Below are 57,671 nucleotides of genomic sequence, written 5' to 3' on the forward strand. Positions count from 1 at the left end.
TTTTCTAGTCCAATCAGGGTGTTAGGTGTTGCAATATCCTTACTGATTTGGTGGTTCACATCAGCGATAAACCGTCTCTCTCTCCCAGATAAAGCGATTAATCTTCGCTTCGCTGAACGAGTGTCTTTACGCTGAAGAGTCATCCGTGCTTTATGGTAGCGGTTAGCTTTATGTCTAACATCTGAACCTGAGTAGAATTTAGACTTATTTTGCAAGTCTGTTTCCACCGCTAAGTAGCGCATACCCACGTCAACACCAGAGACTCTAGTTATTTTCAGTGGGTCAATTTTAGGCGTTTCTACTTCGATGCTGACCATTAAGTAGTAGACCTTAGAAGAACGCTGATAGACAATTTTAGCCGCTCCAATATGAGCATCATTGGCAATTAAGTCTAAATGCTTGTTGTAGCAATCATAGGAGACAACTATTCGACCTTGCAGCGTGATAATACTCACTTGCTGCTCGGTCTTAAAAGAGTAGTCCTGTTGATAGTTTAGGGTACAAGTTCGAGATATATATTTGGGGGCTTTGTCTAACCCTTTATACCGTCTCTTAGTGTAGCATGAAGCAATAGCATCGTTAGATTGTTTTACCTTAGTCCACAAAGTTTTGTAAGTTCCAGAAACTTGTCTGGGTACGTTGCAAGCCATTTGGGCTCCCAGTCCAAAGTTCACCCGCAGTTCGTTGTAGACCGCTTTTTGTAGCTTAGCACCATTGCTGGTTTTACCTGCGTCAAAAGCGACTTGTGAAGTGTAATTCAAGGCATCTCGGTAGGCTAAAGTAGTCTGAGACACCAAAGCTTTTTGCTCGGCTGTCAGGTTTAGTTTTAGCTTGGCTGCGATCGCTTGGGACATTACATTCACAAACTCTGGTGTTATCGTATTTGGTGAAAACTAATATTGCAATAGCGGAAATCAAAGATTTGCTCGGCAGTCAGGCCTGGCGCGCATTCCTCCCGTCACTCAACGGAGTACAGTTAGAGTGCGGGACTCCTCCTGTCTAGTTGAACTTCAACATCCCAATTTTCGATTACCAATTTCCCAATGACTCGCTTAGCCACAACAATAGAAGCCATACTTTACCTTAAAGGTCAGCCGGTCTCAATAGCAGAAATTGCCGAGATTGCTAAGTGCGATCGACCTGCCGCCGAAGATGCCATTATTGAACTCATGTCTGACTCTTCCCGCCGCGACAGCGCCCTAGAAGTCGTCGAAACTCCCACGGGATACAGCCTACAACTGAGAGACGAGTTTGCCAATTTGATGCAAACTTTGATACCTCCAGAATTAGGTGTGGGAGCTTTGCGGACGCTGGCGGCGATCGCCCTCAAAGGCGGCATCGCGCAGCCGGATTTAGTCAATTTGCGGGGTTCTGGAGCTTACCAACAAGTGCAGGAACTGGTAGAAATGGGCTTTGTTCGCAAGCGGAAGCCTACCGACGGGCGATCGTATTGGTTACAAGTTACCGAGAAATTTCATAGGTACTTTCAAGTAGACCAACTCCCCAAACAACTGCAAATTGACTTTCAGGCAAATTTGCACCGAAGCAATGACGAGTAGTTTGAAGTAGAATGTAGCCAGCCAGAAATTAAGAATCGCCAAATGGTTTTTCACCCTGACTTTGACCCAGACAATGCCCAACAAACCGCAGTCAACCCACTTCTGAAGTACCTCCAACACCAATCTCCCGAGGTTCTAGCCCGCATCGCCAAGTCCGCCAGCCCTGAAATCAAAGAAATTATCTCTCATAACGTCCAAGGACTTGTCGGGGTATTGCCTTCAGACAATTTTAATGTCCAAATCACCACCGACCGCGAAAATTTAGCAGGTTTGCTAGCTTCCGCGATGATGACAGGCTATTTTCTCAGGCAAATGGAGCAGAGGATGCACCTAGAAGAAAATTTAGCCAGCACGAGTTCGATTAAACCAAACTCTCCTAAAGAAAAGTAAACAGATCAACGGTTTGCCGAAGCCATAAAGATGAATGTTGTTCCAAAAATAAACAATCCTGGACGGACAGGGAATTAAGAAACCGGGTTTTTAATCCTATGTACCTCGCGACAGACGGAGGATTTTAGTAAAAAACCCGGTTTTTGTGTCGGGAACGATCGAGCATCAGATTCATTCTCCCTCGCCATCTCCTCGCGCGATCGATCGTCCTTCTGTAAACTCTCAACCTGTATGCTGCATCCTGTCAACTGTTGAAATTATCCACCGGCGGGGCTAGCGGATACGGGAAAAGCACCCGGACGTACTTTAATTTTCTGAACTTGACCCAAACGGTTAATTTCCACTTCTAGTTCTTTGCCGACAGCAGCGTTTTCCACCCGTTCTTGCACGTCTCCGGGAGTGTTGACCGCAATTCCGTCAATTTTTTGAATCACATCTCCGGCGCGCAGGTTGGCTTTTTGAGCGGGGGAATTTTCCACCACTCGCATTACGGCTACACCTCGATCGAGGGTGATTTTATTATCTAGTTGTTTGTTGACTTCTGCTTTGGTGGCGGGAGTCAAGCCGATCATTTGAATGCCGAGATAGGGATGTTCGGCTTTTCCTTTGGCGAATAACTGATCGGAAACTCGTTTGGCCGTTTCGATCGGAATTGCAAATCCCAAGCCCTGAGCGTCGGCGCGAATGGCGGTATTGATGCCAATTACTTCGCCTTGGTCGTTGAGCAGGGGGCCGCCTGAATTACCGGGGTTGATGGCTGCGTCGGTTTGGATGAATCGGACTCGTTTGTCGGGGATGCCGACTTGGGAACTGGTTCTACCCGTGGCGCTAATAATGCCGACAGTCACGGTATTGTCGAGACCTAAAGGATTGCCGATCGCGATCGCCCACTGTCCGGGTACAATATTGTCCGATCGACCCAAAACAACCTGCGGCAGTTCCTTAGCATTAATCTTAACCACAGCCACATCCGTCAGCGGATCGACACCCTGCACCTTACCCTCAAACTCGCGGCCGTCTTTGAGCGTCACCTTCACAGTATCCGTACCGGAGACAACGTGAGCATTCGTCACGATGCGGCCGTCAGCAGTCAGAATAAACCCCGAACCGGTGCCGCGTTTGATTCGTTCTTCCGGCTGCGGCAAATTGTCCCCAAAAAACCGGCGAAACAAAGGATTTTTGAAAGCTTCCGGTACTTGATTCGTCACCTTGCTCGATGCGTCAATCCGCACGACTGCCGGGCCGACTTTTTCGGCTGCTTCAGCAATAAAATTAGGATTGGTGCGATCGACTGCGCGATTTTCTAGAACCGGAGGAGAAGCATAGGGCGGGATTTGCTGCCGCACCACGGGCAAAACCGATCCAGTTTCCAGATAATTTGGGGCTTGCAGGTAGCGATTCCCCAACCATCCGACGCCTCCGCCGATCGACAGCAAAGTCACATAAAGGGTCATTTGCTTAAAAGATAAACTCATATTTAACAACTCCCGCTGAATACCTCATCCCCGCAGAAACCTTTGGCATCGAGCATTTTTGTCTTGGCCGCAGGTTAAGGAAGCGGGGCGAGGCTTACCGCTTCCTCAAGAACATAGCTGTTAACAGACAAGTGCTGATGTGCCCAACAAGCAAAAATTGCTTGATTTTCAAACAGCCAAGAAAACCAATAATTCTTATCGTAACTTGGCTCGGCCTGGGATTTGCGGTATCGGGTGCGACTAGAGCTTTCAAATAGGCACTTTCACTAGGCGAAAAAATTGTCAATTCTCCCAAATGAATATTTTTTTCCGTGCATATTGACTTTTAAACGCTGATTTTTGGTCATTTGTGCGATCCTAAAGGTCGATCGCCCCTGTTAGGCGATCTTGCCGCCAATCCCGGGCCCGCCCCTGAAAATGTCGTGATTTTTTACCCCCACCGAGTCAAAAATCACAGTCCCGGACGATCGCGCCGGGCCAGGAATCGCTCGTTACCACGAAGAGCCTGGTAATGCAGGTGCGGAGGCTCTGCCTCTGTTTACCTCGCGGCTTCTGGATAGAGAAAAACGTGACCGATGTTTAAATTCTTAAATTTTCGTTCCTCAGAATTGTATTTTAACCCTCAACTATTGTCCTATAAATTTTACTAATAATCTAGTTTATTTGACTCATAAAATGCGGGTAAATTTTCCATCCATCTAGCACATAAAAGCTGTTGGGAATGTTAACGATCGCCGTATTGCCTTGTACTCTAGTAGTAGTTTGTAATTGTTGCCCTCCGGTTTCTAAAATGATTTCCAAACCGTTTGGTGTTTGATTGATTCGCAAACCTGTTACTTCTACAATTGACTGAGATATTTGGACAACAGGGGCCCTGGAACTTGAATTGATTCTGACGTTTTCCCTGGCATACAGTGCCTCAGCGCTGATAATTGGCAGTTCTATTTCGTTCAGTTTGGGAATATCTGCTGTTGCAATAGATGTTGCTTTGGTTTCGGCGGCTGGTTGCATCGCCCGATCGCCAGACGGCAATTTATCGAGGGTGCCGTCAGAATTAAGATGAAAATTAACCTCAGAATTCACCGGAAAATTAAATTGTTCGTACTCCACAGATCGCGCTACAGATAAGTCAGAAGTTTCTACTTCCGATTTGTGCGCGATCGGCTGTGGGGATTCCCTCGCACTATCCCTCTTGGAGTTTAGACTAAGCACAAATTGACTCAGCATGAACTGAGTCGAAGCGCGACAAGTATTGTGGGCGGCATAAGTTCACGGTACTCCATAGAACTTTTTGTCCCCGATGAGGTAAAATAAAATGCCCGATATTGTTGATATTATTGAAAGACGAGATCAGTGGAAAATCAGCGCCCGCCGTCAATCAAAGATTGAGTGAGACTGCTAAAGGACGCAGCCATAATGATTGGAAAGATAAGCCCGTGGCGAGATTTGAACTCGCGACTTCCTCCTTACCAAGGAGGTACTCTACCCCTGAGTTACACGGGCATAAAAGATTAAAAATTTTAATTTAACATTTTTAATTTTTAACTTTTATGTAAATTGTGGTGGGCCGGGCTGGATTTGAACCAGCGTAGGCGTAGCCAGCGGATTTACAGTCCGCCCCCATTAACCGCTCGGGCACCGACCCATTTGTACCCACAGCTATACACCTTAGCAGCTTCATCTTGATTTTGCAACATTACATTTACAATTCTAATCATTCGGCTCGGAACCGATAAGTCAGTTAGCGGTAAACTGGAAAATCGAACAGGATATTAAAAGTTAGGCATAAAACAAGACTTAACGCTTTTTTGTGATTGCGAACGTCCGCGTGTTAGCGAAGCGATCCGTTCGCCGAAGGCGTTCGCGAAGGGTAGGAAAGCGATCGCAGTATATATTTTGCACCTGGTTTTACAGACTGAACAGTCTTAAGTGAACCGTATTGAGCTATAAAACAATGAATTCACAACTTTCGACGTTTTGGAACTTGCCTGCCGATCGGGTGCTGACTCAGGTGAAGTCTACGCCCGCAGGTTTAAGCAGTCAGGATGCTCAACAACACCTGAGCGAATACGGCGCGAACAGTCTGAAACAAAAACAGCAATCGAACTCACTGACGCTGTTGCTCAACCAGTTTAAGAGTCCGATTATCTTGATTCTGATTTTTGCTGCTGTGCTGTCGATCTTTCTGAAAGATGCGGCAGATGCGATCATCATTTTGGCGATCGTCCTAATTAGCGGATTCTTAGGATTTTGGCAAGAACGGGGAGCGAGAAATGCTGTTGAGAAGCTCCTGGCTTTGGTGCAAGTAAAAGCCACGGTGTTGCGGGATGGTAAATCTCAAGAAATTCCCAATGAACAGGTGGTTCCGGGTGACATTGTGTTGCTTAATGCTGGCGATAGCATTCCCGGTGACTGTCTGATTCTGGAGTCGAAAGATTTGTCGGTGAATGAAGCGGCGCTGACTGGGGAAACCTATCCGGCTGACAAACTCAGCGGTGTTCTGCCCGCAGAAACCGATCTGGGTAAGCGCACTAACATCCTTTATATGGGTACCAATGTCATCAGCGGTACTGGCAAAGCAGTGGTGGTGCATACCGGAAAGGAGACTGAGTTTGGTAAGGTATCGGAACGATTGAAACTTAGGCCGCCGGAAACCGAATTTGAAGCGGGACTCACCAAATTTGGCTACTTTCTGATGGAGGTGACGCTGATTCTGGTTGTCCTGATTTTTGCGGCAAATGTTTACCTGAAACGCCCGGTTTTGGAATCATTTCTATTTTCCCTAGCGCTGGCGGTTGGCCTGACTCCTCAACTTCTACCTGCCATTGTCAGCCTCAATTTGTCTCGCGGCGCTAAGCAAATGGCGAAAAAGCAGGTGATTGTGAAGCGGTTGGCTGCGATCGAGAATTTTGGCAGTATGAACGTGTTTTGTACGGACAAGACGGGTACGCTGACGGAAGGGGAGGTGAAAATTCACTCGGCGGTTGATGTGGATGGCAAGGAGAGCGATCGGGTTTTGCTCTACGCTTATTTGAATGCTGCATCTGAATCTGGCTATGTAAATCCGATCGACCAAGCGATTCGTCAACACAAGACATTTGACATCTCTGCCTATCAAAAGCTCGATGAAGTGCCCTACGATTTCAACCGCAAACGCTTAAGCATCCTGTTTAAACAAGAGAATACGCATCTAATTGTCACCAAAGGAGCACTCAAAAATATTCTGGATGTCTGCTCAACGGTAGAGACGGTTGAGGGGAAAACGATCGACATTGCGCCGCAGCAGGACAATATTCAACAACGCGCTGAGGAATTGGGCAGCAAAGGATTTCGAGTATTGGGAGTTGCTTACCGCAATTGCGATCGCGATTCCTTCAGCAAAGACGATGAAACGAACATGACATTTATGGGCTATCTTGCCCTGTTCGATCCACCAAAAGCAGGTATTGCTGACACCCTCCAAGAATTGATAGCCCTGGGAATCACCCCGAAGATGATTACGGGGGATAGTCGGGCTGTGGCGATCAGTATCATTCAACAGATAGGACTACCCAAACCAAAGGTTTTGACTGGTGCCGAGCTCCAAAAACTCAGTGATGAAGCGCTACTTCATCGTGTTGGAGAAACCAATGTCTTTGCTGAAGTTGAGCCGAATCAAAAAGAGCGGATCATCATCGCGCTCAAAAAAGCGGGGAATGTGGTTGGCTATCTCGGAGACGGTATTAACGATGCCTCGGCGCTTCATGCTGCGGATGTGGGCATTTCCGTTGAGAGTGCGGTTGATGTGGCGAAGGAAGCAGCCGACATTGTGCTGATGGAAAAAGACCTAAATGTTTTGGTTGAGGGTGTGAAGGAAGGACGGGTGACGTTTGCTAATACGCTTAAATACGTGTTTATGGCAACGAGCGCTAATTTCGGCAATATGTTCAGCATGGCAGGCATTTCTCTGTTTTTACCCTTTTTGCCGCTACTGCCCAGTCAGATTTTGCTCACAAACCTGTTGACTGATTTTCCTGAAATGACGATCGCCACGGATCGCGTAGACAAGGAATTGGTAAACAAACCCCGCCGCATGGATATCAAGTTCATCCGCAAATTTATGTTGGTGTTTGGTTTACTCAGTTCAGTCTTTGATTATCTGACGTTTGGAGCATTAATATTTCTGCTGCACGCCAACGAGGCGCAATTCCGAACTGGTTGGTTTATGGAATCGGTGATTTCTGCATCCATGATTGTGCTGGTAATTCGGACGCGGCAGTCGATTCTCGCGAGCAAGCCGGGAAAGTATTTGTTGATGGCCACGATCGCGATCGTCCTGATAACACTCTTCCTTCCCTATACTCCGGTTGCAAGTTTACTGGGATTTCAATCTTTGCCGCTCGAATTCCTGTTGGTACTGGCAGCAATTGTCGGACTTTACATCCTCTGTGCAGAAACTGTTAAACGAGTTTTCTATCAACACATCCACTCTTGACCATTCACAATTAACCGCATCAATCCCTTGTAAGCTAAGAATAAAAACATGATTACTGTCCACCATTTGAACAACTCTCGCTCCCAGCGAGTGCTCTGGCTGCTAGAGGAACTCGACCTAGAGTATCAAGTCAAGCGCTACGAGCGCGATCCGAAAACAATGCTCGCTCCCGCGTCGCTGCGTGCAGTACATCCACTCGGCAAGTCTCCCGTGATTACCGATGGTGCGCTGACTCTGGCTGAATCCGGTGCGATCGTCGAATACTTAGTTGACCGTTACGGTGGCGGACGACTCGCTCCAGAGCTTGGCACGCCGGAACGGTTGCGATACATCTACTGGCTGCATTATGCTGAAGGCTCTGCGATGCCCCCGCTACTGTTGAAGCTAGTCTTTGACCAAATCGAAACAAGTCCGATGCCGTTTTTCGCTCGACCCATCGCGCGGGCAATTGTGGCTCGCGTCAATAAATCGTTCATTGAGCCTCAAATCGCACTGCATCTGGGTTATCTAGAAGCAGAACTTGAGAAAAGCTTATGGTTTGTTGGTAGTGAGTTCACCGCAGCCGATATTCAGATGAGCTTTCCATTGGAGGCGGCCGCTGTACGGGCAGGGTTGGACAGCAGCCGACCGAAACTGATGGGCTTTCTCGATCGCATTCACGCGCGTCCCGCATACCGCCGTGCATTAGAACGTGGCGGGGCCTACGATCTGCTGAATTAAACGGTTTATACCCTTTCAAGCGAAAGATGAGGTACTGTCGGCCAAACCGGCCAAACCGGCCAAACCGGCCAAACCGGCCAAACCGGCCAAACCGGGCATACCTCACTTTTTTGAGAAAGGCTATATCGCTGATGTAAACCACCAAGTCAGTAAGGAGATTGCAAAACCTAACACCCTGATTGGACGATAAAACCTAACCGAAATACGGGACAGGACTAGGACTAAATCGGGTAAGAAGGCAAGCAAGAAGAGGCTTAGAGTCAATCGAAATAAACCTAAATAGTCTTAGGCCGAATTGCATGGGTATATTGACTACAAAACCCATCTAAATGGTTCGTTAGTAACGAAAGTTCCGGCTCATTACACATCGAAAAGTTGTCCTAAATGTGGACATACTTCGGATACTAATAGGTCGAATAAAAGGCAAACAGGGCATTGGGCGGAGCGAAGCGGAGGGATTGGGCGAGCGCGAAGCGGAGGGATTGGGAATTGGGAATTGGGCGAGCGCGAAGCGGAGGGATTGGGCGAGCGCGAAGCGGAGGGATTGGGCAAACAGGGCATCTTGCCCGAAGAGCGAAGTCGAAGGCTGGGCTATGGGCATACCTCACCACGCTTGAGAACCGCTATAAATGCACTTGGTAGATGAAACGCCTGCTTACTTGGTACACCGAAGTGCACCAAGTAAGCAGGCTAAGCCCAAATCCCTAATTCAATAATTCGCCGGTTTCTTGCAGGGAGTGCAGGCGGCGGTAAATGCCTTGTTGCTTCAAGAGTTCGTCGTGGCTACCAATTTCAACGATTTTACCGCCGTCTAATACAACGATCGCATCGGCTTCGCGAATTGTACTCAGTCGGTGGGCGATAATTATGGTGGTGCGCGTACCCAAAATATTTTGCATGGCTAGTTGGATCGATCGCTCCGATTCATAATCCAAACTAGAAGTAGCTTCGTCAAAGATTAACACGTCCGGCTCCACCAACAAAGCCCTAGCAATTCCCAACCGCTGCCGCTGACCGCCGGACAAACGCATTCCCCGCTCCCCGACAACGGTATAGTAACCTTGGGGCAACAAGCCGACAAACTCGTCTACTCTGGCGATGCGACAAGCTTCCTTAACTTGCTCAAAAGTTGCTTTCCGGTTGCCGTAAATCAAATTTTCCAAGAGAGTACCGTTAAATACGTCTACTTCTTGATGCACGATGGCTAAACGCTTGCGGTAGCGAGTCACGTCTAAGCTACAAATGTCCTCGCCGTCGATCAGAATGCGCCCGGAATTAAGCTCGAAATACCGAAACAGCAGTTTAACTAATGTTGATTTCCCCGAACCCGATCGCCCGACTAATGCTACAGTCTGGCGGGGATGAATTAATAAATTTACATCCTGCAAAACCGGCTTTTGGCGATCGTACCCGAATGTCAGCCCGCAAAATTCGATTTTGCCAGTAAATTTATAGGGCGATGCCGATACAGCATTTTCCGTTGCTAAATTGCCTGCATCTACACCGTCTGGCAATTGCATAAACTCGTGAAACCGGATCATTGAAGAATAGCGGCGGGCCAATAATTCGGCGATAATGCTAATCGGACGCAGTTGGGAATAGGCCATGCTTGCTAAGGTGTAAACCGTAACAAAATATCCCAGAGATATCTGGCCGGCGACTGTTGCTGCCAAACTAAAACCGAGAACTGAAAACAGGCAAAACTGGACGATGGTCTGCTGGTATGTCCCCAGGATGACGTATCCTTTGTGAATGCGGTTAACTACTACTTTCAATTCGCGATCGAGTCTGGTTGTTTGTCTTTTTAGTTCGTCTGTTTCCGTCGCAAATGCTTTGACTGTTTTGATGTTGGTAATAATTTCTGAGTTGCGGCTTTCGGTATTTTCGATGTATTCATCCAAAATTGCTTCGCGCTGAGTGACTTGTCGGAGGCTTTGGAGGGTGAAACTGAGGATAAAGAGGAAGGAAACCAAAATTAATAAGCCGATGCGCCATTCAATTAACCAGATAACTGCAAAGATGCCGATTAAGCGCACGACTTCGGGGATGAATTCACCGGCAATTTCTGGGTAAGTCCAAGTGTGGTTGGCGATGCCTTTGGCGATGCGGCTGGCAATCCGTCCGGCGTTGTTTTCGTCGTAGAATTCTAGGGGTAAGGTGAGGATTTTGCCGATCGCTCCTTTCATTCGATCGCGCCGCGCTGTTAATGGTAGCGCCCAGTGGAACCAATTTCCCACCCAAGGCTGTATGGGTGCTTTGGCGACTGTTACGATAAAAATCAAGCCCAGCAAGACGGATAAGGATAATATTTTGCTTGGTGACTGCTGGGTAAGTGAGGCGATCGCTGCGATCGATTTTTGCGTTATTGTATCTGTAGGTCGATCGGACAATACGTTTAAGATTTGCCCGATCGCGTAGGGTACGGCTAAATCTGCGATCGCAAACAGGCTGGATGCACCGATGCTCAGAACCGAGGTTTTCCAGTAATTGTTGTAGTATTTGATGATGTCCTGAAAGCTTGCCATAAATTTCTTGTGAGATACAACCCCTTCCAAACACTTGAGTTTGATAATTGCGCGCGATGGCGACAGAACTACAATTATACTACAAAAGTAGTCGGCGGGGGAAATCTATGGGATAACAGCAGATAGGCTCAGCTAACTCAGGAGTGCGATCGCTGATTTGGCATAAATATGATGGGGAAGGGCGATCGATCTGCTGCACTCGATAGATCGCCCGCGATGATATTTCAAGCGTTGATGCAGCAACAGGAAACCACAGATTAACGTTCCTTGACGCAGATAGTTTCCCCAAGAGCGATCGAATTAATGCAATGCCGAACTCAGTTGTGGTGTCGCAGAAGTCCTTGTACTTGTAGTTTTGGGCAACAATTGATTTAGCGCATCGCACAAGTATTTTTTCACGGTGTCCCTGCTTGCACCCACGCCACTGGGAATGGTAAAAATCATCTCGACAGTTAACAGATTGCCATCCTCTGAGGCAAATACATCGATCGGCAAAGCGCGCTGAAAAGCTGTTGCGGGATTTTCTGCTTTCATCACACCCATGCTGACATCAGTGCTGACAGTCTTGATCCCCTCGCGGGCTAAAATGGGTCGCAATTGCGAAAATGCTTTTTCTACTGATAATCCCTCAACCTGAACCCGCGCCGAAAAGGCAGCACCACTGAGAAAGTCGCCTTTTTTTTGAAAGCTTTCCTCGCAGGTTGCGGCCACAGCGGGGCTAGCTAAACACATGAGAGCAAACGTCAAGAAAATCGATCGCATAATATTAAGTTACAAGTATAAAAGCCTCATCAAGCTCAGGATAAGCACCACATAAGAGTTTGGCAAGTGCTGTCTGAGGGCAAAAAAATATAGAAGACAGAATTTGCTGAAAATTCTGCCTTCTGAGCAATGCTTTCTAATTCTTAGGTTCTCAGTGCTGGAGGCGCGCGAACTCAAAAACCCGGTTCCTGCCTCAAGTATCTCCCGAATCTATCGACGATTTTTCTGAGAAACCGGGTTTTTGCATAAGTCCTAGTTCTATGCGCCTGTTAGCTGAAGGCGTAGGCTGATTGCATCGCCCACCAGATCAGGAAGCCGATGCCGCTGCCAATGACGATCGCCGAAAGCCCGATCGCGATCGGGCTGTCAGCTCCTTTGAACTTCATGATTCCGCGATTTAAGTCTGACATGAGCAGTGTTCTCCCACGATTGCAGCTTGATTGTAGCCTTGCCTTGGGCGGATGACGGTTAAAAGCACTGCAATTACTGATTTTTTTAACAATCAAGCTGCTGCAAATTCAGGCGGGGCGCGGCCCGGCGCGCTGTCTGAAGTGTCTGAAAAAAAAACTTACAAAAAAGACTTGACAAATTCGGAGAATTGAGACATTATAGTTAAGACCGCAGGAAATGCGGGTGTGGCTCAGTGGTAGAGCGTCACCTTGCCAAGGTGAATGTCGCGCGTTCGAATCGCGTCACCCGCTTTAGAAGATGGAAAAAATCAACAAAATGCAAAAGTATCAAAAGAAACTATTTGGTATACTCCCAGAAATGGTTGAAAATACCTAAGTTAGTGGTACAATTGAGTCCAGAACTTGCAAGTCAAAATTGCTGGTCTAGCTTCGGCTAGAAACAAGCAGTTGAAAGCCTCTGGCAGAATTGACAAGCTTGATAAAGTGGATATGTTAACGATTATTTTTGCAAAAACGCTTTTTTTATCCGATCGCTCGTGCCATCCCAAAAAGCTCAAAAAATTGACTTAAACGATGAGTACCCGTGCCCTTGCCGGCGCAAGGGTCGTCTCGTACCCATAACGCTGACAGAAGCCTTTGGCTGCAACCGCTGTCAGCAAATATTTGTATTGGACGAAAGCGGACAGGTGATCGAACAACTATCAACAAACTATCCTTACAAGCAGGCTTGGCGCTGGACGGGGAAGCAATGGAACAGAGCGAATCCGGGTTTGAAAACCCACTACTTGCCACTGGCGCTAGGGATGATTTTGGTCCCGCTAGTGATTTGGTTGCCCCTGGCGCTGAACTCGCCCGGGCCGAATGTGATTCTGTGGGCAATGGTCGCCGTGCTGCTAGCAATGCTGCCGGCACTGATGGTATGGCTGGCTTACAGGCGTTAGTTAAATGATAATAGAAGAATTTAGTCATTCATCAGATGGGGCAAATGTTGCCCGTCGCGCTTATCAAGCTTCTTTGGACTTGGCGGCGACAAAAAGCACCGATCGCGCTGCTGGTTTGCAGGCGATGGCGAGATCGCTAAAAGACAGACAAAATGACATTTTAGAAGCAAATACTCTGGATCTAGAAGCGAGTCGCGATATGGCGATTCCCGACTTGATTGTGGAGTGGCTGAAGCTGACACCGGAACGGATCAAGACAACTGTCCAAATTCTGGAACGGTTGGGGGAAATGCCAGATCCAATCGGCAGAGTGATCAATGCTTCCTATCAGGTCGATCGCTGTCAAGTATACTGTCAATCGCTGCCGCTGGGGGCGATCGCCCTAATTTACGAGGCGTTTCCCGAGTTGGGGGCGATCGCGGCGGGTTTGTGTCTCAAAACCGCTAACAGTTTGATTCTCAAAGGTGGTAGCGAAAGCTGGCAAACTAATAGTGTAATTGGAGAAGCTTTGATCTCGGCGATCGATGAGGTAGGTTTGCCGTCAGGATGTTTGCAGGTATTGCCGCCGGATCGGGGCGCTGCAATCCGCGATTTGGTGACTCAAGACCAATATCTCAATTTAATTATTCCCTACGGCAGACCGAGTTTGGTGCAGCAGGTGGTAAGGCTGTGCACTGCACCGGTGTTGCGATCGGCAATGGGCAATTGCTACCTCTATTGGTCGCCGACTGGTAGTTTGGAAATGGCAAGGTGGATGATTTTGGACAGCCATCAAAGTGTGCCAGATCCGGTAAATGCGATCGAGAAAGTGCTGATCGATCGCAACCAAAAGCCTTCTTCCTTAGTCAGGCTGTGGAACAGTTTAAAAGAAAAAGGCTTTCAAATTAGCGGAGACGCAGATCTCGTCGCAGATTTCCCAGAGTTGAAGCTGGCTGAACCCTACGAGTGGACTCAACCTTACTTAAACAAAACCATAGCGTTTAAAGTTGTCGATAGTTTAGAAATTGCGATCGGCTGGATCAACCGCTACAGCAGCGGCCACGCTGACTCCATCGCCACTGAATCTTACTTAGAAAGCCGCCAATTTGCTCTAGATGTCAACAGCGCCTCAACTTTTATTAATGCCTCCCCTCGGTTTTGGCGCTATCAAAATCGGGGAGATGCGATATTTTTGGGAATGTCCAACCAAAAAGGTTATCGCCGGGGATTAATCGGGCTAGATACGCTGACGACAATTAAAGAAATTGTTCAAGGTAACGGACAATTTTAAGGTAAGTTGCTTCTTGTGAGCTATATCAATTCTCAGAAAGATGAGGTGCTGTCGGGCATAGGGCATAGGCCAAACCGGGCATAGGGCGAGCGCGAAGCGGAGGGATTGGGCATACCTCACTTTATTGAGCACAAATCATATCAATTTCGGTTGCACTCAAACATGATTGTTGACAGTTAACTCGATTTTATTATTCTGATGCAACCGGAAACGATATTATTGGTTATTGGTTCACAATCCGATAACTTATATATACCCTTATTTTCAATAAGCTGTTTGGAAACGGAATCTCCGGCTTATTTCACAAGAACATTAAATTTTTGCAGAACAGGCAAACCTGTTGCTAACAATCCTGCAATATCTCAGATACAATTAACTGTAGAAAGTTATTGAGTGACATCGAAATACTCTTATCCAAAACATGAAATCAGAAAAAAAACTCAATACTCTAGACAAGACTGAAACACCGACCTTAAGCGAAGAAACGCTAATTCACCACTCGGTATATGTTAAAAAATTGCGCCCGCTGCTGCCATCAGATGCCTTTGAACCGAATTCAAGCAAGTTAGGGATACTGCTGATAAATATCGCGATTTTATTGTTGGGATGGGGAATTGCTGCTAATCTCGATCGCTGGCCAGTCTATTTTTTATGGCTTTACTTACCCTTAGCCGTCATCATGGGCAATAGTATCACAGTTTTGCTGTTTAGCTCCCACGACTTGATGCACGGTAGCGTTCAGAAAAAGTCGCGCCTGACTTATCCGATCGCCTTTTTTGGCCTAAGTATGCTGTTCATGCCGCCTACTCAGTGGAAAAATCTGCACAACCTCGTACACCACAACAACACCAATTCTGCTGCAGATCCCGATCGCAATTACCTGTACCAGCAGCCCGACACCTGGGGAAAATGGATTCAAAATCTGTTTGTACCGTCGGTGGAAGTCAATCCGCTGTGGTTAATTGTCGGGATGGCAGGTTCCTGGTTTGTACACAATTTCCGCAATCTCACCTCGATACTGTTATTCAACGATAAATCTGTCGATTACGTACCGGCTGCCTTTACAGTTAGTCCGAAAGATAGAAGAACGATCGCCTTTGAATGTCTGGGAATTGTCGGAATTCACCTGAGTATCTTGTTCTATCTAGAGTTTAACCCGATTAAAGTAGCTCTTGCCTACATTTTGCCGATCGCGATCGGTCATGGGGCCGCCATGTTCTACATCTTCACCAATCACATGGGCTGTCGGATGACCGAGATTAACGACCCGCTGATAAATAGTGCTTCGCTGCGGGTTCCTAAAATATTTGATGTCCTGCACTTAAATTTTTCTTACCACACAGAACATCACATTTTTCCCAGCATCAACTCAAACTATTACCCGATGGTGCAAGAGTTGTTGCAAATTCACTATCCCGGCCGCATGAATTTAATCGATGCTGGAGAAGCTTGGCGCTTGTTGATGCAAACCCCCAGACATTACAAAGATGAAGTCACCTTCACCGATTCCTCTGGAACAATGGCCGTGAATTGCAGTATTCTGGAAGAATACAAAGGCTGATATAGTCATATTTTAATAAGTAAGGTGCGCGAGCGCACCTTACTGCTGGTCAACAGTAAAGAGCGAAAACTTAATAACTTAAGCACCTCCTACAGCTTTCTCTCCTGTAAGTTTCGAGATAAAAGTCGGCTATTCCTCGCCTATCTACGTTATCAAGAAGATCCTGGTAACAAGCAATATCATTTCCGTTTGATGCAGAATTAGAGCATTTTAAGTTTTGTCGGTACGGGTGCGGTTAAATATTTGATAAAGATCGAAAAATTATATAAACCCGCCCCGCCCCTACTACAATTCCGATGTTACCGGATTTGATATAATTAGCCGGACATGAGATCAAAGCCTGTCCGGGAATGCTAGCGATTAGGCGCGAACCATTAAATATTGACCGTTACCGTTATATTCGCCGTCGCAACTCGCGAAATTAGACACAAACCAAATCAAGTAAAACCGCCAGATGCGACGAAATTTGGCATAGTCGATGCCGTAGTCTAAATCTTTGACTGTTGCCTGAGAATCGTCAAAGTTTTTCAGCCAGTTAGCAAAGGTTTTGGAGTAATTGTATCCGTTGATATACCATCTTTTAATGGTTTTGAGGTCTTTGTTGTGGCTGGGCACGGCATCGTATTTCCAGTAACGGCCGTGGGGGAAAATGTATTTGTGGGTGAAAACGCTGGATATATTGTTGGGAGTGCGAACTGTGATGATGTGAATGAAAACTTTGCCGTTATCCTTCAGGAAAGATTCCAGCTTTTGGAAAGCTTTCCTTAAATTGCCTATATGCTCAAAAACTCCGATGGAGAGAATTGTGTCAAATTTGGTCTCGAAGTTGGCGTCGTTCAAATCGCCTTCATATAGGGTAAATCGACCGGAACTAAGGTAGCTTTCGGGGTCTTGCATCTTGTGCCGCATATACTCGCATTGGTGGTGGCTCAAGTTAATGCCGGTAAACTGGACATTGGGGAATTTGGAAAGAATGTAATTGGGAACGCAGCCCCAACCGCAGCCAAAGTCTAAAATATTGTCGCCATCTTGTATCTGTAGCTTTTCAATGACATCATCAATCATCTGCATTTGTGCTTGTTCGAGATTGGCGGCTCCTTTTTCCCACAATCCCATGCTGTATTTAGGATAAATGAGTTTGCTGTCGCCTAACATCGGATTCAGCATGGCTTGAGGTAAGTCGTACTGAATCTTCATTAAATCCCGCGGCCCTTCGGCGGTATGGTCTGTTTCTGTTAGTACCCATTCGTAGGGTGCGAGGAGGGAGGGAAAATACTTAAAAAAGACTGGCATACAGGTATCAAAAAGCGATCGCAATACAGAATCCGGTACTTCTAAACCGTTGATATAAGACTCTGCTACTGCCATTTGCACCGCGTTAACTGCACTGACTACGAAGCGAGTTGCTCCGTAGGCGATCGGGCTTTTGGTGTGTACATCTCCCACGATAGGGATGTGTTTTTCGATGCTTTGTAGAACTGTTGATGAACTCATGTTTATACTGTTTTTAAAGATGCTGCTATTCTATCTCACAAAAATTTGCTGGCCGTTATAGGGTCAAAAATCTGAAACTATTACTAATTAAGGTTTTAAGAACTAAAGCCTGCTAAAATATAAAAATATGTGACTGAAAGGTCGGATTAGGCAACGAATTTATCAGGCTTTCAGCCCGTATTAAACTATTAAGAATAATTTAATTTTGTCAATAAAAGTAACGCTAGAAAACAGAACTCCCAACTCTGGAACATCTTGAAGAAGTTGGGGATATAATGGCGATCGAGTGAGGCGATCGTTTTCTGAATGTCGCGTATCGGGCCTCAGCTTGGCGGTTGAGTTCGGAAAATAAGAGAAAATCCTGATACAGTTAAGAAATCAGGGCATATAGAAAAGAGTTTTAAAAATTGGGTTGGCATCGCACCGGTTGATGGCGATCGCAGATTTGAGCGAGATTTCTCGCGCTATTCAGGTTGGAGATGCCACAGATGCCGCACATTCACTATCTGCCGGACGATCGCACGATCGAGATAGACGACGACGATATAATTCTCGAAGCTTCCCTCAGTGCCGGCATTCCCCACACCCACATCTGCGGCGGTAGCGCCCGGTGTTCGACTTGCCGCGTCTTGATTGTCGAAGGTTTGGAATTTTGCTCTCCGCGCACCTCGTCGGAAGAGGAACTTGCAAAAAAATTACGCTTAGAGCCCGAAATTAGGCTGGCTTGTCAGACACAGGTGGCGGGCGGGAAGGTGATTTTGCGCCGATTGGCGATCGATTCTGAAGACTTGGAAGCATTTAACGACGAAATGGTCGGAAAGTTGATTTCTGCTCCTGTGGGACACGAGAAAAAAATTGCAATTTTGTTTGCTGATATTCGAGGGTTTACTGCGTTTGCAGAATCGCTGCTCCCCTACGACGTAATTTATATTTTAAATCGCTATTTCCAAAAAATGGGTTATGTTATTAACCGCAACGGCGGGATGATTAATAATTATATGGGAGATGGTTTCATGGCGCTATTTGGGTTAGAAAATCCCGAAAAGGCGGCGGAACAAGCAGTGAGGGCGGGAGTGGAAATGCTGGAGGAACTAGAGAAACTCAATCCCTATTTTGAGACTTTATACCGTCACCGATTGCGGATTGGGATTGGGATTCACTGCGGTTTGGCGGTTGTGGGGAATTTGGGGGCATCGAAGAGTCAGAGAGTTACGGCGATCGGAGATGCAGTAAATTTGGCCAGCCGGATCGAAGCTGCTAACAAGCAAGTAGGAACGAGTTTATTGATTTCCGAGGAGACTTATCAGGAAGTCAAGGAATTGGCGATCGTCAATCAATGCGTATTAGTTGAAATTCCGGGAAAAAGCGGCGAATATCCGCTCTATGAAGTAGTCGGAATGCCGCCGCTGCCCGTGGAAATAGAAGATTTATTTGAGGTAAGAAAAGTTTCAATTTGGCAAATTTTTGTAAATAAGTTACGGGCTTTGTCTGCGGCGGTGTACAATTGGATTAGGAAAATATTTTGAGTTAAATTATAAAACTATAGCCTTTCAAGCGAAAGATGAGGTACGATCCGGCCTAGGGCCTAGGGCCTAGGGCTATCCTCACTTTTGTGAGAACCGCTATATAAAGCAAGTTTCTTTTTTTTATAAACTCGATAATTATGAATATTCCCAAGTCAATAGTTCGCATTTTTATAATGCTCCCGAACGGTCAGATTGGAGTACAACTGCGAGATAATATTCCAGGTATTGCCAGTCAAGGAATGGTTTCTACTTTTGGTGGTGGCGTGGACATTGGAGAAAGTCCACAGCAGGCAGCAGTGCGAGAAATGGAGGAAGAAACTTGCCTCGCAATACCTGATTACACAATGGAATTTATCGCAACTTTTACTCACAAAAAGTCCCAAAACGATATAAAAATTTTACAAAACAACCATCTTTTTTTGGTGAGAGTTAGCGATTGCGATCAAATAGAAATCAAAGAAGGTGTCGGTTTGGTAGTTTTGAGAAAAGATATAGATTTTGAAAAAGTCAACGCAGGGGAGGGTACTCAAATGGCTTGGAAATTGTTACAGGAATATTTAAAATTGCAAACCACACACGACCTTTTAGCCACCAGGAAAATGAAACTTTAATAGAGAATTTCTGTACTATGTTGTCGCGCATTTGGATTGCATATTCATGGCGGGCAGGATGCCCAACCCCTACTCCCCACAAGAGTTTTATTTTTTTTAACATACAGTTAAAATGGAGAACAGCTTATGTTGTCTAATAGGAATTCAGACTACGAATTATTACTGCAACGAGCGATCGCGATCGCAGCCAAAGCACATGAGGAGCAGGTTGATAAGGCAGGTAATCCCTATCTCGATCATCCGCTATTTGTGATGGAAAATGTAACTTCTCTAGAGCAGAAAATCGTAGCGGTTCTCCACGATGCAGTCGAAGATTCTGAACTTACACTTGAGCAACTTAGAAGCGAAGATTTTCCTGAAGTTATCGTCTCGGCGATCGCGGCGATTACCAAAATAGAAGGAGAAGCTTATGCAGCTTATTTAGAACGTGTGATTGCCAACCCGATCGCACTGCGAGTCAAAATCGCTGATGTTACTCATAACCTCGATATTCGTCGCATCGCCAATCCGACAGAGGCAGATTTTCAACGCATGGCAAAATACAAAAAAGTCCTCAGTCAGTTGCGTGCCGCCTTAAAGTAATTATTAACCGCAGATATCCGCTTTCATCCGCGTGCATCTGCGGTTAAAAAAAAACCAAATCTAAGCCATCACCATTCCCCCATCCACATTAAAAACCTGCCCCGTAATATAAGCCGCCGCCGCATCCGCCGCCAAAAACTTCACCATCCCCGCAACTTCCTCAACTTCCCCATATCTCCCCAGGGGAATGTACTTCAAAATCTCATCAGACTTGACATCTTTTGTCATATCTGTAGTGATAAAACCCGGTGCAACAGCATTCACAGTAATCCCGCGACTCGCCAACTCCTTAGCCACAGTTTTAGTAAAACCAATTACCCCAGCCTTCGCCGCACTGTAATTAGCTTGTCCGGGATTGCCCATTTGTCCGGCCACCGAAGCAATATTAATAATTCGACCGCTGCGCTGTTTCAGCATGATTTTACTCGCAGCTTTCGCGCACAAAAACACGCCGGTTAAATTCAAATCAATCACAGCTTGCCAATCTTCCAGCTTCATCCGCAACAGCAAAGTATCGCGGGTGATGCCTGCATTGTTCACCAAAATGTCAATCCGTCCCCATTTTTCCATGACATTACTGATGAGTGCATCCACTCGGTCAGTTTTCGAGACATCTCCTGAAAGTGCGACAGCTTCTCCGCCAGCAGCGATAATTTCTGCTACCACCTCATCAGCAGCAGCGCTGGAACTGGCATAGTTGACGGCGACTTTAGCGCCTTCTGCGGCTAGGGCTAAAGCAACGGCGCGGCCGATTCCCCGCGATGCACCGGTGACGACAGCAACTTGACCCCGCAATCTCTGATATGTCTCTGGTAATAATTCCATAATTGTATCCTCGCAATCTACCAGAGAATTTTGCACTAAAATCGAGCCAGAACCAAAAAAATTATTTTGTCCTATGGCAGTTCAAAAACAGTTCAGCAGTTTTGAGGAGTTACTATCGGGCTCCGATTTGCCCGTGTTGGTAGATTTTTACGCTACTTGGTGCGGGCCTTGTCAGATGATGGTACCGATTTTGGAGCAAGTCAGCGGTCAGACGAAAGAGAAGCTGATGGTGGTCAAAATCGATACGGATAAGTACGAACAGTTGGCGTCGCAGCATCACATTTATGCTTTGCCGACTTTGGTACTGTTCAAAAATGGTGCTGAGGTCGATCGCATTGAGGGAGTGATGCAAGCGGCGCAGTTGCTCGATCGACTGCAACCTCACTTGTAACATCAGCCAATTATCTCACACCTAGGGTGCGTCAACTAATATCTGATTAATTATAAATAAGATAATCCTAGTTGACGCACCTTACTCATGAAAACTCCCAGCCACGCAATTATCAATCTCGCCATTCTCGGTAGAGCCCAGCATTCTGAGTTGAATTTACTCATCGTTACGGGCGGAATTTTACCCGACATCCCGATATTTTTATTTTACTTTTGGGCGAAATACATTGCTCGTTTGCCGGAAGCTACAATTTGGTCAACAGCCTATTACGAGCCTTTTGTCCAGAATATTGTGGCGCTGTTTCATTCAATTCCCCTCGCGGTTATTGGTTGGGTAATTGCTGATTACTTCGGCTGGCAAAGCGTGCAAATTCTGTTTCTCAGCATGATACTGCACTCTCTGGGAGATTTGCCAGTCCACAATGACGACGCTCACCGACACTTTTTTCCGTTCAGCAATTACCGTTTTATCAGTCCGATTTCCTATTGGGATAGAAAGCATTACGGGTCAATTGTTTCTGTGGTGGAAATGTTGTTAGTGCTGCTGTCTACTTTCCGCGTTTTTGGTTTTGTTCACTCTTATATTGGTAAAGGATTGTTGATTTTGGTGAATGGTTTTTATTTAATTGGAGCGGTGTCTTTTTACCTTCGTTCTTTAGTTTCTAGTTCTTAATTATGCTGCAATTGCTTACTTAGATCGAATCCGGTAGCATCGTCCTGTATTCATCTCTCTATTCTCTCTCTGTGCCCTCTGCGCCAAGAGCGGTTAAATCATTCCGATTTAATTGGAAACGATATTACGGGACGATCGAGATTGTATTTGCCTAATTAATGGCGATCGTACCAGGCATCTCTAACACTATGTAAATTTGTATAACAATAATTAACATTTCTGCCTCAACAGCTTGACATAAACAATTTTATTATGGTGAGATACTAAGAATCACAAGTTACTGTATCGCTTGTTCGCATCGGGAGCATCTCATATTTGTAAAAAGACTTCTTTTGACTCCTTCTTTCTTCCTCTTTCCTCCTGTCTCCTGTCTCCTGCCTCCTACCTCCAATTTCTAGCTTGGCTGCAAAAGTGAGATGCTCCCGTTCGCATCTTATGAAATTTTCCAATAAATCTCCCTTCAACAGTCAAGAGCCATTCCCTATCGGTGAAACGACCTTAATACCTGAATTTGACATAAACACCGACAACTCACTCAATCCTCAAGCCCTTAGCAGCCCTATCCCAGAACCAGCACTCCCCGAACTTACAGACAGTTCTAACAATAACCCCGAAGACACCGCAATCTCCTCCAAATCCATCAATTTTAGCCCCAAATTAAAGAATTTCAGTTTTACCCCCCCCCGTAAAAAAATCGCCTGAGTTCGACACTCTCACTGGCGAACCTGCAAACGAAAGACAAATCGACTACTTCGGTAAAGAGCCTATTTTTGCGGAAAGACGCGCATCTCAACTCGCTCCAACTGCCGCCAATCCCAAAAATCCTCCACTGATTGAAAGTGCCGAAGTCAAATTCAAAGACGCAAACAATCAACCTTTTGAGAATAATCTACCAGTTTTGTTTCTGACGGGGAGCAACGTTTTAGCAGACAACTTTGGCGACCCAAAAGGTAGCCAATTCAGCGATTTAGTGGTAAAATTTTATGTTGGCAGCCAAGCTTATGAAGGCACAATATTAACTAACCTCAGTAGCGAATTAGCAGACAATCAATTTGAAGTAGCCGTCAGAGTTCCCGACACCGTACCCTTGGGCGATTCCCGGATCGTCCTGGGCCGCAAACAGAACGAAAAAGTCAGCCCAAATCCGGCAGAACCAGCAACAGAAGTTCTCTACAACAGCAATTCCTACCGGCTGGAAAACACTACAGAATACGTGTTTGCAGCGCAGTGGACGGCAGATAAAATTGCCCTCCTCAACGCTTCTAATCCAGAATCTGTTGTGGCGACAACTAGCAGCAGCGACTTGCTAATTGGTAACATTGCTGTAGGTACGGACGATCGGCTAGATAGAGCCAGAGATTTGACTGTAACTAGCGACGGTTCTCGCGTGTACGTGCCTCTGGAAGCTTCCGGTAGAGTCGCTTTAGTCGATCCGATAACCCGACAGCAGGTAGATACTAAAGCGGATGTAGCTGGCTTAAACCCGATCGATTTACCTAGCGGTGCATCGCCTCGTTCTATTGTACTTGATTCCCGCGACCAATACGCTTACATTGCTGACGGGAAAACTGGTGGCAATTCCATCTACGTTCTCGATATCAACCCTTTCTCCTCCAAGTACCACCAAGTTACCCAAACTATCACAGTTGGTGCAGCACCTAGCGGTTTGCGACAGATGGCAATTAGCAGCGACGGAAAGAAGCTATTTGTTACCGCACCCAATGGGGTAAACAGCCGCATTTACGTTGTGAATATTGACCCCAAAGACCGCCCCAACGACCCAAGTCAGAACCCTCAAAAGTGGAATCAATTAATCGGATCTGTAACAGCCGATGAAGGCGTAGAAGGCGTAGCTTCTACCGTCGATCCGCTGAAGATGACGTTCACAAACAGCGGGAAAGATAGCAAAGGATTTGGGGTACTAGATATTACTAATAATGACCCGGTAAGTTTTGCTGCTACTACTCGCTATGCAAGTTTAGGGTTGGGTTCCGACTTTGATTATTTCGATGTGAATGAAGGAGTTTCGGTAACAGTTTTACCGGATGCTAGTTATGCGTTTGTTGTGGGTCGCAATAACGATCCGAAATTTTTCGGTCAGGAAATACCCAGCGTAGATGGAGACCCGCGGGCCGGGAGCAATATCGGCATTATCAAAGACCCGCTGACTAATCCGCAATTAGTAGCAGCAACTCGACCAATTCCCGACGGATTGACTACTGATTTAGTGCTTTCTAGTGACAGCAAGTACCTCTATGCTTCCTATCCCAATTTGAGCGGTGCGAATGGCAAGGTGTATGTTTTTGACACTGAAGAATTCGTCAAAACAGTGACAAACCCCGCTCAATTTCAAATTGATGCTAAAGGTCGGGGTGTCGGGCTGCCTTTGTTCGACAGCACTACAGCACGAAATGCTACGGTTGCTGACCTTTCCACAGTGCCAATTGATAATATTAACCCAGCGGTTAGTGTTGCTGCTGACTTCCAGATTCTGATTGATGCAAACAACCAGTATACTTACGGCGTGCCACCTGGTAGCAAGCGAGCTCCCGTTGCTGCGACTAACTCTCGCGGTTTGGCGGCGACACCGCTGGATTGGTTGGATTTAACTGGGCCAGGGGATAGTTCAAATGACTTGACTCCTACTTTAGAATGGGAATTTGACGAATTGCCGAGTGAAAATGTAGAAGAAGTTAACCTCTTCCTCAGCGTATTCGATGAAGGTGAAGGACTGCTGCCGTGGGATGAAGTTGTCGATTTACCAGACCCGAATGGCAACGAATTTCTGTTCAATCAAGGATTGAGCAAACCAGAACAGTTGGACTTATTGACAAAACCTTGGAATACTTCTTTTTACCGCAGCCAAGAGAACGACTTCAACCCCAACCGAATTCTAACTGCAACTTGGCAAAGAGATGATGACGGCATTGGCAAGTGGACTTTGGATGGCGGTCAAACATTTATTGAAGGTACAAATACCAGCTTCACGCTACCTGACAACCTCACTTTGACAGCGGGTCAGGAGTACAACTGGGCCGTTGAAGCTTGGAATAAAAATGGCAGCCGGAACATAGAGTTTGGCGATTTTTGGACGCCAATATTGACCGAGCCCGATGATGGTAATGATGTCTTCCCCAGCGTAACTGTGCTGACTCATGGCTTCAAGCCTCCCTTTAGTGCTCCCTTTTTTGATAACCCTGGAATTCCTTCAGAGTTTTACCAACTGGGCAATAGTATTGCCAATGCAGGTGCTGAGGACAACGGTTTGATGATGAGGTACGACCTCGCTACTGGTTATTGGGTTCCTGTCAACAAATATGGAGCGGTTGCGCCAGATTTCCCAGCAGGTGAGAATCCAGAAGACGACGCCGACTATCTCACCAAGTTGGAGAGTTACATAGCTCCGTACCTTGACAACAATCAACCGTTAGTGCTGCTGAATGACTGGTCGAACAATAATGAATCGGCAGCTCCTGATTCAGGTTTTAGCGAAGCAGTGGCAGATACTTTCTTTGCTTCCCTCGTGCAGTTAGACCAACTGTTCATTGATGAAAATAGCACGGCAAAACAAGGAGCAATTTTCAACTCACCGCTGCATTTTGTTGGTTTCAGTCGGGGAACAGTTGTTAACAGCGAAATTATTCAGCGTTTGGGGACTCATTTTCCTGAAGCTGGTGGCAAAGAAAACTCTGATATTCGCGACCTTCAGATGACAACTTTAGACCCTCACGATTTCGACCAACCGGGGCTAAATGTGGTGACAGATAATTTCGGCGATTTCCGCGAACCGAAGGTTCAGGTGTGGAAAAATGTCACTTTTGCGGATAATTACTATCAGACAGTACCGGATTTATCAGGAGGTACGGTTTCGCCTGCGGGTCGGGATATTCCGAATCTTCCGTCTACTGAGGATGGAAAAACAGCTCCCGGACTTCAGTTTCCGCGAGAAGGTTGGAGGTCAGAAAATCCCGATCCAGATGCTCCGCTGTTAGGAGAACCGGATTTGTCGGTTTTCCTGGGAACCAATAGCAATAACCCAGATTATAATGACAGCCGTGCTGGGTTTACCAAGGAAACAGATCCTACTGTTGGTATTGCCGGCAGGGGAGCCGTACACGGACGTGTTTTGAGTTGGTATGGAGGAACATCTGACTTGTTTCCAACTAACTTCCCCTTCGATGAAGACTTAGATGTTAATCCTATTTTCCGCCGGCGCGGTGATGGGTATCGCGAACCTTTGTTCGATAAGGACTTTTCATTTGGCGGTACTGTTTTGACAGGCCCGGCTCGCGTTAGCCCTTGGTATACGCCGGAACACAGTTTTGAACATGGTGTTGATGCTGCTCCTTGGGAGGGAATTGGTACGGGGTGGTTTTATTCGGTTTTGGGCGGCGGTTCGGAGTTGCGTCCCCAAACGAATGTAGAGCGCATCCCGGTAGATTTTGACAATACTTATGATGCCAGGATGCGGGGAGATGGTGCGGTTCCCACTCTGTTTAACGGCAATTTTGATGCGGTTTTCAATCCGCAGGGACTGAATCGGACTATCTTTTCTGATGCGATTCCTGGTTGGTCTTTGCATAATGGTGAAACGTCACCGAGTGTAACTACAAGCAACCTTGTTGATGTGAATCAGCTATCTGCAACGGAGGCTCCGGCTTTGCACGCAGAACTGGATCGAATTGGAGTCGATCGCGCTCAACCAAATTATGCTCTGAAGCTAGAATCGGGTAAAAGTATTACCCACAACCGTTTTGTCGTGCCTGAGTGGGGGAATTTACGATTTGACCTCCATGTTCCCGAAACAGAACTGGTGGATCGAGATCGACGCAGAACAGTTTTGGTCACTTTGTCAGCAGCAGATGGAAGTCCTTTAGGCGTTTCATCATCGATCAACTTGAGGCGAGCGAATCGTACAAGAGGTGCATATTTAGCAGATACACAAAGGATTGATTATGGAATTCAAGGGTTTGAGACTTTCCAAGTAGAGGTGCCTGACAATTTGCGCGGTCAAGTAGCAACTCTGAAGTTTGAAGTTGTTGGTGGCGGTAATGTTTACTTAGATAATGTATTTTTCAAAAGCCAACATCTACTGTTTGGAAATCCCTCAGATGCCAGGAACACAACTGATCTTGCTATTGCGGAGCGCAATAACTATTTGCTAGAGAAAGCACAGTTTGCCACTGCTTATGATGACAGCAGTAAAACTCCTAAATGGGTAAGTTGGCAACTGAATCAAAAGTGGCTGGGTAGTGTTGCGCGCTCAAATCTCAGATTTATCGAAGATCAAAGTATTCCTGAAACTTGGGGTCGGGTCAAAAATGAGGACTACAGCAACAGTTTGTATTCAAGGGGTCATATGCTACCTTCGTCTCAGCGAACTAATAGTGAAAAGGACAACATAGCGACTTTTTTGATGACGAATGTAGTTCCACAGCATCAAGATAACAACGATCTCAGCCTAGATGAAAATCCGCAAAGTCCAGCATGGACGAGTTTTGATGATTTGCTTGCATCCACTACTAATATTGACTCAAAAGAGCTTTATGTTGTCGCTGGGGGTTATGAAAGCAATCTAAATCCTCAACGTATAAGCCATAGAGCAAGACCCAGCAGATTAACAAATCCCCAGATTCTTACAAGCAAAGGAATCAATATTCCTGGTTGGACTTGGAAGGTCGTACTGGATTTAGAGCAACCAGGACTGAATCCTGCTAATGTCACAATTGCTAACACTACAACTTACGGCATTTTGACACCCAACGAGGTTGAACCAGCTCACGTCCCAACTAATCCAAATGGATCGGTAGATGCGAATGGAGATTTCCCACTTCCAGTTCCTCACCCATTCAATACTTTGTTGGGGTTAAGTCTTCCAGACATACAAAACAAAGCTGCTTGGAGAAATTGGCAAACATGGCAACTGACTGTTAACCAAATTGAGGAGTTGACTGAGCTTGACTTCTTCTCAAATATTCCAGACGAGATAGAGGAAATAATCGAATCATAAGGCTGAGCGTCTAGACATCAAACAAATTAGCCTGGAAAGCTTGCTTAGCATACCAGGCTATTGACTTTTAATAAAGTCTATGAGTTGAAGATGATTTGACTTTTTCTTATATCAAATCAATCTTAGACCGTGCGAATGAGATAATCAAAGTATATCCTACCATCTCCAATACCCTTTTCCAGCAAAACCGATCTATCAATCCCTTTAGGAGCAATCGTCATTCCTAATAGTACCATCAGGCATAATGGTATTGCAGAAAATCACACGACCTTCTCCGGTGGCTGCAAATTCTGCACCCATTAGATTGGCTCTAGTCAGGTTAGTATCAATCAATCGCGTACAATGCAGGTTGGCTTCTCTCAAGTCGGCATCAACCAGTTCGCCTCCCAGTTCGGCATAATCTAAGATAGCGTCCCTCAAATCGGCAGCAATCAATATAGTACCCAATAGGATAGCAGATTCAAGGTTCGTACTACTCAAATTAGCACCGCTGAGATTAACAAAACTCAAATCGGCTCTAGTCAAGTTAGCACCGCTGAGATTGATACCACTCAACTCATTCTGACCTGGTGGGAGGTCTCTAATATCACCCACGTCAGCAACGTTTAAATCAGCATGACTTAAATCAACTCCAGAGAAATCCCTCTCTCCCGCAGCGTAACGTCTATATAGTTCTTCAACGTCCATAGCTTTCTTGTTCAAGCTGTTTATACTTTGATAGTAGCGCGATTACTTCTACTTTTTATCAATAAATATATCAAGCTGTGCGAGAGGTTGAACCCGATCGCATACCAAGTAATCCAGATGGCTCAGAATCAATACAACTGTCCTAAAATCTCTACTCTCAAATCTAAAAACGCTAACTGCGCCGAATATTAAAACAACACCAATCTTGGCGCTTCCACAAAGTAGCCACAATCCAACCGTGCTGTTCGAGAGTATCGGCAATTGGCTTAGCTTGGTCGAGCAAAATGCCGCTGAGCACGGCCCATGTACTCGGTTTGCTAATCGCGGTGAACTGCGGGATTAAATCTATGATTACTTCTGCTAAAATGTTGCACATCAAACCGTCGATCGGCTCATCGATCATTTCTTTCAAGCGATCGACCGTTCCGAGTTCTGCGATTAACTGCTGCGGGTTAACGCGGTTAAGCTGTCGGTTGCTAATGGTCGATCGCACTGCCAAAGGATCGGTATCCAAAGCATAAACCTTTGTAGCGCCCAACAACACCGCGCCGATCGACAAAATACCCGATCCGCAGCCAATATCCGCAACGATGCACTCTTTGTCATCAAAACCGATACGCATTTCCAGCGACTCCAGACAAAGCTGAGTCGTAGCGTGAGCACCCGTACCGAAAGCCACACCGGGATCTAAACGCAAAATGACGCGATCGGTATCAGTCGGCGCCGGCAGCCATGCGGGATTAATTAAAAAGCGATCGCCCACTTCTTGAGGCTGCCAGTGCTGCTTCCAAGTGCTGCCCCAATCCTCCTCTTCAATCAAATTCCACTGCATCGCAGGTAGGGGCAAACCTGCACACAGAGCATCTTGTCGCAGCCACAGAGACAGGGCAGCCAAATCCAGCAATCGGGCTTGTTCTTCGGGCAAATAAGCCGACATCAGGCAGGAATTGCTTTTGATCTGAGTGGCTGTTCCCCGACACTTAAATTGTTCCAAACGCCAAAAGATGATATCTTCCAGCGCCGGATCGCAAATAATTCTAATTTCCCACCAGCTATGTGCCATAACAATTTTAGATTTTAGATTTTAGATTTTAGATTGGCCCGTCAGGAATTGGCAACTGGGAACTGGGTAGTGAAGAATCAGGATTGACTAATAGAAACAATTCAGCTTTCTGGCTTTTTTACCAATAACTAATTACTCATTACCAATTATCAGTCCTTGTATCCAAAATCTAAAATCCTTAATACTTCAAAGATTTACCGTGGAACGATTTTATATTTTAGATTGGCAGCTTCTAAAATCCTTAATCCTTCAAAGATTTACCGTGCAATGATTTTAGATTAAGGATTCTTCGACTTCGCGAACGAACAAGTTTTAGCTTTTAGATTGGCATTCACTAAAATCCTTAATCCTTCAAAGAATTACCGTCTAACGATTTGAGATTAAGGATTTTAGATTTTCAACTTCGCAAGCGAACAAGTTTGAGATTTTAGATTTAAAATCCTTAACCCTTTAAAGATTTACCCTGTAACGATTTTAGATTTTAGACTTGAGATTTAAAATCCTTAATCCTTTAAAGATTTACCCTGTAACGATTTTAGATTAAGGATTTTAGATGTCAATCTAAAATCCTTAATCTAAAATTCTTTAAAGATTCACCGTGTAAGCATCCCGAATTCCCGGAACTTTGAGAATCTCGGCCAATATGCCCTCTGGTAGAGGGTCATCCAGGCTCAAAACCATCACCGCATCGCCTCGCACGATTTTACGGCCCACTTGCATACTGGCAATATTGACATTAAAACTGCCCAATTGGGAACCAATTTTGCCAATAATCCCCGGCATATCGCGGTGCAGGGTAAACAGCATATGGTTAGTCGGGGAAACGTTGACTGGGAAATCGTCAACGCTGGTAATCCGAATTTCGCTTTCGCCGAGGACTGCACCCGTGACTGTGTGTTCGCCCAGAGTTCCCTTGGCCGAGAGGCGCAGAGAGCCAGTGTAGTCGCGAATCGAGGCGTCTCTGGTTTCGACGACGCGGATGCCGCGTTCTTTGGCTTCAATGCTGGCGTTGACGTAGTTAACGCGCTCTCGCAGGGCTTGGGAGAGCAGGCCTTTGAGGGAGGCGACGACTACGGGCTGGCTTTGGTTGTTGGCGAGTTCGCCTTGGAGTTGAACGTTGAGGTAATCGACTCGGCCTCCGGCTAGCTGGCTGACGAGGTTGCCTAGGGTTTCGGCGAGTTGCAGGTAGGGTTTGAGTTTTTCGATCGAGTCTGGGTAAATACCGGGTATGTTAACAGCCGATCGCGCCGGGAGTCCCAACAACACATCGCGAATTTGTTCGGCAACATCGATCGCCACATTCACCTGAGCTTCCGCCGTCGAAGCGCCCAAGTGAGGTGTCAGCACGATGTTTTGGCCGACACTCCGCAGCGGGGAATCGGCTTCGAGGGGTTCGTGTTCGTAAACGTCGATCGCTGCGCCGGCGATCTGGCCTGATTTTATAGCTTCTGCGAGGGCTGCTTCGTCGATGATGCCACCTCTAGCGCAGTTAATTATCCTGGCCGTGGGCTTCATTTTCGACAGCACTTCAGCGTTAATTAAGTGCAGGGTTTCCGGCGTTTTGGGGATGTGCAGGGTGATGTAGTCAGATTCGCGCATCAGCAATTCTAGTTCTACCAAACGGCAGCCCAACTGATCGGCTCGTTCGGTGGAAATGAAGGGATCGTAGGCGAGCAGTTTCATGCCCATTGCTTTGGCTGCGGCGGCGAGGTGGGAGCCGATTTTGCCCAAACCGACGATGCCGAGGGTTTTTTTGTAAACTTCTACGCCGATAAAGCGGTTGCGTTCCCATTTACCGCTTTTGACGGAGGCGTTGGCTTCCGGGATGTGGCGGGACATCGAGAGCATCATGGCGATCGCGTGTTCGGCAGCGGCGATCGTGTTGCCTTCGGGGGAGTTGACGACTACAATTCCTTTGCGGGTAGCGGCGGGTACATCGACATTATCTACGCCGACTCCGGCTCTACCGATGATTTTGAGTAGATTTCCGGCTTCAATGATTTCTTTGGTAACTTGGGTGCCAGAGCGGATCATTAAAGCGTCGTAATCTGGAATAATTTTAACCAGTTCGGCGGCGGAAAGTCCTGTGTTTACGTCAACTTGCGCGACTTGGGAGAGGATGTCAATTCCGGCTTGGTCGATCGGATCGGATACTAGAACTTTAGGCATAGCAAGCAATCGAGTGCAATAGTAAAAATAGGCCGAGCGTTGGCGAGCTCAAAGTTGAGACTTATGACTTAGAGCCGTATCTGACAGATCAGCTCAAGCTTGCCTTTGTGCAGTTTGAATTGTATCTGTATTCGGTCATGGTCGGTCATTTTTGCGGGAAATATTTTAGCTTTGGGGGCGATCGTCCTGGGCCGACCTCTGGAAAACGCCCAATTGCTTAGCTAGCAAGTCTTTTCAGGCTATAATAAATTCCGGGTATCCGAACCTAACTATCAGGAATTGTTGTCAATGAATTATCTTATCGCCGTACTGCCCGATCGAATGCAAGCCGAAGCGGCCTACTGCGCCCTCGAAAAAGAAGGCTTACCGATGAAGCAAGTAAGCATTTTGGGCCGCGGCTACAAAACTGCCGATGAATTTGGTTTGATAGATCCCAACCAGCAAGCAAATAAACAAGCGAAACTCATGGCTATTTGGCTGATACCGTTTGGCTTTATTGCCGGCGTTACTTTCAGCTTGATGACTGAGTTGAAAACTTTTGCTTGGGCGGGCGAAATTGGCGATCACCTCATCGGTGGAGTGCTAGGTGCCATCGGCGGCGGGATGGGCAGCGTATTTGTCGGCGGTGCCGGAGGAATGGCCTTTGGTAGCGGCGATGCTTTACCCTACCGCAACCGTTTGAATGCGGGCAAATTTTTGATTGCTGTTAAGGGTACTGACGTTTTAACCGACAAAGCAGCTAATATTTTGCGATCGTTTGAACCGGAAAATATGCAAGGTTATACAGCAGAGACTTAGTTGGCAGTTGGCAGTTGGCAGTTGGCAGTTGGTTGTTGGTTGTTGGTTGTTGGTTGTTGGTAGGGCGGTGCCAAGAGTGCCCGCTCTTTTAGTTGGTTGTTGGTTGTTGGCAGTTGGTTGTTGACATTCAACTCGTGTAATATTTGGAGGCAGTTATGGAATCACAAACTATTGCCCTACATTCTCCCCTAGAATTAACGCTCGAATTAACTGACGAGCAGTTTTTCCAGTTGTGTCTAGACAACCGGGATTTGAGATTTGAGCGCACTGCAACGGGAGAATTAATTATTATGCCACCTACAGGTAGCGAGACAGGCAGACGGAATTCAGACCTAAACTTTCAACTTCAATCTTGGAGCCGTCAAAATAAGCATTTGGGAGTAGTTTTTGATTCTTCTACTGGATTTAAACTGCCCGACGGTTCAGATATTTCTCCCGATGCTGCTTGGATTCGGCGCGACAGGTGGGATGCTTTAACTGCGAAACAAAAAGAGAAATTTGCACCAATTTGTCCCGATTTTGTAGTGGAATTGCGATCGGCCACCGATTCTTTAGAAAAATTGCGGGCTAAAATGAAAGTGTACGTGAAAAATGGAGCGAGGTTGGGATGGTTGCTCGATCGCCAAAATCGACAAGTAGAAATCTCCCGTCAAGATAGAGAAGTAGAAATTTTAGATGCGCCTCAAACTCTCTCAGGTGAAAATGTACTGCCCGGTTTTGTGCTGGATTTAACTGATATTTTCTAAATTTGTAAGAAGACGGGCGCGGTTGAAACCAGGTTTACACAAGCAAAACCAGCCTCCGCCGGTTAAAGATAGCGCGGTAAAATTACGTTATTCTCTTTAGTCCGCAGAGGCGGACATCGTTTGTATAGCAGCGGTTTCAACCGCCCTCTTATCTTTTCCCGCTAATTGATGATATGATAGGCTGCCAAAGGTTGCATTTGGTATGACCTATGAAAATCCTCCACGGCACTTGGATTCCTCAAACAGAAGAAAGTTTTGTTCAAGGTGGAAAATTTTATATCTGGGTTGAAACTACTGAACATAAAAACCAACGTGGTAAAGTTCATCCCCGACAATTGGAAACGGCAAAGTTAACAGAGTTTTTAACGAAAGAAGCCGGGATTCAACTATCAGCCTTCGGAAATACAAGTTCGAGGGGGCTAGAAGCGATCGCCCCTCGGTACTTTTTACTACCCGCCGCCGATAACCAGCCGTTACCATCTTTAGAGTTAGCGCGATATTTAGAGACAGAGTTACCCGAAACGTTTGAATTAGAATATTGGGAAGTCGATTGTCTGCCAATTGCCACCCACAGCCTCACCAAAGTATTGAACGATTTGCATTTTCTGGCCCTCTACGATTTGGCAGAAGTTCAGTTCGGTTCTGACTTACTATTCTGGCATCACTACACGCAATTTTTTAAACAAATTATTCTCAAGGATCTTTATATTCCGGCGTTGCGCTATCGAGAAACTGCTCCGATCGCGATCGCACCCATCGAAACATCAGAACCCGCCCAGAAAGCCACGGGCGGGCGCAAGAAAGCCGGTGAAACAAAAACAACTGCAAAAATTGCAAAAACTACTAAAACCACTGCCAAGACTGCACCAAGCTTTGAGATTTATCCGGGATGGGAAATTGTTTCAGCGCAGTACGAAACTGATTTACAACGCTATGTTGAATGGATGCCTTTAGTTTGTGCGTCGGGTTTTAACAAGCTCAAACTAGCAGATATGACGCCAAAGTTCTACGATCGCGAAATGTTGCTGCGGCATTTTTCAGAATGTGCGATCGCGGAAATTGTCACTCAAACACCAATCCCAGCATCGTTTGAGAATAAAATTTCGGACTCTTTACTCCAAATTTGTCTCAACCAAACACGAAAAATCGCGGGAGTCAGCCTAGATCGATATCAGCAATGGCAAACCTGGCGCGATCGCATTACGCGCAATCAATCTGCTGACTCATTCTCCCTTTGCTTTCAATTGCAATCCCCCGAAAACCCCGAACAGCCTTGGGTTTTAGAGTTTAAGGTGGCTGCGAAAAAAGACCCATCTCTGCGGATGCCGTTGCAGGATTATTGGCGATCGCGATCGACTCAACAAAAACAGTTGCAAACACAATTCGGTGACAACTTCGAGCAACATTTGCTGACAAATCTCGGCTACGCGGCGCGCATTTATCCCCAGCTTTGGCAAGGGCTAGAAACCGACAAACCTGCTAACATTTCCCTCAGCTTAGATGATGCCTTTACCTTCCTCAGCGAGTCCGCTTGGGTACTAGAAGATGCCGGATACAAAGTGATTGTCCCCGCTTGGTGGACGCCGAAGGGACGACAACGGGCGAAGATTCGCCTGCAAGTCAAGGGCAGCAGTAAGAAAAGCGCTGCAATCAAGGGCAAAGGATTGTTTTCGGCGGATTCCTTGGTGGAATATCAGTATGAATTGGCGATCGGAGGCGAACGGGTTAGCGAACAAGAATGGGAGGCGTTAGTTAATAGCAAAACACCGCTGGTGCAGTTCCGAGGACAATGGATGGAACTGGACAAAGATAAAATGCAGGAGATGCTGGAGTTTTGGAAAAAACATCGCGAAGAGAATCCCGATGTCAGCCTGATTGACTTTATGAAGTTGACGGCAGAAGGAGAAGCTAGTGAAGAGTTGGAGGTGGAGCGCGATCGGGCTTTGTCAGATATGTTGGAGAAGCTGCACGATAAGAGTCGGCTAGAGTTAATTGCAGATCCGGCAAAGTTTCAAGGCAAACTCCGGGATTATCAAAAGCGCGGTGTTTCTTGGTTGAGTTATTTGGAAAGTTTGGGATTAAATGGCTGTCTTGCCGACGACATGGGTTTGGGTAAATCGGCGCAGGTAATTGCTCGATTATTGCAAGAAAGAGAAGTTTTATCTACTACTAAAAAAACTGAAAAGGCGGTTTTACCCACGCTGCTAATTGCGCCAACTTCCGTAGTTGGCAATTGGCAAAAGGAAATGGAAAAATTTGCTCCAGAATTGCGATCGCTGATTCACCACGGCCCTGGGCGCTTGCAAGATACCAAAGCATTTAAAGCCGCCGTCCAAGATTGTGATATGTTGATTACTTCGTTTACTTTGGCGCGCAAAGATGAGAAGCTGTTGAGCAGTGTAGAGTGGCATCGCTTGGTAATTGATGAAGCGCAGAATATTAAAAATCCGAAGGCGGCGCAAACAAAGGCGATTTTAAAGTTGCCGGCTACCCATCGGTTGGCGCTGACTGGAACACCTGTAGAAAATCGCTTGTTGGATTTATGGTCAATTTTTAATTTCCTCAATCCCGGATATTTGGGAAAAGAGGCGCAGTTTCGGAAGTTGTTTGAGTTACCGATTCAAAAAAATGGGAGTCGCACGCAATCAGCAGCGCTGAAAAAATTAGTAGAACCTTTTATCCTGCGCCGCCTGAAAACTGATAAGTCAATTATTCAGGATCTCCCCGACAAAGTGGAGCAAAAACTATACTGCAATCTCACCCGCGAGCAAGCTTCGCTTTATGAAGCAATCGTCAAAGAGGTAGAGCAAGACATTGATGCCGCGGAAGGGATAAAGCGCAAGGGGATGATTTTGGCGACGCTGCTGAAGCTGAAGCAAATTTGCAACCATCCGCGCCAGTTTTTGCAGGATGAAAGTGAGTTTACACCGGAGCGATCGCACAAACTGGAACGGCTGATCGAAATGATTGAAGAAGTGAAAGCGGAAGGCGAAAGTTTATTGGTATTTACGCAGTTTACAGAATTGGGAAGTGCGTTGGAAAAATACATCAAACACACCTTACATTATAACACTTATTACATCCACGGGGGAACGAGTCGCGAAAAACGGGAACGGATGATTTCAGAGTTTCAAGATCCAGAATCAGAACCTTCGGTATTTATTTTGTCACTGAAGGCGGGCGGTGTGGGAATTACGCTGACAAAAGCCAATCACGTTTTTCATTTCGATCGCTGGTGGAATCCGGCGGTGGAAGATCAGGCGACGGATCGGGCGTTTCGGATTGGACAGGAAAAAAATGTGTTTGTGCATAAGTTTGTGGCGATTGGCACTTTGGAAGAAAAGATTGACCAAATGATTGAGGACAAAAAGAAATTGGCAGGCTCAATTATTGGTGCGGATGAGTCGTGGTTGACTGAGTTGGATAATGAGGCATTTAAGAAGTTAATTAGGCTCAATAAAAATGCAGTTTTAGATTAGGAGAGGGGGAGATTGGGAGAGGGGGAGAGGGGGAGAGGGGGAGAGGATGTTTGAGATTCATCGAAATATACAATTTAAATGTAGAACAGCTTATGTCACAATTTACTCGGACTTGGTGGGGTAATAAATTTATCAGCGCGTTGGAAAGGTTTACCGATTCTGGGCGACTCGGACGGGGACGTGCCTATGCGCGGAATGGCAAGGTAAAAAGCTTTAAAATGAATGATGGGTTAGTGATGGCAGAGGTGAGAGGATCGGTTAATCCTTATTATGGGGTTTATAAGGAGCCGCTGTACAAAACTAAAATTGAGTTTGAGCCGATTAGTCAGGCAAAGTGGAAAGTGGCGATCGCCCAAATGGCATCGAAAGCCAGTTTCATTTCCCGGCTGCTACTCAACGAAATGCCCGACAATATTGAAAAGGCTTTTTCGCCCTTTGGATTGCACCTTTTACCCAGCAGCCGTGAGGATTTTAAAACGACTTGCTCTTGTCCAGACTATAGCAATCCCTGCAAACATATTGCGGGAGTTTATTATTTGGTGGCGGCCGAATTGGACAAAGATCCGTTTTTACTGTTTGAATTACGGGGACTTTCTAAGGAAGTGCTGCACCGCGAATTGGCAAAAACGCCTTTGGGAATGGCGCTTTCTGCTGAGTTGACGGCGGATGCAGCGGCCCCTGTGGCGGTGGATTCCTATTACACGCGGGCGATCGCGAATGAAGCGCAAACAATCAGCCTGAAGGAGTTTTGGCACGGTGCAAAGCGGCTGCCGCAGACGATTGAGGTGGGGGTGCAAAGTGGCGTAAGTGCGATCGTAGTGAAGAAACAGGGAGATTTTCCGGCTTTTTGGCAAAAGGATGGTTCGTTTATTGAGGCGATGGAAGAGCTATATATGCGGGTGAAGACGAAGAATAAACTGTAAAATTTTACAGTGCGCGATAGCTGATTAATATGATGTCCGGTAGCGCAATCCTTTTTTGTTAAGGTGATCGACCGGAAATGATATGATATCAAATCCTCTCTTCATCGGAATAGTAAATTAACAGTTAACAGTTAACAGTTAACAGTTAACAGTTAACAGTTAACATCATGAGGAGTGCAACCGGAAATGATATGAATTAACTTCTACACAAAGACTCAAAGGCGCAAAAAGTCTGTTTTCGGCAATAACTAAAAAATGTACATTCATACTCCTGTTCAGCAACGCCAAAATCTGTTACCTAATTTAGATCGCGTGCCGGATAAGCTGGTGCAAAAAATTGGCAGCAGACAAGTCTGAACATGGCTCCGTATAGTTGGGATGTTGTGCAGACTGTTCGCGGTTAGTCAGTAAAAAACAAGCAGCCGTGAAATGTCTTTCCCGTACCATCTTCTGACAAAAAAGTTCGTAGCGTTTAGCATAGCTTGCCGCTCTAAACTCCGGCAAAACCGCGAAATGCGGTTCGGCAACCTGCACCGGCGCGCGCGAAGCAGGACTGTCTTCTAAAACAAACAGATATCCTAACCACGGTGGCGGAGGTGCTTCGCCAAACATCCCTTCCCGGTAAGCTGTCCAGATGTCGAGAGCCGCCCCCATCGCTTCTTCTGTGCGGTTGTTGAAATTGTTGCCAAAGCTGCCCACCTGACTTTTTAACTCGATGACTGCCTTCAGTTGCCGCTTTTGTGGGTCTACAACCAGAAAATCATACATTTTCGTCGGCCGAAAAAAGCCCGGTATGACAGTTAGGCTTTTTTTTACGTGGATGTGGTTTTGGGGAACACCCGCAGCCAGCAGGAAATCGGTCAGGGTGAGGATGAAACCATCCATCTGCTTGCCTCCTGTCACCGCGCTGCGATTGCCTCGATCTACTTTGCCTGCTAGCACTTGGGCTTGTGCTTGGGCGATGCGGGTATCCCAGAAACCCTGCACAGCTTCCCGGAATACATCATCGGGGATGGGCGACAGTCCCGTCATTCGACAACCTCCGCCATCAATCCCTCATAAACTACGCGCAAACCATAAGTTTCTTGCATCCGTTTCAGCGCCATTTGATGGTAATTTGGCTCAACATCTACCCCGATACTGTTGCGTCCCCAATTTGCTGCAGCGATGCAGGTTGTGCCCGTTCCCATAAACGGGTCAAGTACCGTGTCCCCCGCAAAGGAAAACATCCGCACCAGCCTTTCTGCTAGTTCCAAAGGATACGGGGCGGGGTGTTGCTTGGTGGAAGCGCCTTTGATATCCTGCCAAATTTGTTGAAACCACTGTCGGTGCAGAGTTTCCGGTATCACGGACAATACTCGTGCTGTGAGGGTGGGACTGCGGTAGCCGCCCGGTTTGCGCTGCATCAGGATAAACTCTATGTCGTTTTTGATGACACCTCCGGGCTCGTAGGGTTTGCCGAGAAAACTGGTGCCGTTTCCGGTTGCTTCTAGGGAAGCGTTGGCGATTTTGTACCAGATAATCGGTGCGAGGTTGTCAAATCCTAAATGGCGACAGTGTTCCTGAATGCTGGCGTGCAGGGGAAATACCATGTGTCTGCCAAACCGCCGGCGCGCCACACAGACATCGCCCACGACAATCACCAGCCGCCCGCCTGGGACTAAAACGCGCCATACTTGCTGCCATACTCGATCGAGCTCCTGCAAAAACTTTTCGTAGTCTGCTATTTCGCCAAGCTGGTTGAGATTTTTGAGATATTCTTTTAAATTCCAATAGGGGGGCGATGTGACTACCAGATGTACGCTTTCATCAGGAATATGTGTCAAGTTTCGGCTATCGCCCTGTAGCAGGGAATGGAAAGATGGCAACCCCTGCACGCGATTCTGAATTTCCTGGATCAACGCCTTATTTTTGCTGATGGCAGGAATGGCGCGTTGCTCGTCTGCTGTTAGTAATGCCGTTGCTTCATCGGGTACAAGGCTTTTATCCTGTAGCGCTTGTTTCAACGGTTCGGCTGCTTCCTGACACAGTAACCGCGTTGAAATATTAACCTTGCTTAAACTGGAAGACTTCATACATTTGGTACAATAATCATGTTCATCATATCAGTTTTGCGAGTCCCAAAAATCATAAGTTCGTTATTGGATTATCTTAGACTATAATTAAAGTAGTGTGACTGTTAAAAAAGTAGACTTTTTAGTTACAGCAATTTTTGGCAATTTCAAATTAGAATCTAGCATTAACTGATGTTACAAAGAGAAGAACTGTTAAAAGGCATTGAAAACCGCGAATGTGTGGCGCGGGCGATCGACCAAGCGGAACAAGCAATTAAAACTTGGGAAGTTACTCTGACTGATTTTCTGTCGCCGCCGGAGTTGGCGGACACTATGACGGTATTTAAGCGCTTAACTGATGTGGAATTAGTGGCTTGGGGCGGCTACCCGCAAGCTGAAAGACAAAGAATTGCGATCGCGCGATCGGATCTCCCGATCGACTCTGCGAGTGTCAGCATTGCTGCGGTAGAAATAGCTGGCAATTTCTTGTTCGATACAGCTTCTCACCGCGACTTTTTGGGGGCGATGTTGGGTACGGGAATTGTCCGCGAGAAAACGGGCGATATCATTGTGTTGGGCGAACGCGGCGCGCAAGCCATTGTGATGCCGGAGATGGTAGAGTATTTGGAGATGAGTTTGCAGCAAGTGCGATCGGTTCCGGTGAAAACTCGGCGCATTGAATTGAGCGAGCTCAAAATTAGAGAACCGAAAAAGAAAGAAATGACAACCGTTGAAGCATCAATGAGATTGGATGCTGTTGCTTCGGCCGGATTTGCCATGTCTCGCAGCAAAATGGTTGAATTTATTGACAGAGGCGACGTGCGAGTTAATTGGAAAGATATCACCCAATCTAGTTATCACGTTAAATCTGGAGATTTAATCGCCGTTAGCGGTAAGGGAAGATTGGAAATTGGGGAAGTTATGGTAACAAAAAAAGAACGCTATCGAGTGCAGTTAACTCGATATTTGTAATTGACGAATCGAGAAACCGGTTTTTTTTACAAGATTGAGGACGATAGCCAAGTATTGCGGAAAAACCCGGTTTCTGGCCACTTCGTTGAGTTGGAAGAAACCGGGTTTTTTACGAGATTTAGGGTGAGAATGAAGTGCGCGTGGTTTTGTGTTGGTTGAAAATTGACGAAAGGGCGATCGCGCTTCAACAGCCTTTTTGCAAGCAATGAGACAAGGTGGGGAAGAAGTGAGGATAGAAGTGCGATCGTAATTCAAGCACATACTCTTAATTATCAAGGACTTGGTGAAGCAATTGGTAAAAAATCTGGTGGAGGACTTGTCGGTAATTGAACTAATTCACAATTATTCCAAAATTGCTCTTTACGAGTGCCATCAGAATATATCATTGTCCCTGAACCGTTGCGCTTGTCATTCTCCCACTGACCCTCATAGCGATCGCCCTTAAGTGAATCTGATTCGTCAGCAGATTTACACGGTGCAATTCTATCTGATTATCATACAGTATCAGATAGAATTATCAAGGCTGAAAACGCGCATAACCAGGGATTTCTGTCAAGCACAAAAGAACGGATTTATCACTGGAACGATTTGCGCTTTCGCTGCGAAGAAGAAGTAAAAATAGCCGAAGCGCTCGATCGCACTTCCGTCCTTTTCTTCCCCAACTCCAAAGCCCACCTCACCACACCCGCAGGGCGACAAAACCAAGAACCAGATTTTCTCATTTTCCACCAAGGCAAATGGGGAATTCTCGAAATATCGCATCGCGACACAGAAAAAGATGAAACGCGCGATCGCATCTTTGCATCCCACGGCATCTTCACCATCCACTATTGCGAGGCCCACAGGTGCAGTCAAGAACCCGATCGCGTTGTCCGAGAGTTTTTAGATATTTTGAGTCAGGGATAGGGCGAGTGATTTTCCGATAAGGGCGATCGTATAGGGGCCCAGAAACCGGGTTTTTTAGGAAAATACTTCGTTGTCACCGACAGATTAGGTAAAAACCCGGTTTCTTTGTCGGAGTGCGTCAGTCCATAAGCGCGATCGAGTCTAATTCTGCAAAACGGGCGATCGCGATCGAGCCTAACTCATTCCCCAGCAGCCTCAGCCGACGCAGCGAATCTCTCCGCTACAGCTTTGCCAATTAGCGCCACCTGGCTCAGAGGCAAGAACCTAATTTTATTGACAATATCTTGAATATCTAACGGATCTGAAACTGGCTTCCCATCCAAAAATCTCAGAAGTTCTTCCAGCGAATAACCAGCTCTGGCAGCGAGCTTAGCCAAGTTTTCAGTATCGGGAACCGTATCGCCCCTTTCCCAAAGCTGAACAGCAGTCGCAGAAACGCCTAAAAGCTTACCAAACGCTCGTTGACTCATTGTTCCACGAGCAGTTTTGATGATTTCACTAAGTTTTTGTCTATTTTGGATGTTCACAAGTTAAAAGCTACTTGATCGTACCTACAAGTAAACTGGTCTATATCTACATCAACCATACTTCCCAGAAGACTCAGCCGCCGCCGCGAGTCTATCCATCACGGCTCTACCAATCACTGCCAACTCACTAATCGGCATACATTGAATTTTCTTCAGCAGCTCGTTGGTATTGACAGGTTCCGGCATTGGCTTACCTTCGAGATGAGCCATCAACTCTTCCATTGTAAAGCCCGCTTTTGCCGCAATCTGAGTCAAATTTTTCGTATCCGGGAGTACCTGGCCCTTTTCCCAATACTGAACAGCAGACCCAGAGACTCCCAATAGCCTACCAAAAGCGCTAAAACTCAGGTCGCCACGGGCTAGCTTAACAACTTCGCTCAGTTTTTTCCTAGCTTCTGCGTCCACGGTATCAACCACCAGATAACCACAATTCCTAGTTTACAGAACATCAACCATACTTCCCAGAAGCTACAGCCGCAGCAGCCAGTCGCTCCATACCAGCTCGAACAATCACTGCTAAGTCACTCAGTGGCATACATTGAATTTTCTTAAGCAGCTCGTTGGTATCCAGAGGTTCCTGCACCGGCTTGCCTTCGAGGTGAGCCATGAGCTCTTCCATCGTAAAGCCTGCTCTTGTCGCAATCTGAGTCAAATTTTTCGTATCTGGAAGTACCTGCCCCTTTTCCCAATACAAGACAGAAGCAGCAGAAACTCCCAACAGCTTGCCAAAAGCAGTCAGACTCATCGAGCCCCGCGCTAATTTAACAACCTCACTCAGTTTTTTCTTAGCTTCTGCGTCCACGGTATCAGCCACGAGATAACCACAATTCCTAGTTTACTTGTGTACCAACAAATTTACCTGTCTTGCTTGACAGGAGAAAATTTAACAGATATTCTTTTAATTAGATTGAAATTTTTAATTTTAATGAAAACGGATTTAGGAGAAATACCAATGACCAAGAGACGGACTCAAAAAACTCACAAGCCCAGCCACACCCGTCAAAGCCTCACAGCCTCCGGTTGGCTCAAACCCCAGCGCTGGCAAATCTCCAAAATGGAAGCAGCCGAAGCCCTGAGAATGCCTGTCAACCGCATAGTCAAAGTGTACCCCAAACAACATCAAGTAATAGTCGTTTACCTCAACAAGAAAGGACAAAAATGCAGTTCCTTTTTCAGCTACAGACTATTTGCCAGATGGCAGCCGGAGGCGATCGCAGCAATTGCCAGTTGTCGAAACCAGCAAATCCTAGCACCCCTAGAAGTCATTGTACAATACGACCTCGAACATTTCAAATATCCAGTGGCGATCGCCGACGCAATTTGGGAAGCCCTACTCAACCACATCTGCCACCTCAACAGAGAACAAAGGCTCAGCCTAGCTTGCGCCTAGTCCCCCATTAACCCCCACCTATGTCGATCGTGGTTAATGCTTGGGAAAATCGATTCCTGAGATGGATATTCCTTGCATCTTCTGTACATATCGTCCTTGAGCCGCTACACACTCTGCCATTTTTTGAGCCTGTATAGGTTGACTCCTGGGATCTGGTGAGGTGCCTCTATACTCCCATACACCACCACGACCACTATTTATTACTTTTCCATTTTTTTCTAAGATTAACTCTTCTCCGGTAGCATCAATATAGAATTTCCCCTTTTGAAAAGACACGCTGCTAATTGTGATATCTTCCACTCCCTTGTAAGGATTTGCAGGACCCTTGACAATCTTAATACAGATTCTATTGTTTTTATGTGCAATTTCTCTCCGGGAATTATTGAACATGGTTCCTTGAGAGTAGTAAGTTCCTGTGGGTAGAATTGTAGAATCTTGTTGATTACTTTGAGCAGATGACAAGGATGAAATTGATAGAAGAATAGAACTAGCAATTAGTGTTTCGAGTACCCTAAATTTCACTTCCTATTAAACTCCATTAAAAAATTTTCCGATTCAACACGATCATAAATTATTTTTAAACTCCTCTAGGGTGACATTTGCTTGGCGAAGAATTCCACCTAGTGTCCCAGAATCTAATTCATCATGGATTGGCACAGTACAACTATCTATTTGCCCTACAACCCAAACCCGTTTGAGAAAAACGTGACCGCCATTTTGCCTATCTCTCCTGAATCCCAAACGCTGTAAAGACCCGATAGCTTCTCTACCTGAAATTCTTGGCAATTGAGACCAAGGTATATCTGAATGGGAATTTTGCGACTGATTTTGAAGCTGAACGTTTAGATATTCAATAGTATTTTCTAATGTTTGAGTGTTCTCTTGGGCTGCACTGAGATCGCTTTCTAACTGCCTCTTTCGATCTTCTAAGAACTGAGTTTTGCTTTTAGATGAATATAATTTGCTGTTTAACTTAACTTTTTCTTTTTCTAACCGCTCAATTTCTTCCACATAAAATTTTTCCCAATCTCTTGACTGTTCCTTAGTCCGATCTAATTCTGTCCTAGCTCCTTCTAGAGCAGCATTGAGTTCATTATTAATATCTAGAGCAGCATTGAGTTCATTAATATTAGGTATTGTTTCTAACTGTTGCTCTAGCTGACGAGATTGCTGTTGTATTAAATCTCGATCGCGCTTCAAATCAGCTATTTTCTGATTGAGCGCTTCACTCCGCTGCTTTGCTTCAGATTCTCGCTGATACGTTTCTTGCAACTCTTGCCGTAGTAATTGCAAGTCTTCTAAAGTTTGAGCAGTTTCTTGCTGTTGCTCTTCTTTTAAAGCCAGTTCGCTTTCATAAGATGCAATTTTATTTTCCAGTTTTGTCTTATTTTGCTCCTGTTCTTGCCGATAAGATTCCAGTTCAGCAAGACCTCTCTCTCGCTGGTCAATTAATTCGATAGTTTGCTGGTTTTTCTCTTCTAATTGCAGCTTAATCTGTTGAATTTCACGCTGTAATTGTTCCCGTTGTTGCTGTGCAAGGTTCTGCTCATTCCGTTTGGCAGATAAAACCAGCTCAATAATTATCCACGCGCTCAAACTACTAACAAAAAATAAAGCGAATGTCGATGTGTAAAGAGTCCGGGAACCTGTTCTTTTAAATGGATTTTTAATCCAATTATTATAATCTTCAATAAATGTCGGCGGTACTCCCCGGACATAGTACACACGACCGATTATTTCTCCTGAGTTAACTTTAGCAGTAGGGATGGGTTTACTATCATCAGGTTTAGCATATTGCCGCTCTGTTTGCAGCGGAGGTGGATTTTGTAGTAAGTCGTATGGATGATTTGATAAAGTTGCTAATGAAATTTCCTTTGTCCACTTCTGAGAAGATTTTGATTGATAAAGAATTTGCTCGGATAGGCAATCTTTGGTAGATATTTTGCAATCAGTAACAATCAGCCCAAATAATCCATAGTTGCTGTCTAAAGTTCGCTGCAATTCTCCTATGTTTCCTTGTAATAAGGTATAGGATAGTTTTACTGGCAGAGTATGAGATAACATATTGAAATCAACTGTTTGCACACGAAAGATTGTGCCATGCCAATAGTTGTTATAATGTTCCCAGTTTCTCAAAGTCCCCAGACCAAAAGAAAAGGTCGCGAGCAGGGTAAATCGCCCCAAACTCTTAATCAGCGTAGTCCGGTCGATCCGGGGAAGTTTTTGCTTCATAAGGTCAACAGCCAAATGAATCTGAGTGAGAATATATCTAATATAACTTCAGCTACAGACTATTTGCCAGATGGCAACAAGAGGCGATCGCAGCCAAAAAAAACCGCCGAAACCGGCAAACCTTACAACCACTAGAAGAAGTTGTACAATACGACCTCGAACATTTCAAATATCCAGTCAACAGCACCGATGCAATTTGGGAAGCCCTATTCAACCAGATCTCCCGCGTAACAAGGGAACTGAGGCTGAGCCAACAATGCGCCTAGCCCCCCATCACTCCATCAATTAGTAGAAGCAGCCAACTCAGCCAAACGTTCCTGCTGATCCTGAGAAATACAAGTCTGAATAATCGCCTCAATATCCCCTTCCAAAACACTATTGAGCGAAAAATTTTCCCCCAAACGGTGGTCGGTAGCCCGATTATCCTTATAGTTGTAAGTGCGAATCTTCTCCGATCGCGAACCAGTACCAACCTGAGCCAAACGCCGCGACTTCACCTCATCCTGCTGTTCCCGCAACTTGATCTCATAAAGCTTAGCCCGCAAAATCTGCATCGCCCGCTCCTTATTCTGCAACTGACTGCGCTCCTCAGTACAGAAAATCCGAATACCCGTCGGCTTGTGAAACAAATCTGCAGCAGTTTCCACCTTGTTCACATTTTGACCGCCAGCGCCGCCAGATCGAGCCGTGCTCATCTCAATATCCTTCGGATCGATGTGAATCTCCACATCATCCACCTCCGGCATTACAGCCACAGTCGCCGTCGAAGTGTGAACCCGGCCGCCAGCCTCAGTCACAGGCACCCGCTGCACCCGGTGTACCCCAGCCTCAAACTTCAGTTGGCTGTACACGCTATCGCCGGTAACTTCCAGAATCACCTCTTTAAAGCCGCCCATTTCCGCCAGCGACTCGCTCACCAATTTCACCTGCCAGCCTTGAGTTTGAGCGTAGCGAGTGTAAAGCCGCAGCAAATCCCCCGCCCAAATACTAGCCTCATCTCCGCCAGTACCAGCGCGAATTTCCAGCATAATATTCTTGTCATCGTTCGGATCGCGCGGTAGCAGCAACACCTTCAAACGACTTTCCAAATTTTCCAGCTTCGACTCAAGTTCATCAACTTCCAGTCCAGCCATTTCTTGCATTTCGCGATCGCCCGCAGCTTCCTTGAGCACCTGTCGCGCGCCCACCAAATCTTCCTGAGTCGTTTTCCACAAAGCAAAAGTATCGACCACTTCCTCTAAGGACGATCGAGCTTTGGCCACCCGTTGAAACTCATAATTGTCTCTAGCCACATCGGGGTCAGCCATGCGGCGAGTCAACTCATTAAAAGTTTGCTCTACCGACTTCAATTTATCCAGCAAATAAGATTCAGCCATTGTCAGTTGTCCTCCGTCAATCGATTTTAGATTTTAGATTTTAGATTTTAGATTTTAGATTTGAAGAGCAGTTGGAGTAGAATCGCGATCGAACTTAATTGGATTTAACTCAACCGCCTGCTACGGCAAGTCTTCTATCTAAAACCTCCAATCCGAGAGCGGTTCGATTTGAGATGTTTAAATTTAGATTTTTGATTTTAGAACTCAAGAGCAGTTTGGAGAGTATCTCGATCGAACTAAACTGCCCGCTACGGCAAGTCTTTTATCTAAAATCTCAAATCCTATAGCAGTCAGTTATTTGTAGAAAACACTACTCTTAACCGACTGCGGACAAATGACAATCCAGCTACTTCTTCTTTTTGCCTTTAGCAGCAGCCTTAGCAGCATCTGCTTTCGCGTCTTCCATTTTCAGAGGGCCAGAGGAAGCATCTGCCTGCGGCATTTCTACATCTGTCATGCCATATTTCCGCATAAAGCGTTCCACACGACCTTCAGTATCAATAATCTTCTGAGTGCCAGTATAAAAAGGATGATTCCCCGACCAAACATCAACTTGAAGCTTTGGTCTAGTCGAACCAACCGTCATCACGTGTTCCCCGTTGCAAAAAACCTGAGATTCGGGATACCACTCAGGGTGAATGCCATCTTTCGCCATTTTTTTTACTCTCTAATTTTTGACTTTACAACCATTTTAGCTGTCATCGGACTTACCTACCAACAACAGCAGGAATTTTCCGCAATCGTTGGCTGCGAAAGCGCGAATCAGGAATCAGAAATAGACCTTGAAAAAAAGAAGGATGGAATCTGGATAATTTTTCCTTCTTCCCTCTTCCTTCTTCCTTCTTTGCTCGATTACCGCTTCGAGTATTGAGGAGCCTTCCGAGCTTTCCGCAAACCGTACTTTTTCCGCTCTTTGGCCCGCGGGTCGCGAGTCAAATAGCCCTCAGTCTTCAGAGGCTTGCGGTTATCCGGGTCTAACTGACAAAGCGCTCTAGCGACACCCAAGCGAATCGAGTCAGCTTGACCGGTCAAACCGCCACCTTCGACTTTTACCAAAATGTCATATTCATTTTCCAGACCCAAAGTTTCCAGAGGAGCCTTAGCGAGTGCCAAATAGGTAGGGTTGAATTGCAGGTACAAATCCCCTTCTTTACCGTTGACAGTCAGTATGCCTGTGCCGGGAACCAAACGTACCCGCGCTACGGAACACTTGCGGCGGCCAGTACCCCAGTAAACGGCGCGCCCGGATGTATCTGTTGCTTGCATTACTCATTTCCTCCCGGAATCGTGTGAACAATTAATTCTTCTGGTTTTTGAGCTTCGTGCGGGTGGTTGGGGCCAGCGTACACCTTTAGCTTAGTAAACAGTTGTCGGCCCAGAGAAGTGTGAGGCAGCATTCCCCGGATAGCTTCTTCGACGATTCTTTCGGGCAAACGTGCTTGCAATTTGGCAAAAGTTTCTGTTTTCATGCCGCCCGGTCTGCCAGAGTGACGGCGGTAGATTTTCTGGGTGCGTTTTTTACCAGTAACAGCGATTTTGTCAGCATTGATGACAATTACGAAGTCGCCGGTATCCATTGAAGGAGTGTAAGTGGGTTTGTGTTTGCCCCGGAGGTATATGGCAACTTCTGTTGCCAGACGGCCCAGGCGCTGGTCGGCAGCATCGACCACGTACCACTTGTGCTCTAGGGAGTCTTGAGTAGGGACGTAAGTTTTGTTCATTGTTAGTTGTCAGTTGTTATTTGTTATTTGTTAGTTGTTCATTGTTAGTTGTCAGTTGTTATTTGTTATTTGTTAGTTGTTTCCAATAACTAATAACCAATAACTAATAACCAATAACTAATAACCAATAACTAATTTTGGCTGAGTATCGTACCAAACATCTGGGGGAAAGGGAAATTCTGAATACCCAACCCGCAGCAGGCATAAACCTCGAGCGGGAGCGGCGTATTTTACCATTTCTCGGCGTTCGTTGACCCAGATATCTGTGAAATTGTCGATCGCCCTTTCCCCGCGACCCACCTGCACTAGCAACCCCACCAGCAGCCGCATCATCCCGTACAGAAACCCGCTCGCTTGAACCTCGATATAGATAAGAGGCCCAGAACGATGACACTCTGCTGCTTGTACGTCCACCCAAGAATGGGGGCGGGCAGACCCCGCGCGGTGAAAAGCCGCCAAGTGATGCCGCCCGATTAGCGGTGTCAAAGCTGCCTGAATCAAAGATTCGTCCACAGGCGCGTGGTAGCAGTGCCAAGCATAAGGACGCACAAACAAATTAGGAATCGGGTCTGTATAAAGGGTGTAGCGATAGCGCCGCCAACTGGCTGAGAACCGAGCGTGCCAGGTAGGTTCCACCTTTGCCGAAGCTCGAATTAAAATATCTTTTGCCAGTCGAGAGTTGAGAACGCTTGCCCAGCGGTGAGCCGGAATTGGGCCGCAGACGTCAAAATGGGCTACTTGAGCAGCGGCATGAACTCCTGCGTCAGTTCTCCCGGCAGCGTGCAGCGTTACCGGACGTTGCAGGACAGTCGATATTGCTGTTTCAATTTCTTCTTGTACTGTACGCTGGTTCGGCTGTCGCTGCCAGCCGTGAAAGTTAGTGCCGATGTATTGGATCACTAAAGCAACGCGCTGTATCGATCGGGCATCTTCGATTGGGGATTTTGGATTGTCAGTCATAAATCAAAAATCTCCAACCCAAAATTTCATTAAACCAGTTCAACGATCGCCATTTCGGAATTGTCTCCTTGACGGGGGACAGTTCGCACTACGCGGGTGTAACCCCCGTTGCGCGAGCCGTACCGTTCTGCAGCGGCCTCAAACAAGGCGTGTACTAACTGTTTGTCGTAGATATAGCCCATAGCTTGGCGGCGAGCGGCCAAGGAGCCTTCTTTTGCCAGGGTAATCATTCTGTCCGCTTCTGGGCGCAGCGCTTTGGCGCGGGCGAGAGTGGTAGTGATTTTACCGTGACGGATTAATTCGGTGGTCAGCGAGCGCAACATGGCGCGGCGCTGGTCAGCCGGTTTGTTTAGTTGGGGGACGCGACAGCGGTGGCGCATGGTAATTGGTAATTGGTAATTGGTAATTGGGCGCGGGGATAGATAGTCTGCGAACTCCGGGGGTGAATTCTGGGTTTTCAAGAACTCACCCACTTAAAATTCCGCACTTTTTTACCCGTTACCCGTTGATTAACTTTTAGCTGATTTTTCCTGCGGCAGGGTAATCCCCAAGCGTTTTTGTAAAGCTTCAATCACTTCTTCTGCGGACTTCTGCCCGAAGTTCTTGATCTCTAGCAAGTCTTCTTGGGTATAATCCAATAAGTCTGCGACTGAGTTGATCTGAGCCCGCTTGAGACAGTTGTAAGCCCGGACTGACAACTGCAATTCTTCGATCGGGATTTGGCTCGTAGGATCGGCCTCACCTGGATACTCTGGTTTGAGAGAATCGTGGGTGATGTCTTTGAGAGGGGCAAACAAATCTACCAGGATGTGGGCAGATTGACTCAGAGCTTCTTGAGGAGTCACGCTGCCATCAGTCCAGATTTCCATAATCAGCCGGTCTTTCTCGGCCGTGCCACCCAACCGAGCATCTTCAACGCTGTAGTTGACTCTGCGAATCGGCATAAAGATGGCGTCAATTTGGAGAAAATCCAAAGCCGACCCATCATCGCGACTGCGGTCTACTGCTCGATATCCGATGCCTTTTTCAATTCTGAATTCCATTTCCAGAACTGAACCGGGGGAGAGAGTCGCAATGTACTGCGATTTATCGATCAATTCCACCTCAGAAGGTAAATCGAATCGATCGGCAGTAACTGTGACTGGCCCCTCAATCCGCAACCTGCCGATTTGCGGCTGCTGGGAATGAGTTTTAAGAACCACCTCTTTCATGTTCAGGAGAATTTCCAGAACATCCTCCCGTACCCCTTCGATCGTGGCAAACTCGTGATTGACACCCGCGATGCGGACTGAAGTTACTGCCGTTCCTTCCAAATTTGACAGCAGCACTCGCCGAAGCGCATTCCCAACCGTTGTTCCCTGACCGCGATCTAGGGGTTCTAGAACAAATTTTCCGTACTGACTGCGGTCTTTGTCAGTGTTAGACTCTATACATTCAATTTGAAACTGCGCCACGGAGTGACCTCCCTTTTCCACTTTGGATTTTTGATTTTGGATTTTAGATTGCAGAGCATACCCCTGAACGGATTTCGGATTTTGGACGGACGGGGCAACAGTTGAAACCATTATTAGTTTTTGATTTTAAGCAGTTAACCATTATCCAAAATCTAAAATCTAAAATCTCAAATCGTTTTAGACTCTACGCCGCTTGGGAGGGCGACAGCCGTTGTGAGGAATCGGGGTAACATCTCTAATCAGGGTAATTTCCAGTCCCGCCCCTTGCAGAGCCCGAATTGCAGTTTCTCGACCTGCTCCGGGCCCGCTCACCATTACTTCTATTTGGCGCATTCCTTGGTCGTTGGCCCTGCGGGCTGCACTTTCTGCTGCTGTTTGAGCTGCAAAGGGAGTCCCTTTTTTCGCTCCTTTAAAGCCGCTGGAACCTGCTGATGCCCAGGATATTACTTCCCCGTTGAGGTCGGTAATAGTCACAATCGTATTGTTGAAGGTAGACTGGATGTAGCCTACCCCATTGGGTACATTCCGTTTCTGTTTTTTTGCACCAGATTTCTTGCCTGTTTGTTGTCGCGCCATATTAGTCTCTTTAACGTTTCTCTCAACTAATGTCCCGAAGCGCTAGGAGCCAGCAGCCCCCAGCGTAGTTTTTCCAAAAAGAAGTTACTTCTTGGAAGGTGCCTTTTTCTTGCCCGCAACTGTGCGGCGAACGCCGCGACGGGTTCTGGCGTTGGTACGGGTTCGTTGGCCCCGCACAGGCAGACCCAAACGGTGACGCCTACCCCGGTAAGTCCCGATATCCATCAGGCGCTTGATGTTCATTGACTCCCAGCGCCGGAGGTCTCCTTCGATTTGGTAGGTACTTTCTACGTGAGCCCGCAGAGCAGTCACGTCCGTTTCTGTTAAATCCTTGACGCGAGTGTCAGGATTTACGCCTGTTGCAGCGATTATTTTTTGGGCCCGCGACAGGCCTATTCCGTAAATGTATGTCAGACCTATTTCGACGCGCTTATCGCGTGGAAGGTCTACCCCGGCAATCCGTGCCACACTTTTGTCTCCCTAGTTTTCCTGTTTGGCTACAATGTTGAATGAGGCGGCACTTGCGTGCAGCGCCCAATCTTGCTGTTGTCTAACCTTGGCGCTGTTTGTGTTTTGGGTTAGTGCATATCACCATCACTCGACCGCGACGGCGGATGACGCGACATTTTTCACAAATCTTTTTGACAGATGCTCGAACTTTCATCTTTCTTCCTGCCTGGAGAACCCCGCTCTACCGGAACTCAGCCACGCTGGCCCGTAGAGCGGTGGGAGGAGAGGCTGGGCAAGGTGTAGGCCTCTCCTCGATTAAATTGTATAAAGTACGGGTTGTTTCTTGAAGGAGCCCGCTTGCACCCACTCCCTTTGTTGGGGTCAAATTCGCTTGCACCCAAATTTGGGCGATCGATACTTTTACCGCGTAGCAGTCACTTAGCCCTCTACGCTGGTGGGTTGTTGACGCCCTTCTCGCCAACACTACAAACGTAGCATTATAGCATAAATTTGAAGCTTTTTACCAAGTTCTCTCTAATAAAACTTAAAATTAGTTTTTAGAAAGTTTTATCTAAGCCTATTTTTTCCGAAGGCGATATGTAATTCTGCCTTTGGTCAAGTCGTAGGGAGTTAATTCGACTTTGACGCGATCGCCGGGCAAAATCTTGATATAGTTGCGACGAATCTTGCCGGAAATGTGAGCTAGCACGTTAAACCCATTATCTAGGTCAACGCGAAACATCGCATTGGGAAGAGATTCCGTCACTGTCCCTTCCATTTCAATTAAATCTTGCTTAGACAATTTGGTATTTACCTCAATTTTACATTTGATTAACTAGGAGTATCCCGGTATTGGCTTCAAAACCTATTTACCAACTAAGAATCTGCCGATTTTAGATTTTAGATGCTTCGACTTCGCAAGCGAACAAGTTTTAGATTTTAGATTGACTCCACAGAGGCATCAAATGAGCAGAAACTGCGGTCTAAAATCAGGGTTTGCGACGATGATTGTCGGTGGCTTGTATCCGTTTTGGGCGGGTCTAAGGCGAACGGGGCAATAATTCGGGCGACTCGATCGAATGCTTGACTCTAATTAACTTGTTGCTTCAGCTTTACTTGAGTAAAGTTGTGGCAAGTATAATCGAGTTCAATCCTGTTTCTAACAACCCTCACAAAACCCGATCGCACACAAAGCTCCTAGTTAACATATCTTAGCAAAATTTGGTGAGTAACAAGCTCTATTGAGAGGGTTCAAGAGTCGCCAGAGAGGGCTTGTTGCAGTTCAGCAGTGACTAATCCCATATCGCGATCGCCATCAACCGCAACTAACTGTTCGCGAGCGCTGTAAAACTCAATCAAAGGCTCAGTTTGTTCGCGATAAACTTGCAACCGGCGGCGGATCGTCTCCTCATTGTCATCCTGGCGCCCCCGCGACAATAGGCGAGTCACCAAAACATTATCAGGTACGTCCAAATTTACAGCTCTGAGATCGCAGTCCTTACCAGACGTACTTCCCTCTACACCAACATCACAGAGCAGTTTGTCAAAAAACGCTGCCTGTGCCACAGTGCGGGGAAAGCCGTCGAGAATCCAGCCTGCACTTGCATCTGGTTGATTCATGCGTTCTTGGACGATATCCATCAATAACTGGTCGGGAACCAACTCACCAGCATCCATGTAGGCTTTCGCCTGTAGGCCCAAGGCTGTTTTCGCCACCACGCAGGCGCGCAGAATGTCACCAGTAGAAATGTGCGGTATTTTCCAGAGAGCGGCTAATATTTGAGCCTGAGTTCCCTTACCTGCCCCTGGAGGCCCCATAAAAATCAGTTGCATTGCGATTACTTCACCATTCCTTCATATCGTTGGGAGATGACGTAAGTTTGAATTTGCTTAGCAGTTTCGATCGCGACACCCACTAGAATTAGCAGGGAAGTTGCACCAAAACCTCTAAAAGTTTGCACGCCGATGGCACTTTCTACAGCCGTTGGTACAATAGCCACCAGACCGAGAAATATCGCGCCCAAGAAAGTCAAACGGTTCAAAACCTTCTCCACATAATCGCTCGTTTTCTGACCAGGACGAATGCCAGGAATACTAGCGCCCATTTTCTTCAAGTTCTGAGACATATCTACAGGGTTGACAATCAACGAAGCGTAGAAATAGCTGAAGAACAGAATCAAAGTCAGATAAAACAGCGCGTAAGCCCAAGGCGCAGGCCCGTTAGGACTCAAAACATTAGCAACTTGAACCAAAAATGGGTTATTCAAAGACTGAGCGAGGAAAGAAGGCACAATCAACACCGAAGATGCAAAAATAATCGGCATCACTCCGCCTTGATTCAAGCGCAGGGGCAGATAGCTGCGACTCTCCCGATAAACCTTGCGTCCGACTTGGCGGCGGGCAGAAATAATCGGAATACGGCGAGTACCTTCCTGAACAAACACAATCCCGACAATCGTTACCAAAAATACCAGCAGCAGAACCACTACGCGACCGACAATCGCGTTATCGCCACTTTGGGCCAATTCAAAAGTTTGTCCCAAAGAGCGCGGCAAAACCGACACAATGTTGATAAATATCAGCAGCGACGCTCCGTTCCCGATGCCTCGTTCCGTCACCAATTCCGATATCCACATGACAAACATCGACCCTGCTGTTAGAGCCAAAGCAGTTTGTGCTATGAATAAGGGCGCTGGAGCTTGAGCAAAAGGGCTGACCCAAATCGCAATGCCAATGCTTTGCAGAATTGCCCAGCCCAAAGAAACGTAACGAGTAATTTGAGAAATCTTGCGCCGCCCCGCTTCTCCTTCATTTTTCTGCAAGTCTTCTAAACTTGGCAGAGCCGCGGTTAGAAGTTGCACGATAATTGAAGCATTGATGTAGGGCAAAATCCCCAGCGCAAAAATCCCCAATGCTGACAGGCCGCCTCCTGAAAACAAGTCCAAAAAGCCAATTAAAGGGCTATTTTGGACGTTTTGGGCAAAGGCAGCTCGATCGATGCCGGGGACTGGCAAGTGGACACCCAGACGCACTAAAATCAATAAGCCAAGGGTTACGAGGATACGGCCCCGCAAACCTGCAGCTTGAGCCATCTGCATGAATGTCTCTTGTGCAGTTGGCGCTTTCTCTCTACTAACGTCCATAGTTACGATTTGGGATTTTAGATTTGGGATTTTCGACTAAATCATTTTCTGATAGCAAACTTGAGGATTTGAGATTTGGACTTCTTCTCAAACCTCAAATCTTCAGGCAATTAATTCGCAATTTCCGCCTGCGGCTTCAATTTTGGTGCGAGCACCTGCGGTAAAAGCCTTGGCGCGGACTTGCAGGGGCACATTTAGTTCGCCATCTCCTAAGATTTTCAGCGGGCCATTGTCAGCGGTGACAATTTTTGCTTGGAGCAAAGAGGTGAGAGTCACTTCTGTGTTTGCTGGCAGCGATGCTAATTTACTTACATTAATGGTAGTGTACTCTTTGCGGTTCACGATCGGGAAGCTTTTGAGCTTGGGCAGGCGGCGGTAGAGAGGATTTTGGCCACCTTCAAAACCCGGTCTAGTGCCGCTACCGGCTCTAGATTTTTGACCGCGCATCCCTTTACCGGAGCTCGCGCCTTGACCGGCAGAAATACCTCTGCCTAAGCGTCGCGGGCGCTTTTGGGAGCCTGCTTTGGGTCGGGCGTCTTGCAATCTCATAGTTTTAGTAATTGGTAATTGGTAATTGGTATTTAGAGAGCCGGCGCGCAGTAGTTTTGAGTGCGTGAGTTTTGAGTTGCGGATTTTTTTGATTCTCAACGCCAGCACTTAACACTCAAAACTGACAGTTTGCCATTCCCTATGCCCTAACCGTAGAGGTTTTCTACTGGAATTCCGCGTTCTTGAGCAACTTCGGACAAGGTGCGGAGGGTGGAGAGGGCGTTGACTGCAGCTCGGGCGTTGTTCAAGGGGTTTCCAGAACCTAGCTGTTTGGCTAAGATGTTGCGGACTCCTGCTAGTTCGAGAACTGTTCGGACTGCTCCCCCTGCAATTACGCCTGTTCCGGCTGCGGCCGGACGCATCATGACTTTGGCTCCGCCGCCTGCACCGTCGATGGGGTGAGGGATGGAGTTTGCTTTGGTGAGGGGGACTTCAATGAGGTGTTTTTTGCCGTCAGCGACGCCTTTTTTCACTGCACCGATGACGTCGCTAGCTTTGCCGACTCCCACTCCAACTTGACCGCGTTCGTTGCCGATAATGACTATGGCGCGGAAGCTGAGTTTTTTACCGCCTTTGACTACTTTAGTAACGCGACGAATCTGAACAACTCTTTCTTGCCATTCGGATTCTTTTTCGCGTCCTTTGTTGTTGCTGCTGCTTTTTTTCTTGGTGCGCTGTTCTTTTTGTTCTGCCATAGTTTTGTCTTGGGGAATTGAGGATTAGTAACTGGTAGTCTGCAATGAGGAATTAACCATTAGGAATTAAGAATTTTATTGCTTCTTTCTTCCTTCTTCCTTCTTCCTTCTTCCTTTTTCCTTCTTCCTAAAAGTCTAACCCGGCTTCGCGAGCTGCATCTGCGAGGGCTTTAACGCGACCGTGGTAGAGGTTGCCTCCGCGATCGAACACGACTTTGACTATGCCAGCGCTGGAACAGCGTTTGGCAATCAACTGACCGACTTTGGTGCTGGCGCTGCAGTTGTTGCCAGAACTGAGTTCGGCTTTCAATTCTGGATCGAGGGTTGACGCGGCTACCAAAGTGTGCTGGGCGGTGTCGTCGATTACTTGGGCGTAGATGTGCTGGTCCGATCGAAATACCGCTAATCTGGGACGCTCGGCGGTGCCGAACACCTTGCGCCGCACGCGGCGGTGTCTGCGGTGGACTGATTCTTTGCGAGTAAGCTTCATGTTTACTTCTTACCTGTTTTGCCTGTTTTACCAGCTTTGCGCCGGATGACTTCGCCGCTGTAACGAATGCCTTTACCTTTGTAGACTTCAGGCGGACGCACAGCGCGGATGCG

General features: G+C 46.6%; 57 protein-coding genes, 3 tRNA genes and 1 pseudogene (1 of these 61 running past the window's edge). 23 read left to right on the top strand and 38 right to left on the bottom strand.

Translation table 11 applies throughout. The features are described from left to right. Nucleotides 1–854: transposase (locus QUA97_RS07445; RefSeq protein WP_333194309.1), on the bottom strand; the 854-nt coding region annotated here is incomplete at its 3' end. Between the two features lie 189 nt (nt 855–1,043). Here QUA97_RS07445 and scpB point away from each other — a divergent pair. Next, entirely contained in the window at nt 1,044–1,559 is a 516-nt protein-coding gene (scpB, locus tag QUA97_RS07450) for an SMC-Scp complex subunit ScpB (protein WP_194068233.1), read from the top strand. Between the two features lie 42 nt (nt 1,560–1,601). Continuing rightward, nucleotides 1,602–1,949, top strand: a complete 348-nt coding sequence (locus tag QUA97_RS07455) for a DUF760 domain-containing protein (RefSeq protein WP_194010056.1) — start codon at nt 1,602–1,604, stop codon at nt 1,947–1,949. Between the two features lie 257 nt (nt 1,950–2,206). On the opposite strand, the gene QUA97_RS07460 is transcribed toward QUA97_RS07455, so the two are convergent. From QUA97_RS07460 to QUA97_RS07475, 4 genes are all read right to left on the bottom strand, one after another. Continuing rightward, nucleotides 2,207–3,424 carry an HhoA/HhoB/HtrA family serine endopeptidase gene (locus QUA97_RS07460; RefSeq protein WP_194068234.1) on the bottom strand — a complete coding sequence of 406 codons (1,218 nt, stop codon included), beginning with the start codon at nt 3,422–3,424 and terminating at the stop codon, nt 2,207–2,209. Nucleotides 3,425–4,078: 654 nt separating this feature from the next. Beyond that, nucleotides 4,079–4,651 (bottom strand): hypothetical protein, encoded by a 573-nt coding sequence (locus tag QUA97_RS07465; RefSeq protein ID WP_333194199.1) that lies wholly within the window; start codon nt 4,649–4,651, stop codon nt 4,079–4,081. Nucleotides 4,652–4,855: 204 nt separating this feature from the next. Beyond that, nucleotides 4,856–4,927, bottom strand: a tRNA-Thr gene (locus QUA97_RS07470). 57 nt (nt 4,928–4,984) lie between these two features. Beyond that, nucleotides 4,985–5,069: transfer RNA gene (locus QUA97_RS07475), tRNA-Tyr, on the bottom strand. Between the two features lie 309 nt (nt 5,070–5,378). On the opposite strand from QUA97_RS07475, the gene mgtA reads away from it, so the two are divergent. From mgtA to QUA97_RS07495, 4 genes and pseudogenes are all read left to right on the top strand, one after another. Next, the gene (mgtA, locus tag QUA97_RS07480) at nt 5,379–7,898 is read left to right on the top strand and encodes a magnesium-translocating P-type ATPase (protein ID WP_333194201.1); all 2,520 of its coding nucleotides are present in this window, start codon (nt 5,379–5,381) and stop codon (nt 7,896–7,898) included. A 48-nt stretch (nt 7,899–7,946) separates the two neighbouring features. Then, complete coding sequence (locus tag QUA97_RS07485; protein WP_333194203.1) at nt 7,947–8,618, top strand: glutathione S-transferase; 672 nt, start codon at nt 7,947–7,949, stop codon at nt 8,616–8,618. 295 nt (nt 8,619–8,913) lie between these two features. Further along, a pseudogene (locus tag QUA97_RS07490) lies at nt 8,914–8,979 on the top strand (hypothetical protein); the annotation flags it as partial. A gap of 25 nt (nt 8,980–9,004) precedes the next feature. Beyond that, nucleotides 9,005–9,235, top strand: coding sequence for a hypothetical protein (locus tag QUA97_RS07495; protein ID WP_194068238.1), 231 nt, complete (start codon nt 9,005–9,007; stop codon nt 9,233–9,235). An 87-nt stretch (nt 9,236–9,322) separates the two neighbouring features. Here the strand turns inward: QUA97_RS07495 and QUA97_RS07500 are convergent, their stop codons facing one another. From QUA97_RS07500 to QUA97_RS07510, 3 genes are all read right to left on the bottom strand, one after another. Next, nucleotides 9,323–11,143 (bottom strand): ABC transporter ATP-binding protein, encoded by a 1,821-nt coding sequence (locus QUA97_RS07500; protein WP_194068239.1) that lies wholly within the window; start codon nt 11,141–11,143, stop codon nt 9,323–9,325. 300 nt (nt 11,144–11,443) lie between these two features. Continuing rightward, entirely contained in the window at nt 11,444–11,905 is a 462-nt protein-coding gene (locus QUA97_RS07505) for a hypothetical protein (protein WP_194068240.1), read from the bottom strand. Between the two features lie 269 nt (nt 11,906–12,174). Then, nucleotides 12,175–12,315: a hypothetical protein gene (locus QUA97_RS07510; protein ID WP_194010048.1), complete on the bottom strand. Its 141-nt coding sequence runs from the start codon at nt 12,313–12,315 to the stop codon at nt 12,175–12,177. A 219-nt stretch (nt 12,316–12,534) separates the two neighbouring features. Here QUA97_RS07510 and QUA97_RS07515 point away from each other — a divergent pair. The 4 genes from QUA97_RS07515 (at nt 12,535) to QUA97_RS07530 (ending at nt 16,087) form a co-directional block, all read left to right on the top strand. Next, nucleotides 12,535–12,606, top strand: a tRNA-Gly gene (locus QUA97_RS07515). Nucleotides 12,607–12,851: 245 nt separating this feature from the next. Beyond that, nucleotides 12,852–13,256 (top strand): hypothetical protein, encoded by a 405-nt coding sequence (locus QUA97_RS07520; protein WP_194010047.1) that lies wholly within the window; start codon nt 12,852–12,854, stop codon nt 13,254–13,256. A 4-nt stretch (nt 13,257–13,260) separates the two neighbouring features. Further along, entirely contained in the window at nt 13,261–14,526 is a 1,266-nt protein-coding gene (locus tag QUA97_RS07525) for a glutamate-5-semialdehyde dehydrogenase (protein ID WP_194068241.1), read from the top strand. Nucleotides 14,527–14,947: 421 nt separating this feature from the next. Beyond that, entirely contained in the window at nt 14,948–16,087 is a 1,140-nt protein-coding gene (locus QUA97_RS07530; protein ID WP_194068242.1) for a fatty acid desaturase family protein, read from the top strand. 360 nt (nt 16,088–16,447) lie between these two features. Here the strand turns inward: QUA97_RS07530 and QUA97_RS07535 are convergent, their stop codons facing one another. Further along, nucleotides 16,448–17,581, bottom strand: coding sequence for an SAM-dependent methyltransferase (locus QUA97_RS07535; RefSeq protein ID WP_333194207.1), 1,134 nt, complete (start codon nt 17,579–17,581; stop codon nt 16,448–16,450). Nucleotides 17,582–18,069: 488 nt separating this feature from the next. Here QUA97_RS07535 and QUA97_RS07540 point away from each other — a divergent pair, with 488 nt between their 5' ends. The 3 genes from QUA97_RS07540 (at nt 18,070) to QUA97_RS07550 (ending at nt 20,300) form a co-directional block, all read left to right on the top strand. After that, nucleotides 18,070–19,107, top strand: coding sequence for an adenylate/guanylate cyclase domain-containing protein (locus QUA97_RS07540; protein WP_194068255.1), 1,038 nt, complete (start codon nt 18,070–18,072; stop codon nt 19,105–19,107). Between the two features lie 137 nt (nt 19,108–19,244). Further along, on the top strand, nt 19,245–19,718 hold the full coding sequence (locus tag QUA97_RS07545) for an NUDIX domain-containing protein (RefSeq protein WP_194068243.1): 474 nt from the start codon (nt 19,245–19,247) through the stop codon (nt 19,716–19,718). Between the two features lie 126 nt (nt 19,719–19,844). Further along, entirely contained in the window at nt 19,845–20,300 is a 456-nt protein-coding gene (locus tag QUA97_RS07550; protein ID WP_194068244.1) for an HD domain-containing protein, read from the top strand. A gap of 60 nt (nt 20,301–20,360) precedes the next feature. Here the strand turns inward: QUA97_RS07550 and fabG are convergent, their stop codons facing one another. Then, nucleotides 20,361–21,125 (bottom strand): 3-oxoacyl-[acyl-carrier-protein] reductase, encoded by a 765-nt coding sequence (gene fabG, locus QUA97_RS07555; RefSeq protein WP_194068245.1) that lies wholly within the window; start codon nt 21,123–21,125, stop codon nt 20,361–20,363. A gap of 73 nt (nt 21,126–21,198) precedes the next feature. On the opposite strand from fabG, the gene trxA reads away from it, so the two are divergent. From trxA to QUA97_RS07570, 3 genes are all read left to right on the top strand, one after another. Next, a complete protein-coding gene (gene trxA, locus QUA97_RS07560) occupies nt 21,199–21,516 on the top strand; it encodes a thioredoxin (RefSeq protein ID WP_194068246.1) in 318 nt (105 codons plus the stop codon). 87 nt (nt 21,517–21,603) lie between these two features. Further along, complete coding sequence (locus QUA97_RS07565; RefSeq protein ID WP_194068247.1) at nt 21,604–22,188, top strand: hypothetical protein; 585 nt, start codon at nt 21,604–21,606, stop codon at nt 22,186–22,188. An 898-nt stretch (nt 22,189–23,086) separates the two neighbouring features. Then, the gene (locus QUA97_RS07570; RefSeq protein ID WP_333194212.1) at nt 23,087–28,198 is read left to right on the top strand and encodes a DNA/RNA non-specific endonuclease; all 5,112 of its coding nucleotides are present in this window, start codon (nt 23,087–23,089) and stop codon (nt 28,196–28,198) included. A 204-nt stretch (nt 28,199–28,402) separates the two neighbouring features. On the opposite strand, the gene QUA97_RS07575 is transcribed toward QUA97_RS07570, so the two are convergent. The 3 genes from QUA97_RS07575 to serA form a co-directional block, all read right to left on the bottom strand. After that, nucleotides 28,403–28,885 (bottom strand): pentapeptide repeat-containing protein, encoded by a 483-nt coding sequence (locus QUA97_RS07575; RefSeq protein ID WP_333194214.1) that lies wholly within the window; start codon nt 28,883–28,885, stop codon nt 28,403–28,405. 172 nt (nt 28,886–29,057) lie between these two features. Further along, the gene (gene prmA / locus QUA97_RS07580; protein WP_333194216.1) at nt 29,058–29,948 is read right to left on the bottom strand and encodes a 50S ribosomal protein L11 methyltransferase; all 891 of its coding nucleotides are present in this window, start codon (nt 29,946–29,948) and stop codon (nt 29,058–29,060) included. A 585-nt stretch (nt 29,949–30,533) separates the two neighbouring features. After that, nucleotides 30,534–32,117 (bottom strand): phosphoglycerate dehydrogenase, encoded by a 1,584-nt coding sequence (serA, locus tag QUA97_RS07585; protein WP_194068250.1) that lies wholly within the window; start codon nt 32,115–32,117, stop codon nt 30,534–30,536. 288 nt (nt 32,118–32,405) lie between these two features. On the opposite strand from serA, the gene QUA97_RS07590 reads away from it, so the two are divergent. From QUA97_RS07590 to QUA97_RS07605, 4 genes are all read left to right on the top strand, one after another. Further along, nucleotides 32,406–32,915, top strand: coding sequence for a hypothetical protein (locus tag QUA97_RS07590; RefSeq protein ID WP_194068251.1), 510 nt, complete (start codon nt 32,406–32,408; stop codon nt 32,913–32,915). Nucleotides 32,916–33,070: 155 nt separating this feature from the next. Continuing rightward, nucleotides 33,071–33,661: a Uma2 family endonuclease gene (locus tag QUA97_RS07595; RefSeq protein WP_194068253.1), complete on the top strand. Its 591-nt coding sequence runs from the start codon at nt 33,071–33,073 to the stop codon at nt 33,659–33,661. Nucleotides 33,662–33,870: 209 nt separating this feature from the next. Beyond that, nucleotides 33,871–37,140 (top strand): DEAD/DEAH box helicase, encoded by a 3,270-nt coding sequence (locus QUA97_RS07600; RefSeq protein WP_333194220.1) that lies wholly within the window; start codon nt 33,871–33,873, stop codon nt 37,138–37,140. A 92-nt stretch (nt 37,141–37,232) separates the two neighbouring features. Beyond that, nucleotides 37,233–38,063, top strand: a complete 831-nt coding sequence (locus tag QUA97_RS07605; protein WP_194067231.1) for an SWIM zinc finger family protein — start codon at nt 37,233–37,235, stop codon at nt 38,061–38,063. Between the two features lie 303 nt (nt 38,064–38,366). Here QUA97_RS07605 and QUA97_RS07610 read toward each other — a convergent pair whose 3' ends face one another. After that, entirely contained in the window at nt 38,367–39,095 is a 729-nt protein-coding gene (locus QUA97_RS07610) for a PaeR7I family type II restriction endonuclease (RefSeq protein WP_333194222.1), read from the bottom strand. Then, entirely contained in the window at nt 39,092–40,138 is a 1,047-nt protein-coding gene (locus tag QUA97_RS07615) for a DNA-methyltransferase (RefSeq protein ID WP_333194224.1), read from the bottom strand. The genes QUA97_RS07610 and QUA97_RS07615 overlap by 4 nt, the downstream gene beginning before the upstream one ends. A 171-nt stretch (nt 40,139–40,309) precedes the next feature. Here QUA97_RS07615 and QUA97_RS07620 point away from each other — a divergent pair, with 171 nt between their 5' ends. After that, entirely contained in the window at nt 40,310–41,089 is a 780-nt protein-coding gene (locus tag QUA97_RS07620; RefSeq protein ID WP_333194226.1) for a photosystem II S4 domain protein, read from the top strand. Nucleotides 41,090–41,361: 272 nt separating this feature from the next. On the opposite strand, the gene QUA97_RS28280 is transcribed toward QUA97_RS07620, so the two are convergent. After that, on the bottom strand, nt 41,362–41,571 hold the full coding sequence (locus tag QUA97_RS28280) for a hypothetical protein (protein ID WP_442921569.1): 210 nt from the start codon (nt 41,569–41,571) through the stop codon (nt 41,362–41,364). Nucleotides 41,572–41,677: 106 nt separating this feature from the next. On the opposite strand from QUA97_RS28280, the gene QUA97_RS07625 reads away from it, so the two are divergent. After that, nucleotides 41,678–41,995, top strand: coding sequence for a hypothetical protein (locus QUA97_RS07625; RefSeq protein ID WP_333194228.1), 318 nt, complete (start codon nt 41,678–41,680; stop codon nt 41,993–41,995). A gap of 179 nt (nt 41,996–42,174) precedes the next feature. Here the strand turns inward: QUA97_RS07625 and QUA97_RS07630 are convergent, their stop codons facing one another. The 3 genes from QUA97_RS07630 to QUA97_RS07640 all read right to left on the bottom strand — a co-directional run bounded on the left by QUA97_RS07630 (nt 42,175) and on the right by QUA97_RS07640 (nt 43,336). Next, nucleotides 42,175–42,465 (bottom strand): helix-turn-helix domain-containing protein, encoded by a 291-nt coding sequence (locus QUA97_RS07630; RefSeq protein ID WP_333082080.1) that lies wholly within the window; start codon nt 42,463–42,465, stop codon nt 42,175–42,177. Between the two features lie 108 nt (nt 42,466–42,573). After that, nucleotides 42,574–42,939 (bottom strand): helix-turn-helix domain-containing protein, encoded by a 366-nt coding sequence (locus QUA97_RS07635; RefSeq protein WP_333117047.1) that lies wholly within the window; start codon nt 42,937–42,939, stop codon nt 42,574–42,576. A gap of 31 nt (nt 42,940–42,970) precedes the next feature. Next, nucleotides 42,971–43,336, bottom strand: coding sequence for a helix-turn-helix domain-containing protein (locus QUA97_RS07640; RefSeq protein WP_333117045.1), 366 nt, complete (start codon nt 43,334–43,336; stop codon nt 42,971–42,973). Nucleotides 43,337–43,474: 138 nt separating this feature from the next. On the opposite strand from QUA97_RS07640, the gene QUA97_RS07645 reads away from it, so the two are divergent. After that, nucleotides 43,475–43,912 (top strand): hypothetical protein, encoded by a 438-nt coding sequence (locus QUA97_RS07645; RefSeq protein WP_333194231.1) that lies wholly within the window; start codon nt 43,475–43,477, stop codon nt 43,910–43,912. A 33-nt stretch (nt 43,913–43,945) separates the two neighbouring features. Here the strand turns inward: QUA97_RS07645 and QUA97_RS07650 are convergent, their stop codons facing one another. The 19 genes from QUA97_RS07650 to rplF form a co-directional block, all read right to left on the bottom strand. Beyond that, on the bottom strand, nt 43,946–44,374 hold the full coding sequence (locus QUA97_RS07650; RefSeq protein ID WP_333194232.1) for a hypothetical protein: 429 nt from the start codon (nt 44,372–44,374) through the stop codon (nt 43,946–43,948). 102 nt (nt 44,375–44,476) lie between these two features. After that, nucleotides 44,477–46,144, bottom strand: coding sequence for a type II toxin-antitoxin system HicA family toxin (locus QUA97_RS07655; RefSeq protein WP_333194235.1), 1,668 nt, complete (start codon nt 46,142–46,144; stop codon nt 44,477–44,479). 281 nt (nt 46,145–46,425) lie between these two features. Beyond that, entirely contained in the window at nt 46,426–47,520 is a 1,095-nt protein-coding gene (prfA, locus tag QUA97_RS07660; RefSeq protein ID WP_333194237.1) for a peptide chain release factor 1, read from the bottom strand. A gap of 346 nt (nt 47,521–47,866) precedes the next feature. Next, a complete protein-coding gene (gene rpmE, locus QUA97_RS07665) occupies nt 47,867–48,175 on the bottom strand; it encodes a 50S ribosomal protein L31 (RefSeq protein ID WP_333194239.1) in 309 nt (102 codons plus the stop codon). A gap of 197 nt (nt 48,176–48,372) precedes the next feature. Then, nucleotides 48,373–48,786, bottom strand: coding sequence for a 30S ribosomal protein S9 (rpsI, locus tag QUA97_RS07670; protein ID WP_194067224.1), 414 nt, complete (start codon nt 48,784–48,786; stop codon nt 48,373–48,375). Then, entirely contained in the window at nt 48,786–49,241 is a 456-nt protein-coding gene (gene rplM / locus QUA97_RS07675) for a 50S ribosomal protein L13 (RefSeq protein ID WP_194010362.1), read from the bottom strand. The genes rpsI and rplM overlap by 1 nt, the downstream gene beginning before the upstream one ends. A 117-nt stretch (nt 49,242–49,358) precedes the next feature. Next, nucleotides 49,359–50,201, bottom strand: coding sequence for a tRNA pseudouridine(38-40) synthase TruA (truA, locus tag QUA97_RS07680; RefSeq protein WP_333092057.1), 843 nt, complete (start codon nt 50,199–50,201; stop codon nt 49,359–49,361). Nucleotides 50,202–50,230: 29 nt separating this feature from the next. Then, complete coding sequence (gene rplQ, locus QUA97_RS07685) at nt 50,231–50,581, bottom strand: 50S ribosomal protein L17 (RefSeq protein WP_194010371.1); 351 nt, start codon at nt 50,579–50,581, stop codon at nt 50,231–50,233. A gap of 129 nt (nt 50,582–50,710) precedes the next feature. Continuing rightward, nucleotides 50,711–51,655, bottom strand: coding sequence for a DNA-directed RNA polymerase subunit alpha (locus QUA97_RS07690; RefSeq protein ID WP_333092058.1), 945 nt, complete (start codon nt 51,653–51,655; stop codon nt 50,711–50,713). A 177-nt stretch (nt 51,656–51,832) separates the two neighbouring features. Then, on the bottom strand, nt 51,833–52,231 hold the full coding sequence (gene rpsK / locus QUA97_RS07695; protein ID WP_006634980.1) for a 30S ribosomal protein S11: 399 nt from the start codon (nt 52,229–52,231) through the stop codon (nt 51,833–51,835). An 84-nt stretch (nt 52,232–52,315) separates the two neighbouring features. Continuing rightward, on the bottom strand, nt 52,316–52,699 hold the full coding sequence (gene rpsM, locus QUA97_RS07700) for a 30S ribosomal protein S13 (RefSeq protein ID WP_194067221.1): 384 nt from the start codon (nt 52,697–52,699) through the stop codon (nt 52,316–52,318). Nucleotides 52,700–52,781: 82 nt separating this feature from the next. Continuing rightward, entirely contained in the window at nt 52,782–52,895 is a 114-nt protein-coding gene (gene rpmJ, locus QUA97_RS07705; RefSeq protein WP_015178722.1) for a 50S ribosomal protein L36, read from the bottom strand. A 363-nt stretch (nt 52,896–53,258) separates the two neighbouring features. After that, a complete protein-coding gene (gene infA, locus QUA97_RS07710; protein ID WP_006276978.1) occupies nt 53,259–53,483 on the bottom strand; it encodes a translation initiation factor IF-1 in 225 nt (74 codons plus the stop codon). Nucleotides 53,484–53,932: 449 nt separating this feature from the next. Then, on the bottom strand, nt 53,933–54,514 hold the full coding sequence (locus QUA97_RS07715; protein ID WP_194067220.1) for an adenylate kinase: 582 nt from the start codon (nt 54,512–54,514) through the stop codon (nt 53,933–53,935). A gap of 5 nt (nt 54,515–54,519) precedes the next feature. Further along, on the bottom strand, nt 54,520–55,824 hold the full coding sequence (secY, locus tag QUA97_RS07720) for a preprotein translocase subunit SecY (RefSeq protein WP_194010358.1): 1,305 nt from the start codon (nt 55,822–55,824) through the stop codon (nt 54,520–54,522). A 102-nt stretch (nt 55,825–55,926) separates the two neighbouring features. Continuing rightward, on the bottom strand, nt 55,927–56,373 hold the full coding sequence (rplO, locus tag QUA97_RS07725) for a 50S ribosomal protein L15 (RefSeq protein WP_194010357.1): 447 nt from the start codon (nt 56,371–56,373) through the stop codon (nt 55,927–55,929). A 146-nt stretch (nt 56,374–56,519) separates the two neighbouring features. Next, the gene (gene rpsE / locus QUA97_RS07730) at nt 56,520–57,068 is read right to left on the bottom strand and encodes a 30S ribosomal protein S5 (protein WP_194067219.1); all 549 of its coding nucleotides are present in this window, start codon (nt 57,066–57,068) and stop codon (nt 56,520–56,522) included. A gap of 127 nt (nt 57,069–57,195) precedes the next feature. After that, complete coding sequence (gene rplR, locus QUA97_RS07735) at nt 57,196–57,558, bottom strand: 50S ribosomal protein L18 (RefSeq protein ID WP_194067218.1); 363 nt, start codon at nt 57,556–57,558, stop codon at nt 57,196–57,198. A gap of 2 nt (nt 57,559–57,560) precedes the next feature. Further along, a protein-coding gene (rplF, locus tag QUA97_RS07740; RefSeq protein WP_194010354.1) for a 50S ribosomal protein L6 crosses the window boundary here: on the bottom strand, nt 57,561–57,671 show its 3' end. It continues 438 nt past the right edge of the window; 111 of the gene's 549 nt are visible here — the last part of the coding sequence; its start codon lies beyond the right edge, outside the window; its stop codon occupies nt 57,561–57,563.

The sequence above is a fragment of the Microcoleus sp. CZ3-B2 genome, from assembly GCF_036705055.1.
Lineage (GTDB): Bacteria > Cyanobacteriota > Cyanobacteriia > Cyanobacteriales > Microcoleaceae > Microcoleus.

Excerpts from the sequence above, each read along its gene's own strand:
- scpB (WP_194068233.1), top strand. The coding sequence starts at position 1,044 with ATGACTCGCTTAGCCACAACAATAGAAGCCATACTTTACCTTAAAGGT.
- QUA97_RS07455 (WP_194010056.1), top strand. The coding sequence starts at position 1,602 with ATGGTTTTTCACCCTGACTTTGACCCAGACAATGCCCAACAAACCGCA.
- QUA97_RS07460 (WP_194068234.1), bottom strand. The coding sequence starts at position 3,424 with ATGAGTTTATCTTTTAAGCAAATGACCCTTTATGTGACTTTGCTGTCG.
- QUA97_RS07465 (WP_333194199.1), bottom strand. The coding sequence starts at position 4,651 with ATGCTGAGTCAATTTGTGCTTAGTCTAAACTCCAAGAGGGATAGTGCG.
- mgtA (WP_333194201.1), top strand. The coding sequence starts at position 5,379 with ATGAATTCACAACTTTCGACGTTTTGGAACTTGCCTGCCGATCGGGTG.
- QUA97_RS07485 (WP_333194203.1), top strand. The coding sequence starts at position 7,947 with ATGATTACTGTCCACCATTTGAACAACTCTCGCTCCCAGCGAGTGCTC.
- QUA97_RS07500 (WP_194068239.1), bottom strand. The coding sequence starts at position 11,143 with ATGGCAAGCTTTCAGGACATCATCAAATACTACAACAATTACTGGAAA.
- QUA97_RS07505 (WP_194068240.1), bottom strand. The coding sequence starts at position 11,905 with ATGCGATCGATTTTCTTGACGTTTGCTCTCATGTGTTTAGCTAGCCCC.
- QUA97_RS07510 (WP_194010048.1), bottom strand. The coding sequence starts at position 12,315 with ATGTCAGACTTAAATCGCGGAATCATGAAGTTCAAAGGAGCTGACAGC.
- QUA97_RS07525 (WP_194068241.1), top strand. The coding sequence starts at position 13,261 with ATGATAATAGAAGAATTTAGTCATTCATCAGATGGGGCAAATGTTGCC.
- QUA97_RS07530 (WP_194068242.1), top strand. The coding sequence starts at position 14,948 with ATGAAATCAGAAAAAAAACTCAATACTCTAGACAAGACTGAAACACCG.
- QUA97_RS07535 (WP_333194207.1), bottom strand. The coding sequence starts at position 17,581 with ATGAGTTCATCAACAGTTCTACAAAGCATCGAAAAACACATCCCTATC.
- QUA97_RS07540 (WP_194068255.1), top strand. The coding sequence starts at position 18,070 with ATGCCGCACATTCACTATCTGCCGGACGATCGCACGATCGAGATAGAC.
- QUA97_RS07545 (WP_194068243.1), top strand. The coding sequence starts at position 19,245 with ATGAATATTCCCAAGTCAATAGTTCGCATTTTTATAATGCTCCCGAAC.
- QUA97_RS07550 (WP_194068244.1), top strand. The coding sequence starts at position 19,845 with ATGTTGTCTAATAGGAATTCAGACTACGAATTATTACTGCAACGAGCG.
- fabG (WP_194068245.1), bottom strand. The coding sequence starts at position 21,125 with ATGGAATTATTACCAGAGACATATCAGAGATTGCGGGGTCAAGTTGCT.
- trxA (WP_194068246.1), top strand. The coding sequence starts at position 21,199 with ATGGCAGTTCAAAAACAGTTCAGCAGTTTTGAGGAGTTACTATCGGGC.
- QUA97_RS07565 (WP_194068247.1), top strand. The coding sequence starts at position 21,604 with ATGAAAACTCCCAGCCACGCAATTATCAATCTCGCCATTCTCGGTAGA.
- QUA97_RS07575 (WP_333194214.1), bottom strand. The coding sequence starts at position 28,885 with ATGGACGTTGAAGAACTATATAGACGTTACGCTGCGGGAGAGAGGGAT.
- prmA (WP_333194216.1), bottom strand. The coding sequence starts at position 29,948 with ATGGCACATAGCTGGTGGGAAATTAGAATTATTTGCGATCCGGCGCTG.
- serA (WP_194068250.1), bottom strand. The coding sequence starts at position 32,117 with ATGCCTAAAGTTCTAGTATCCGATCCGATCGACCAAGCCGGAATTGAC.
- QUA97_RS07590 (WP_194068251.1), top strand. The coding sequence starts at position 32,406 with ATGAATTATCTTATCGCCGTACTGCCCGATCGAATGCAAGCCGAAGCG.
- QUA97_RS07595 (WP_194068253.1), top strand. The coding sequence starts at position 33,071 with ATGGAATCACAAACTATTGCCCTACATTCTCCCCTAGAATTAACGCTC.
- QUA97_RS07600 (WP_333194220.1), top strand. The coding sequence starts at position 33,871 with ATGAAAATCCTCCACGGCACTTGGATTCCTCAAACAGAAGAAAGTTTT.
- QUA97_RS07605 (WP_194067231.1), top strand. The coding sequence starts at position 37,233 with ATGTCACAATTTACTCGGACTTGGTGGGGTAATAAATTTATCAGCGCG.
- QUA97_RS07610 (WP_333194222.1), bottom strand. The coding sequence starts at position 39,095 with ATGACGGGACTGTCGCCCATCCCCGATGATGTATTCCGGGAAGCTGTG.
- QUA97_RS07615 (WP_333194224.1), bottom strand. The coding sequence starts at position 40,138 with ATGAAGTCTTCCAGTTTAAGCAAGGTTAATATTTCAACGCGGTTACTG.
- QUA97_RS07620 (WP_333194226.1), top strand. The coding sequence starts at position 40,310 with ATGTTACAAAGAGAAGAACTGTTAAAAGGCATTGAAAACCGCGAATGT.
- QUA97_RS07630 (WP_333082080.1), bottom strand. The coding sequence starts at position 42,465 with ATGAGTCAACGAGCGTTTGGTAAGCTTTTAGGCGTTTCTGCGACTGCT.
- QUA97_RS07645 (WP_333194231.1), top strand. The coding sequence starts at position 43,475 with ATGACCAAGAGACGGACTCAAAAAACTCACAAGCCCAGCCACACCCGT.
- QUA97_RS07655 (WP_333194235.1), bottom strand. The coding sequence starts at position 46,144 with ATGAAGCAAAAACTTCCCCGGATCGACCGGACTACGCTGATTAAGAGT.
- prfA (WP_333194237.1), bottom strand. The coding sequence starts at position 47,520 with ATGGCTGAATCTTATTTGCTGGATAAATTGAAGTCGGTAGAGCAAACT.
- rpmE (WP_333194239.1), bottom strand. The coding sequence starts at position 48,175 with ATGGCGAAAGATGGCATTCACCCTGAGTGGTATCCCGAATCTCAGGTT.
- rpsI (WP_194067224.1), bottom strand. The coding sequence starts at position 48,786 with ATGCAAGCAACAGATACATCCGGGCGCGCCGTTTACTGGGGTACTGGC.
- rplM (WP_194010362.1), bottom strand. The coding sequence starts at position 49,241 with ATGAACAAAACTTACGTCCCTACTCAAGACTCCCTAGAGCACAAGTGG.
- truA (WP_333092057.1), bottom strand. The coding sequence starts at position 50,201 with ATGACTGACAATCCAAAATCCCCAATCGAAGATGCCCGATCGATACAG.
- rplQ (WP_194010371.1), bottom strand. The coding sequence starts at position 50,581 with ATGCGCCACCGCTGTCGCGTCCCCCAACTAAACAAACCGGCTGACCAG.
- rpsK (WP_006634980.1), bottom strand. The coding sequence starts at position 52,231 with ATGGCGCGACAACAAACAGGCAAGAAATCTGGTGCAAAAAAACAGAAA.
- rpmJ (WP_015178722.1), bottom strand. The coding sequence starts at position 52,895 with ATGAAAGTTCGAGCATCTGTCAAAAAGATTTGTGAAAAATGTCGCGTC.
- QUA97_RS07715 (WP_194067220.1), bottom strand. The coding sequence starts at position 54,514 with ATGCAACTGATTTTTATGGGGCCTCCAGGGGCAGGTAAGGGAACTCAG.
- secY (WP_194010358.1), bottom strand. The coding sequence starts at position 55,824 with ATGGACGTTAGTAGAGAGAAAGCGCCAACTGCACAAGAGACATTCATG.
- rplO (WP_194010357.1), bottom strand. The coding sequence starts at position 56,373 with ATGAGATTGCAAGACGCCCGACCCAAAGCAGGCTCCCAAAAGCGCCCG.
- rpsE (WP_194067219.1), bottom strand. The coding sequence starts at position 57,068 with ATGGCAGAACAAAAAGAACAGCGCACCAAGAAAAAAAGCAGCAGCAAC.
- rplR (WP_194067218.1), bottom strand. The coding sequence starts at position 57,558 with ATGAAGCTTACTCGCAAAGAATCAGTCCACCGCAGACACCGCCGCGTG.